At 41.6% G+C, this 57,190-nt stretch carries 59 protein-coding genes, 1 tRNA gene, 1 other RNA gene and 1 pseudogene (2 of these 62 running past the window's edge); 53 read left to right on the top strand and 9 right to left on the bottom strand.

The window, feature by feature from the left end; genetic code table 11:
- Positions 1-267, top strand: partial view of an HAD-IA family hydrolase gene (locus tag O3640_RS02420; RefSeq protein WP_125396779.1) — the 3' portion only. Its footprint begins 348 nt before the window's first position; 267 of the gene's 615 nt are visible here — the last part of the coding sequence; its start codon lies beyond the left edge, outside the window; the stop codon is at positions 265-267.
- Positions 268-314: 47 nt separating this feature from the next.
- Here the strand turns inward: O3640_RS02420 and O3640_RS02415 are convergent, their stop codons facing one another.
- Positions 315-791 (bottom strand): YcxB family protein, encoded by a 477-nt coding sequence (locus O3640_RS02415; protein ID WP_125396780.1) that lies wholly within the window; start codon positions 789-791, stop codon positions 315-317.
- Between the two features lie 110 nt (positions 792-901).
- Here O3640_RS02415 and polA point away from each other — a divergent pair, with 110 nt between their 5' ends.
- The 6 genes from polA to O3640_RS02385 all read left to right on the top strand — a co-directional run bounded on the left by polA (position 902) and on the right by O3640_RS02385 (position 7,551).
- Positions 902-3,544, top strand: coding sequence for a DNA polymerase I (gene polA, locus O3640_RS02410; protein WP_195321758.1), 2,643 nt, complete (start codon positions 902-904; stop codon positions 3,542-3,544).
- A 164-nt stretch (positions 3,545-3,708) separates the two neighbouring features.
- Positions 3,709-4,146 carry a CoA-binding protein gene (locus tag O3640_RS02405; protein ID WP_125396782.1) on the top strand — a complete coding sequence of 146 codons (438 nt, stop codon included), beginning with the start codon at positions 3,709-3,711 and terminating at the stop codon, positions 4,144-4,146.
- Between the two features lies 1 nt (position 4,147).
- Positions 4,148-4,645 (top strand): kinase, encoded by a 498-nt coding sequence (locus O3640_RS02400; protein WP_061583164.1) that lies wholly within the window; start codon positions 4,148-4,150, stop codon positions 4,643-4,645.
- 162 nt (positions 4,646-4,807) lie between these two features.
- Positions 4,808-5,416, top strand: coding sequence for a DUF6287 domain-containing protein (locus tag O3640_RS02395; RefSeq protein ID WP_061599862.1), 609 nt, complete (start codon positions 4,808-4,810; stop codon positions 5,414-5,416).
- Positions 5,417-5,663: 247 nt separating this feature from the next.
- The gene (locus tag O3640_RS02390; RefSeq protein ID WP_125396783.1) at positions 5,664-5,927 is read left to right on the top strand and encodes a hypothetical protein; all 264 of its coding nucleotides are present in this window, start codon (positions 5,664-5,666) and stop codon (positions 5,925-5,927) included.
- 157 nt (positions 5,928-6,084) lie between these two features.
- Entirely contained in the window at positions 6,085-7,551 is a 1,467-nt protein-coding gene (locus tag O3640_RS02385; protein ID WP_125396784.1) for an alpha-L-fucosidase, read from the top strand.
- An 87-nt stretch (positions 7,552-7,638) separates the two neighbouring features.
- On the opposite strand, the gene O3640_RS02380 is transcribed toward O3640_RS02385, so the two are convergent.
- Positions 7,639-8,481 (bottom strand): DUF975 family protein, encoded by an 843-nt coding sequence (locus tag O3640_RS02380; RefSeq protein ID WP_125396785.1) that lies wholly within the window; start codon positions 8,479-8,481, stop codon positions 7,639-7,641.
- A gap of 139 nt (positions 8,482-8,620) precedes the next feature.
- Between O3640_RS02380 and tgt the strand changes: the two genes are divergently transcribed.
- The 19 genes and pseudogenes from tgt to abpB all read left to right on the top strand — a co-directional run bounded on the left by tgt (position 8,621) and on the right by abpB (position 27,373).
- Positions 8,621-9,763, top strand: coding sequence for a tRNA guanosine(34) transglycosylase Tgt (gene tgt / locus O3640_RS02375; RefSeq protein ID WP_045505222.1), 1,143 nt, complete (start codon positions 8,621-8,623; stop codon positions 9,761-9,763).
- A 156-nt stretch (positions 9,764-9,919) separates the two neighbouring features.
- Positions 9,920-10,387: a tRNA adenosine(34) deaminase TadA gene (gene tadA, locus O3640_RS02370; RefSeq protein WP_048775963.1), complete on the top strand. Its 468-nt coding sequence runs from the start codon at positions 9,920-9,922 to the stop codon at positions 10,385-10,387.
- Between the two features lie 12 nt (positions 10,388-10,399).
- Positions 10,400-10,497: signal recognition particle sRNA small type (gene ffs / locus O3640_RS02365), an RNA gene on the top strand.
- 485 nt (positions 10,498-10,982) lie between these two features.
- Positions 10,983-12,332, top strand: a complete 1,350-nt coding sequence (locus O3640_RS02360) for a glucose-6-phosphate isomerase (RefSeq protein ID WP_008808173.1) — start codon at positions 10,983-10,985, stop codon at positions 12,330-12,332.
- Positions 12,333-12,518: 186 nt separating this feature from the next.
- The gene (locus O3640_RS02355; protein WP_001000837.1) at positions 12,519-13,319 is read left to right on the top strand and encodes an SDR family oxidoreductase; all 801 of its coding nucleotides are present in this window, start codon (positions 12,519-12,521) and stop codon (positions 13,317-13,319) included.
- Between the two features lie 62 nt (positions 13,320-13,381).
- Positions 13,382-15,208, top strand: a complete 1,827-nt coding sequence (locus O3640_RS02350) for a PRD domain-containing protein (RefSeq protein WP_080713450.1) — start codon at positions 13,382-13,384, stop codon at positions 15,206-15,208.
- Positions 15,208-15,705 carry a transcriptional regulator GutM gene (locus O3640_RS02345; protein WP_001086645.1) on the top strand — a complete coding sequence of 166 codons (498 nt, stop codon included), beginning with the start codon at positions 15,208-15,210 and terminating at the stop codon, positions 15,703-15,705. The genes O3640_RS02350 and O3640_RS02345 overlap by 1 nt, the downstream gene beginning before the upstream one ends.
- Positions 15,702-16,247: a PTS glucitol/sorbitol transporter subunit IIC gene (locus O3640_RS02340; protein WP_001015684.1), complete on the top strand. Its 546-nt coding sequence runs from the start codon at positions 15,702-15,704 to the stop codon at positions 16,245-16,247. The genes O3640_RS02345 and O3640_RS02340 overlap by 4 nt, the downstream gene beginning before the upstream one ends.
- Positions 16,248-16,260: 13 nt before the next feature.
- Positions 16,261-17,241: a PTS glucitol/sorbitol transporter subunit IIB gene (locus O3640_RS02335; RefSeq protein WP_020992831.1), complete on the top strand. Its 981-nt coding sequence runs from the start codon at positions 16,261-16,263 to the stop codon at positions 17,239-17,241.
- Positions 17,242-17,339: 98 nt separating this feature from the next.
- Positions 17,340-17,711, top strand: a complete 372-nt coding sequence (locus O3640_RS02330; protein WP_008808177.1) for a PTS glucitol/sorbitol transporter subunit IIA — start codon at positions 17,340-17,342, stop codon at positions 17,709-17,711.
- A gap of 439 nt (positions 17,712-18,150) precedes the next feature.
- Positions 18,151-18,627 (top strand): annotated as a pseudogene (pgi, locus tag O3640_RS02325) (glucose-6-phosphate isomerase); the annotation flags it as partial.
- 182 nt (positions 18,628-18,809) lie between these two features.
- The gene (locus O3640_RS02320; protein WP_045772988.1) at positions 18,810-19,718 is read left to right on the top strand and encodes a hypothetical protein; all 909 of its coding nucleotides are present in this window, start codon (positions 18,810-18,812) and stop codon (positions 19,716-19,718) included.
- A gap of 21 nt (positions 19,719-19,739) precedes the next feature.
- Positions 19,740-20,546 (top strand): hypothetical protein, encoded by an 807-nt coding sequence (locus O3640_RS02315; protein WP_045772678.1) that lies wholly within the window; start codon positions 19,740-19,742, stop codon positions 20,544-20,546.
- Positions 20,547-20,896: 350 nt separating this feature from the next.
- Entirely contained in the window at positions 20,897-21,847 is a 951-nt protein-coding gene (locus tag O3640_RS02310; RefSeq protein WP_125392575.1) for a hypothetical protein, read from the top strand.
- A 111-nt stretch (positions 21,848-21,958) separates the two neighbouring features.
- On the top strand, positions 21,959-22,657 hold the full coding sequence (gene dapD, locus O3640_RS02305; RefSeq protein ID WP_045772680.1) for a 2,3,4,5-tetrahydropyridine-2,6-dicarboxylate N-acetyltransferase: 699 nt from the start codon (positions 21,959-21,961) through the stop codon (positions 22,655-22,657).
- Positions 22,658-22,745: 88 nt separating this feature from the next.
- Positions 22,746-23,879, top strand: a complete 1,134-nt coding sequence (locus O3640_RS02300) for an N-acetyldiaminopimelate deacetylase (RefSeq protein WP_195321527.1) — start codon at positions 22,746-22,748, stop codon at positions 23,877-23,879.
- 19 nt (positions 23,880-23,898) lie between these two features.
- On the top strand, positions 23,899-24,438 hold the full coding sequence (locus tag O3640_RS02295; RefSeq protein WP_048775952.1) for a 5-formyltetrahydrofolate cyclo-ligase: 540 nt from the start codon (positions 23,899-23,901) through the stop codon (positions 24,436-24,438).
- Positions 24,419-25,102, top strand: coding sequence for a rhomboid family intramembrane serine protease (locus O3640_RS02290; RefSeq protein WP_125396788.1), 684 nt, complete (start codon positions 24,419-24,421; stop codon positions 25,100-25,102). The genes O3640_RS02295 and O3640_RS02290 overlap by 20 nt, the downstream gene beginning before the upstream one ends.
- A gap of 312 nt (positions 25,103-25,414) precedes the next feature.
- The gene (gene abpB, locus O3640_RS02285) at positions 25,415-27,373 is read left to right on the top strand and encodes a C69 family dipeptidase AbpB (RefSeq protein WP_053794245.1); all 1,959 of its coding nucleotides are present in this window, start codon (positions 25,415-25,417) and stop codon (positions 27,371-27,373) included.
- A 114-nt stretch (positions 27,374-27,487) separates the two neighbouring features.
- On the opposite strand, the gene galU is transcribed toward abpB, so the two are convergent.
- Both galU and O3640_RS02275 read right to left on the bottom strand, forming a co-directional pair.
- Positions 27,488-28,396: a UTP--glucose-1-phosphate uridylyltransferase GalU gene (gene galU / locus O3640_RS02280; protein WP_053794244.1), complete on the bottom strand. Its 909-nt coding sequence runs from the start codon at positions 28,394-28,396 to the stop codon at positions 27,488-27,490.
- Positions 28,397-28,425: 29 nt separating this feature from the next.
- The gene (locus O3640_RS02275; RefSeq protein ID WP_045505249.1) at positions 28,426-29,442 is read right to left on the bottom strand and encodes an NAD(P)H-dependent glycerol-3-phosphate dehydrogenase; all 1,017 of its coding nucleotides are present in this window, start codon (positions 29,440-29,442) and stop codon (positions 28,426-28,428) included.
- 195 nt (positions 29,443-29,637) lie between these two features.
- Between O3640_RS02275 and O3640_RS02270 the strand changes: the two genes are divergently transcribed.
- From O3640_RS02270 to rpmH, 19 genes are all read left to right on the top strand, one after another.
- Positions 29,638-31,344, top strand: a complete 1,707-nt coding sequence (locus tag O3640_RS02270; protein ID WP_046164876.1) for an ABC transporter ATP-binding protein — start codon at positions 29,638-29,640, stop codon at positions 31,342-31,344.
- Between the two features lies 1 nt (position 31,345).
- Positions 31,346-33,115 carry an ABC transporter ATP-binding protein gene (locus O3640_RS02265; RefSeq protein WP_045772687.1) on the top strand — a complete coding sequence of 590 codons (1,770 nt, stop codon included), beginning with the start codon at positions 31,346-31,348 and terminating at the stop codon, positions 33,113-33,115.
- 178 nt (positions 33,116-33,293) lie between these two features.
- Entirely contained in the window at positions 33,294-33,983 is a 690-nt protein-coding gene (locus tag O3640_RS02260; RefSeq protein WP_008808191.1) for a gamma-glutamyl-gamma-aminobutyrate hydrolase family protein, read from the top strand.
- Positions 33,984-34,246: 263 nt separating this feature from the next.
- Positions 34,247-34,696: an 8-oxo-dGTP diphosphatase gene (locus O3640_RS02255; protein ID WP_008808192.1), complete on the top strand. Its 450-nt coding sequence runs from the start codon at positions 34,247-34,249 to the stop codon at positions 34,694-34,696.
- A gap of 84 nt (positions 34,697-34,780) precedes the next feature.
- The gene (locus O3640_RS02250; RefSeq protein ID WP_008808193.1) at positions 34,781-35,224 is read left to right on the top strand and encodes a dUTP diphosphatase; all 444 of its coding nucleotides are present in this window, start codon (positions 34,781-34,783) and stop codon (positions 35,222-35,224) included.
- Between the two features lie 9 nt (positions 35,225-35,233).
- Positions 35,234-35,692, top strand: coding sequence for an isochorismatase family protein (locus O3640_RS02245; protein WP_045772688.1), 459 nt, complete (start codon positions 35,234-35,236; stop codon positions 35,690-35,692).
- A gap of 18 nt (positions 35,693-35,710) precedes the next feature.
- Positions 35,711-36,226 carry a histidine phosphatase family protein gene (locus O3640_RS02240; RefSeq protein ID WP_045772689.1) on the top strand — a complete coding sequence of 172 codons (516 nt, stop codon included), beginning with the start codon at positions 35,711-35,713 and terminating at the stop codon, positions 36,224-36,226.
- A 12-nt stretch (positions 36,227-36,238) separates the two neighbouring features.
- Complete coding sequence (radA, locus tag O3640_RS02235) at positions 36,239-37,600, top strand: DNA repair protein RadA (RefSeq protein ID WP_371586656.1); 1,362 nt, start codon at positions 36,239-36,241, stop codon at positions 37,598-37,600.
- A 112-nt stretch (positions 37,601-37,712) separates the two neighbouring features.
- On the top strand, positions 37,713-38,423 hold the full coding sequence (locus O3640_RS02230) for a TIGR00266 family protein (protein WP_008808197.1): 711 nt from the start codon (positions 37,713-37,715) through the stop codon (positions 38,421-38,423).
- A gap of 136 nt (positions 38,424-38,559) precedes the next feature.
- On the top strand, positions 38,560-39,054 hold the full coding sequence (locus O3640_RS02225; protein ID WP_008808198.1) for a carbonic anhydrase: 495 nt from the start codon (positions 38,560-38,562) through the stop codon (positions 39,052-39,054).
- Between the two features lie 149 nt (positions 39,055-39,203).
- A complete protein-coding gene (gltX, locus tag O3640_RS02220) occupies positions 39,204-40,661 on the top strand; it encodes a glutamate--tRNA ligase (RefSeq protein ID WP_008808199.1) in 1,458 nt (485 codons plus the stop codon).
- A 175-nt stretch (positions 40,662-40,836) separates the two neighbouring features.
- The gene (locus O3640_RS02215) at positions 40,837-42,036 is read left to right on the top strand and encodes an argininosuccinate synthase (RefSeq protein ID WP_008808200.1); all 1,200 of its coding nucleotides are present in this window, start codon (positions 40,837-40,839) and stop codon (positions 42,034-42,036) included.
- Positions 42,037-42,050: 14 nt separating this feature from the next.
- Complete coding sequence (gene argH / locus O3640_RS02210; protein WP_045772690.1) at positions 42,051-43,436, top strand: argininosuccinate lyase; 1,386 nt, start codon at positions 42,051-42,053, stop codon at positions 43,434-43,436.
- A 147-nt stretch (positions 43,437-43,583) separates the two neighbouring features.
- Positions 43,584-43,943 carry a ribonuclease P protein component gene (gene rnpA, locus O3640_RS02205; protein ID WP_008808202.1) on the top strand — a complete coding sequence of 120 codons (360 nt, stop codon included), beginning with the start codon at positions 43,584-43,586 and terminating at the stop codon, positions 43,941-43,943.
- Positions 43,927-44,742, top strand: coding sequence for a YidC/Oxa1 family membrane protein insertase (locus O3640_RS02200; protein ID WP_008808203.1), 816 nt, complete (start codon positions 43,927-43,929; stop codon positions 44,740-44,742). Before rnpA ends, O3640_RS02200 begins: the two co-directional genes overlap by 17 nt.
- A gap of 15 nt (positions 44,743-44,757) precedes the next feature.
- Positions 44,758-45,720, top strand: coding sequence for an RNA-binding cell elongation regulator Jag/EloR (gene jag, locus O3640_RS02195; protein ID WP_045772691.1), 963 nt, complete (start codon positions 44,758-44,760; stop codon positions 45,718-45,720).
- Positions 45,721-45,845: 125 nt separating this feature from the next.
- Positions 45,846-46,844: a DUF6287 domain-containing protein gene (locus tag O3640_RS02190; protein ID WP_045772692.1), complete on the top strand. Its 999-nt coding sequence runs from the start codon at positions 45,846-45,848 to the stop codon at positions 46,842-46,844.
- A gap of 14 nt (positions 46,845-46,858) precedes the next feature.
- Positions 46,859-47,491 carry a hypothetical protein gene (locus O3640_RS02185; protein WP_045772693.1) on the top strand — a complete coding sequence of 211 codons (633 nt, stop codon included), beginning with the start codon at positions 46,859-46,861 and terminating at the stop codon, positions 47,489-47,491.
- A gap of 139 nt (positions 47,492-47,630) precedes the next feature.
- Positions 47,631-47,765: a 50S ribosomal protein L34 gene (gene rpmH, locus O3640_RS02180; RefSeq protein WP_000831902.1), complete on the top strand. Its 135-nt coding sequence runs from the start codon at positions 47,631-47,633 to the stop codon at positions 47,763-47,765.
- A 140-nt stretch (positions 47,766-47,905) separates the two neighbouring features.
- Here the strand turns inward: rpmH and O3640_RS02175 are convergent, their stop codons facing one another.
- Genes O3640_RS02175 through O3640_RS02165 form a run of 3 tightly spaced genes read right to left on the bottom strand, consistent with a single transcriptional unit; the run spans position 47,906 to position 50,029 of the window.
- Complete coding sequence (locus O3640_RS02175; protein ID WP_045772694.1) at positions 47,906-49,324, bottom strand: DUF4153 domain-containing protein; 1,419 nt, start codon at positions 49,322-49,324, stop codon at positions 47,906-47,908.
- Between the two features lies 1 nt (position 49,325).
- Positions 49,326-49,544 carry a helix-turn-helix transcriptional regulator gene (locus tag O3640_RS02170; protein ID WP_045634443.1) on the bottom strand — a complete coding sequence of 73 codons (219 nt, stop codon included), beginning with the start codon at positions 49,542-49,544 and terminating at the stop codon, positions 49,326-49,328.
- Positions 49,545-49,552: 8 nt separating this feature from the next.
- A complete protein-coding gene (locus O3640_RS02165; protein ID WP_008808209.1) occupies positions 49,553-50,029 on the bottom strand; it encodes a DUF2975 domain-containing protein in 477 nt (158 codons plus the stop codon).
- 250 nt (positions 50,030-50,279) lie between these two features.
- Here O3640_RS02165 and O3640_RS02160 point away from each other — a divergent pair, with 250 nt between their 5' ends.
- Genes O3640_RS02160 through O3640_RS02130 form a run of 7 tightly spaced genes read left to right on the top strand, consistent with a single transcriptional unit; the run spans position 50,280 to position 55,609 of the window.
- Positions 50,280-51,050, top strand: coding sequence for a TatD family hydrolase (locus tag O3640_RS02160; RefSeq protein ID WP_096754857.1), 771 nt, complete (start codon positions 50,280-50,282; stop codon positions 51,048-51,050).
- Positions 51,043-51,612 (top strand): ribonuclease M5, encoded by a 570-nt coding sequence (gene rnmV / locus O3640_RS02155; RefSeq protein WP_368736223.1) that lies wholly within the window; start codon positions 51,043-51,045, stop codon positions 51,610-51,612. Before O3640_RS02160 ends, rnmV begins: the two co-directional genes overlap by 8 nt.
- Before the next feature lie 11 nt (positions 51,613-51,623).
- Positions 51,624-52,478 carry an SDR family NAD(P)-dependent oxidoreductase gene (locus tag O3640_RS02150; protein ID WP_061599816.1) on the top strand — a complete coding sequence of 285 codons (855 nt, stop codon included), beginning with the start codon at positions 51,624-51,626 and terminating at the stop codon, positions 52,476-52,478.
- 36 nt (positions 52,479-52,514) lie between these two features.
- A complete protein-coding gene (locus O3640_RS02145; RefSeq protein WP_371586564.1) occupies positions 52,515-53,930 on the top strand; it encodes an SseB family protein in 1,416 nt (471 codons plus the stop codon).
- A gap of 11 nt (positions 53,931-53,941) precedes the next feature.
- Complete coding sequence (locus O3640_RS02140) at positions 53,942-54,277, top strand: hypothetical protein (RefSeq protein WP_371586563.1); 336 nt, start codon at positions 53,942-53,944, stop codon at positions 54,275-54,277.
- Positions 54,274-55,146 (top strand): 16S rRNA (adenine(1518)-N(6)/adenine(1519)-N(6))-dimethyltransferase RsmA, encoded by an 873-nt coding sequence (gene rsmA, locus O3640_RS02135; RefSeq protein WP_371586561.1) that lies wholly within the window; start codon positions 54,274-54,276, stop codon positions 55,144-55,146. Before O3640_RS02140 ends, rsmA begins: the two co-directional genes overlap by 4 nt.
- A gap of 55 nt (positions 55,147-55,201) precedes the next feature.
- Complete coding sequence (locus tag O3640_RS02130) at positions 55,202-55,609, top strand: hypothetical protein (RefSeq protein WP_371586560.1); 408 nt, start codon at positions 55,202-55,204, stop codon at positions 55,607-55,609.
- Positions 55,610-55,624: 15 nt separating this feature from the next.
- Here the strand turns inward: O3640_RS02130 and O3640_RS02125 are convergent.
- Positions 55,625-55,707, bottom strand: a tRNA-Leu gene (locus tag O3640_RS02125).
- A gap of 176 nt (positions 55,708-55,883) precedes the next feature.
- Entirely contained in the window at positions 55,884-56,801 is a 918-nt protein-coding gene (locus tag O3640_RS02120; protein ID WP_045772702.1) for a CPBP family intramembrane glutamic endopeptidase, read from the bottom strand.
- A 345-nt stretch (positions 56,802-57,146) separates the two neighbouring features.
- Here O3640_RS02120 and rsgA point away from each other — a divergent pair, with 345 nt between their 5' ends.
- Positions 57,147-57,190, top strand: partial view of a ribosome small subunit-dependent GTPase A gene (gene rsgA, locus O3640_RS02115; RefSeq protein WP_227955204.1) — the 5' portion only. It continues 835 nt past the right edge of the window; 44 of the gene's 879 nt are visible here — the first part of the coding sequence; its start codon is at positions 57,147-57,149; its stop codon lies off the right edge, out of view.

Raw genomic sequence — 57,190 nt, 5'->3', positions numbered from 1 at the left:
CAAGACTTGGGTATTCATGACTATTTTACAGAAATCATCACAGCAGCCAACGGCTTTGAGCGCAAGCCCCACCCAGAAGGTGTCGACTATCTGCTTGAGAAATATGGCCTGAATAAACAGGAAACCTACTATATCGGCGACCGGACGCTGGATGTGGATGTCGCCGTTAACAGTGGCATCCAGTGCATTAACTTCTGTGACTACCGACCAGAAATCAATCAGAAAATCGAGAAGTTGGTGGATATCAAGCAATTATTTACAAAATAAAAAGCAGACCAGAACTGATCTACTGTCAGTCTAGCCTGCTTTTTCTTTTACATATGCTCAATGTGAAGTTCCAGCAAGAACTCAAGAGCCTCGGGAGTGCAGTTCTTTTTTTCAATAGGGAAGCCAGTATTCTCACCAATCAAGATATAAAAATCTTGCTTTGTCATAATGACTTTGACAATATCATCATAGGTATAGCGAAATTCTCCACGTATATTTCTTGCGATAAAAGCCTCTCTGTCAAATATCAGAGTGACTTCCATGTTCTGAAATAAAGGATTTTTTTGATAAGCTTTCTTAATCTGATAATTCATGCCAAAATAGTACATAGAGGCGAAAATAGGAGGAGCCAATATGATAGAAATTATCTTTTTCTCTAACGGACTGAACATTACGTAGGTGAACAGTCCGATTATCAGTATGATTATGTATAATACAAATCCTTTTCGTCGCACGAGAATAGCCCAAGAAAATCTTTTATAAACTTCTTCAGTCATCAGAGTTGTAATACGGATTGGAAACATCTTTTACCTCCAGTTTTTATTATTATAACACAGAGGAGTAGTTAAAATCACTTTCTATTTTCCACGCCGACTTTTCTGTCTTTGTCCGCCTTTCGTGTTATAATAAACCTATGGAAAATAAGAATAAATTATTATTAATCGACGGTTCGTCCGTTGCTTTTCGCGCTTTTTTTGCGCTTTATAATCAAATCGACCGTTTCAAGAGTCCATCGGGCCTGCATACCAATGCCATTTATGGCTTCCACCTCATGCTCAATCATCTCTTGGAGCGCGTGCAGCCGACTCATGTTCTAGTAGCTTTTGATGCTGGTAAGACGACCTTCCGGACCGAGATGTATGCTGACTATAAGGCTGGTCGGGCCAAGACACCGGATGAATTTCGTGAGCAGCTACCTTTTATCCGTGAAATGCTGAAGCACCTAGGCATTCACTTCTATGACTTGGCTCAATATGAGGCAGATGACATCATCGGAACATTGGACAAGATGGCTGAAAAAACAGCTGTGCCTTACGATGTGACCATTGTCAGCGGCGATAAAGACTTGATTCAGCTGACGGATGATAATACAGTGGTGGAGATTTCCAAGAAAGGTGTGGCCGAGTTTGAGGAATTTACCCCAGCCTATCTCATGGAAAAAATGGGCATCACGCCAGAGCAGTTCATCGACCTTAAGGCGCTGATGGGCGATCAGTCGGATAATATCCCCGGTGTGACTAAGATCGGTGAGAAGACTGGTCTCAAACTTCTCTTGGAGTATGGTTCTTTGGAAAATCTCTATGAAAACATTGACCAGCTCAAGGCTTCTAAGATGAAGGAAAATCTGATCAATGACAAGGACAAGGCCTTCTTGTCTAAAACCCTCGCCACCATCAATACTCAGGCTCCGATTGAAATCGGGCTAGATGATTTGGTTTATAAGGGTCCGCAGGTAGAGGCTCTGAGCAAGTTCTACGACGAGATGGGCTTCAAGCAGCTCAAAGCTCAGCTAGGGACTACTCAGGAGCCAGTAGAAGTCAAACCAATTGAATTTACCAAAGTGACTGAGGTGACAGCAGATATGTTGGCACCGGAGCAATTTTTCTATTTTGAAATCTTGGGTGACAACTACCACAAGGAAGAGATTGTCGGTCTTGCCTGGGGCGATAGCCGTCAGATTTATGTCGGCTCCAGCGATTTACTGCAACAACCTCTCTTTCAGGAGTTTTTGACAAAAACAGCTCTAAAAACCTACGACCTCAAGCGGACCAAGGTACTGCTCAGTCATTACGGCATTGAACTACCAGCAGCCTCCTTTGATGCGCGCCTAGCCAAGTATTTGCTTTCGACGGTCGAGGATAATGAGATGGCGACTATTGCTCGCCTTTACGGCCAAACAATTCTGCCGACAGATGACGAGGTGTATGGCAAGGGAGCCAAGCGCGCTTTGCCGGAGCAAGAGCAGCTCTTTGAGCATCTAGCTCGTAAGATCCAGGTGCTGCTGGAAACAGAAGAGCCGATGCAAGAACAGCTTCGTTCCCACGATCAGCTGGATTTGTTGCTTGAAATGGAGCAGCCGTTGGCTTTTGTCTTAGCTAAGATGGAGATTGCGGGGATCAAGGTTGAGCGGGAAACCCTGCAGGGCATGCAGGCAGAAAATGAAAAGACGCTGGAAAGCCTGACGCAGGAGATTTATGATCTGGCTGGTCAGGAGTTTAATATTAACTCGCCGAAACAGCTGGGAACCATTCTCTTTGAGGATATGGGGTTGCCGCTGGAGTACACCAAAAAGACCAAGACGGGCTACTCGACAGCGGTGGATGTGCTGGAGCGTTTAGCACCGATTGCACCGATTGTATCTAAGATTCTGGAATACCGTCAAATCAGCAAGCTCCAGTCCACTTATATCATCGGACTGCAGGAGGCGATTGCGGCTGACGGCAAGATTCACACTCGCTATGTTCAGGATTTGACCCAGACGGGTCGCCTGTCCTCGGTTGACCCGAACCTGCAGAATATCCCCGTTCGTTTGGAGCAGGGGCGCCTCATTCGCAAGGCCTTTGTACCGGAGTGGGCAGACAGTGTGCTTCTCAGCTCGGATTATTCCCAGATTGAGCTGAGGGTGCTGGCTCACATTTCGCAGGACGAGCATTTGATTGCTGCCTTTCAGCATGGAGAAGATATTCATACGGCTACCGCCATGCGGGTCTTTGGTATTGAAAAGGCAGAGGATGTGACACCTAATGACCGTCGTAATGCCAAGGCTGTCAACTTCGGAGTGGTCTATGGCATTTCCGACTTCGGTCTGGCCAATAATCTGGGCATTTCTCGCAAGGCTGCCAAAGATTATATTCAGACTTATTTTGAGCGTTTCCCAGGAATCAAAAATTATATGGAAACCATCGTCCGTGAAGCGCGTGATAAGGGCTATGTAGAGACCATTTACCATCGCCGCCGCTCCTTGCCGGACATCAATTCCCGCAACTTTAACATCCGAAATTTTGCGGAGCGCACAGCCATTAACAGCCCGATCCAAGGATCGGCCGCAGACATTCTCAAAGTCGCTATGATTAATCTGGATCGAGCTCTGACAGAGAAAAATTTCAAGTCTCGCATGCTCTTGCAGGTGCACGATGAAATCGTGCTGGAAGTGCCAAATGACGAGCTAACAGCCGTTTGCCAGCTAGTCAAAGAAACTATGGAAGCTGCGATTGAGCTAGCCGTTCCACTGGTAGCTGATGAAAATGCCGGCCAGACTTGGTACGAGGCGAAGTAAGACAAGATACAAAGAGAGTCAAAACCGACTGAAAATTAGCAATTCGGACGGAGAAGCGATGCTCCTAGAACGGATTATCTATTTTCCGAGGTTTTAGCTCAGACTCAGTTAAGACGCAAACACTGCAAAATTATCCAGCTTTATTATGAATGAGGAGGAAATCTATGACTTATCATTTTCAAAATCCCAGCGATGCAATCGTCAAGCATTATTTGAAAAACAGCAAAGTGATTGCTGTTGTCGGACTGTCTGACCGCGAAGAAACAACCAGCAACCGTGTGTCCAAAGAGATGCAAGAACGGGGCTATCGCATTATCCCTGTCAATCCGCGGGTAGCGGGCCGTCAGATTTTTGGTGAGACTGTTTATGCCAGTCTCAAAGACATTCCATTCCCAGTGGATATTGTCGATGTATACCGCCGCAGTGAATTTTTGCCGGATGTGGCGCATGATTTTCTGCAGGCTGATGCCAAGGTTTTCTGGGCTCAGTTGGGCTTGGAGAGTGAGGAAGCCGAGCAGATTTTGCGGGCAGCTGGTCGAGACGATATTGTCATGGACCGCTGTATTAAACGCGAGCATACCCGCTTGATTCTGGGCGAATAAGATGGCCAAGTTAGTTATCATTCGTGGCAATTCGGGCTCTGGCAAGTCTAGCCTGGCCAGAAAACTGCATGCTCACTACGGTCGAGGAACTCTCTTAATATCGCAGGATACGGTTAGACGGGACATGCTCAAGGAAAAGGTTGAGCCGGGAAATTTGTCTATTGACCTGACGGAAACGCTGGCTCGCTTCGGTTATGAACATGATCTGCTGGTTCTGGTAGAAGGGTTTTATGAGACAGACATATACGGACAGATGCTAGAGCTACTGCGGAATTTATTTGGTTCTCAGACTCTAGCGTATTACTATGATTTGACTTTTGAAGAAACGGTCCGCCGTCATCAGACCAGAGCGAAACAAGAAGAATTTACCCCAGCCGACATGAAGCGCTGGTGGAAAGAACGGGATTTCTTAGGCTGGGAAGAGGAAGTCTTTTTCACAGATGAGGATTCGCTTGAGACAGCTTTTCAGCGAATTTGTCAAGATTTAGACGGATTTTAATCTTTACCCAATTTTAAAAGTGACATTTCAGTTTAAGTGTCACTTTTTTTGTAGCCTCCTATTAAATTTAAAATATAATCAAAAAACTATTGACATATATGTTACAAAAGATTACAATTAAATTACAAAATATTTCTTTTGTTACAAAAAGGAGAATTAGCGATGAAGACTATAAAATTTACTCTTTTAGTTATTATGTCTTTAACGACTTGCTTCATTCTCAATGCTTGTGGGAATAAGCAAGAAAGTACTGCTAGAAGCTCAAGCAAGGTTACTCAGACTACCAAATCCAGCGAAAAATCAGCAACATCATCCACAAAGGAAAAGGCTACGGCCAACTCAAGTAGCCAGGATTCCAAAGCTAGTCAAAAAGAAGATACTCCCCCTTCCTCTGAGGCAGACCAGAGCAAAGACAGCACTAATCAACAGTCCAATTTCAACTTTGATGAATTGGCACAGGGAAACTTCGCTAGTCTTGCGGGAACTTGGCAAAATGACCAAGGAGACAAGCTGGTTATTTACAATAATGGGACAACGAACAAAGATGGGGCTATACTTTTAAAAGAAATACGTGATGGGCTATATATTGGAGAGTTCCGAGCCAAAAATTTGAGTGGGGCTCTATGTCTACTAGTGCCAGGTGGTATTCGTCTGCCAGATGCCTATAGTCAAGATGAGGCTGTACATCAAGTAGACGAAAATCAGGATCGTTTAATTATTGGTCAAAGTTCTGACGTAGCACTTCATCCATACTACCGAGTGGCAAATTAGTAAATGATGTGTATCTGTGAAAACAACTAATTGCCTGCAAAATGATCCTATTCACAGATTCAAAGACAAAGAAGGTTGAACATTGCTTTAGCCTTCTTTTTTCTAGTTCAGGTTTTAAAGTCCTCTTGTAAATGAGTCTTTTAGAAAAAGAGTTTTTTGCTAAAAGCATCAAATATCATAGTGACATCCATGTCCTGTTTTGAGCAAGGGGAAATCGGTATAATCTCAGTAGAAGGAGGAAAAAACAATGCTTCCAAAAAGATTAGAAGAAACACCGCTAGGTCTTACAACGATCGCTTTATATGATCATCATGGTAAGCTATTAGCCCGTTTCCAACGTTTGATCTCAGAGGGGCAGGATGGTATTTTTATTGAAAATATGATAGACAGTGCGATTTTTTATCGTATTTGCAAAAATGGAAAACCGATTATGATCCCACTTTTTTATGCAGGAGAAAAAAGATTCTCTATTTTCAAGATTACCATCATGTCAAGCAAGAGGATGAGATAACCCTACTACCTCATACGGAAGAATATATTTTTGATGGGAGTGAATATGATGGATAAGCAAATCTAGAATCATTTTTTGCTAAAATAATCTGTTTAATTTCCAAAAAACTGGTAGAATAAAAGAAAGCGTTTTAAAATAAACTAATGAGGCAGTAGCGATGAAAATTAGCTTAGAAGAAATCAAAAAAGTTGCCAATCAAGGGCCTTTCTATCCAGACTGGGATTCTCTTGCGACCTATCAGGTGCCCAACTGGTTCAAAGGAGCCAAGTTTGGGATTTTTGTCCATTGGGGGCTTTATAGTATCCCGGCTTTTGGGAGTGAGTGGTATTCTCGAAATATGTACATCCAAGGTACAGCCGAGTTTGAACATCACGTCAAAACCTATGGGTCCCACAAGGATTTTGGTTATAAGGATTTCATCCCTCTATTTACTGCTGAAAAATTTCAGGCGGAGGAGTGGGTACAGGTATTTAAAGAGGCTGGGGCGCGCTACATCTTTCCAGTAGCTGAGCATCATGATGGTTTCCAGCTTTATGAAAGTCAGCTCTCACCTTTTAATAGTGTGGAAATGGGGCCAAAGCGGGATATCTTACAGGAGTTAAAGCAGGCAACAGATCAAGCCCATCTTCATTTCTGTACTTCTTCCCATCGGGCTGAGCATCATTTTTTCTTCTCACATGGGAAAGAATTCGATAGTGACATTGCTAAAGAAGTCAGCCGAGATGAACTTTATTGGCCAGCTATGCCAGAGCCAGATCACCATGATTTATTTGGTCAGCCCTATCCTGATCAAGAATTTTTAGATGATTGGCTTTTGCGGACCTGTGAGCTTGTCCGAGATTATCAGCCAGAGATTTTGTACTTTGATTGGTGGATTCAACATATAGCCTTTAAAGAACATTTGAAACTTTTTGCGGCCTATTATTATAATTTGGGAGTTGCGACCGGTAAGCCGGCTAGTATTTGCTACAAGCACGATGCTCTGGCTTTTGGGTCTGGGATTGTTGAGATGGAACGCGGTGGCTTTGCGGAGATACAGCCTTTCACTTGGCAGACAGATACAGCTATCGCACGCAATTCTTGGGGCTACACAGAGCAACTGGATTATAAATCAGCTAAAGAAATCATCCAAACTTTGATCGATGTAGTTTCTAAAAATGGGAATCTCCTGCTCAATATCGGACCTAAAGGAGACGGTTCGATTCCTGAGAGAGATCAGGCTATCTTAAAGGAAATAGGAGCTTGGCTGGAGGTGAATGGCCCAGCGATATATGACTCCTATGCTTGGAGACAATTTGGAGAAGGGCCGACGCAGCCGGCTAGTGGACCATTTTCAGATGATGATACTGTAACCTATACTCATCAAGATTTCCGTTTTACAGCCAAGGGAGGTTCTGTTTATGTATTTGCAATGGAGCCAGTTATGGATCAATGGCTGACAGTAGAAGCCTTGGCGGATGAAAGGGAAAATCCCTCCTCTCGTTTTCACGGTATTATAAAAAGTGTCTCCTTGCTAGACTATGAAAAAGCACTGAAATGGGAGCAAACTTCTCAAGGTTTACGGATATTCTTGTCTGAAGTTGAGACTAATCTGCCATTGGTCTTTAAAGTCGAGCTGGCTTAAAATAGCGTACAAACAAAAAGCACTTCTGCCTTATGAACTACCCCCAATCGGTTAGATTTACTGTCTAACTTTTTGGGGTCAGTACACTCAAGCAGAGTTGCTTTTATTTTTTAGGGCTTTTAATTGCTCATAAAAGAGGACGGAGCTAGTATGGATATAGGGGATAACATAGATTCCAGCAAGACCAAGGGTCAGAAACATTAAAACCTGCCAGCCGATAAAGCTCACATCTAGTATAAAGCGTTTGTCTTTATATCCCTTCATCATAAGCCGGCTTTGACGAAGGACTTGAAGCGGACCTTGGTAAGTTCCTTCTTTAAGTTGATCGTAAAGAAGGAACTCAGCTTGCGAATAAGCATAACACTGAGGAAGGGAGATAATCAAGCCTAGAGTAACGAGAAGCAAGCCCAGAAACAGAGAAGGCGAGTAGTTGCTAATCTGCTGAATGGCTTGATCAGACAGTTGATTATTAGGAGCTTGATTGTAGATATAGAGGATGCGGTAGCTCGTAAATATAGAAATGACAGAGCCAACCCAAAGTAAAATACTCCAACAAAATAAAATCAGACGCTTGCAAAACAAAGTAAGTACAAGGGGAGTAAAGATTTGATTGGAAAAAGCACGCAGAGAGTCCGAAAACTTCAACTGTTCAGTTTGCCTGCGCAACAAATCAATTAAAGCATAGGACGCTGAAATGATAAAAAGAGAGATGACGAAATTGATAACTTGAGAGAAAAGACCGCGACTAACTTCAAGATAGAAAGCCTGTTTTAGATCAACTGACGCGAAATACTCCATCAAATCCTCTTGCGAATCACCCAAAAAATTGCTAAGCAACAAGATCATAATCGGGATGAAAAAGAGAAGTAGGAGTCCTGGTATTTTCCTTTGTAGGAGACGGGCTTCAGCCCTTAGTTGACGTAAATTCATAAAAACCTCCAGTAATGCTATCTATTATATCATACCCCGTGACAGACGGGGCTTTTTTTGATAAAATCATACAGTATCTTGTGGAATCTTCCACAAAAAATAAGATCTGGGACTGTCTTTCCCAGCGTCGGAGGTAAAAATGTCAGATTCACCGATTCAATATCGATTGATCAAAAAAGAAAAACACACAGGTGCCCGTCTGGGAGAGATTATCACACCTCACGGGACCTTCCCAACGCCTATGTTTATGCCGGTCGGCACTCAGGCGACAGTCAAGACCCAGTCACCAGAGGAACTCAAGCAAATGGGGTCGGGTATTATCTTGGCCAATACTTATCATCTCTGGCTACGTCCAGGCGATGAGCTAATTGCCCGTGCAGGTGGTCTGCACAAGTTCATGAACTGGGACCAACCTATTCTGACCGATAGTGGTGGTTTCCAGGTCTATTCTTTAGCTGATAGTCGAAACATCACAGAAGAAGGGGTAACCTTCAAGAACCACCTCAACGGTTCCAAGATGTTCCTATCGCCAGAAAAGGCTATCTCTATCCAGAACAATCTGGGCAGTGACATTATGATGTCCTTTGATGAATGCCCGCAGTTCTACCAGCCTTATGACTATGTCAAAAAGTCCATTGAGCGGACCAGCCGTTGGGCAGAGCGTGGACTCAAGGCCCACAGCCGTCCGCACGACCAAGGTCTCTTTGGTATTGTTCAGGGGGCTGGCTTTGAAGATTTGCGTCGCCAGTCTGCTCAAGACTTGGTCAGCATGGATTTCCCAGGCTACTCTATCGGAGGACTGGCTGTTGGTGAGTCTCACGAAGAGATGAATGCGGTGCTGGACTTCACAACACCTATGTTGCCTGAAAATAAGCCTCGTTATCTCATGGGAGTGGGAGCGCCAGATAGCTTGATTGATGGTGTTATCCGTGGTGTGGATATGTTTGACTGTGTTTTGCCGACTCGCATTGCCCGAAATGGTACCTGTATGACTAGCGAAGGACGATTAGTCGTCAAAAATGCCCAGTTTGAAGAAGATTTCACGCCATTGGATCATAACTGTGATTGCTACACTTGTACCAATTACACGCGGGCTTATATCCGCCATCTGCTCAAGGCTGACGAAACATTTGGTCTTCGCTTGACCAGTTACCACAATCTTTACTTCTTAGTAAACCTTATGAAGAAAGTTCGCCAAGCTATTATGGATGATAACTTGTTAGAATTCCGTGAAGATTTTATGGAGCGCTACGGCTATAATCGATCCAATCGGAATTTCTAAAAAACTTTAAGTTTTCTTTAAGTAAGGGAGTTTATGATATACCTATCCTAAAATTTTTCATAATCTCCTAAAAAGTCGCCAAGATTCTTGGTGGCTTTTTTTGGCTCTAAACATTATAATAGAGCAGAAGAGAATTTGAAAGATAACAGAAAATCTATGAACTATAGTCAAGAAGAAAAAGAATATTTTATGCAGGAGGCTTTGAAAGAGGCCAAAATTGCTTTAGAAAATGACGAGATTCCTATCGGTTGTGTCGTCGTAAAAGACGGTCAGATTATTGGTCGTGGGCATAATGCACGTGAGGAGTTGCAGCGGGCGGTTATGCATGCGGAAATTATGGCAATAGAAGAGGCGAATCAGCATGAGAATAGCTGGCGCTTGCTGGATACAACGCTTTTTGTGACCATTGAACCCTGTGTCATGTGTAGCGGAGCAATCGGCCTAGCACGTATACCTCATGTTGTCTACGGAGCACCAAATCAAAAGTTTGGTGCGGCTGGTAGCCTGTATGATATTTTAACAGATGAACGACTAAACCACCGAGTGGAGGTGGAGGCAGGTGTTCTCCAAGAAGAGTGCGCTCAAATCATGCAAGATTTTTTCAGAAATCGTCGCCAAAAGTAAAAAAATATGATATACTATTCATGGAGCAACAGTTTTGCGTGAAGCGGGTCAGGGGAGGAATCCAGCAGCCCTAAGCGAAGTGAACTGTGTGCTCTTTTCTATTGCTCTTGATGCGTCAAGTCCAAGGGACGCAGACGAATCCTAGAGCAATGGATGCAGTTTTTCCCGTTAGGGAAAAAGCTGTAAACCTATGATAGCCCTTAGTGAATCAAGTCCAACGGACGCGGATGAACTTAGGTGCATTGACGCAGTTCGAACAAAGTGAGAACTAGGTTCCGAAGTATAATGAATCAAGCCTAAAAGGTGCAGATGAATATTGGAGCAGCGAATCTAGTTTGAACGGACCTGAAATGAATTCAGCTGACATCCAATCTTAAGAAGCGTATTTGTTTTCTTGTCAATCAAAATTGTTCTTCTCAATAGGCCTAAAATTTGTTGACTTACGCAAACGAGTGCTCTCGGTTATGTCCTAAGGTTAGCTTATTTAGAAAAATAGTATAGAATATAAAATGTAAACGTTTTAAAATAGTGAAAGCACTTGCTTATTTTTTCTTAAAGCGTTATCATAAAAGAAAAGAACAATTGGAGGATAAACATGTCACATATTAAATTTGACTACTCAAAGGTGTTAGATAAATTTGTAGCACCACATGAACTAGATTATATGCAGCCTCAAGTGACTGCTGCAGATTCTGCTCTGCGAAATGGTACAGGTCCTGGGGCAGAAATGACTGGTTGGTTGAACTTGCCTGAAGAATATGACAAAGATGAATTTGCTCGTATTCAAAAGGCTGCTGCTAAAATCCAATCTGATAGTGAGGTATTGATCGTAATCGGTATTGGTGGTTCCTATTTAGGAGCTCGTGCAGCTATTGATTTCTTGAATAATTCTTTTGTAAATCTACAAAGCAAGGAAGAACGCAAGGCACCTCAAATCCTCTATGCTGGAAATTCTATTTCTTCAAGCTATTTGGCTGATTTGGTAGACTATGTATCAGACAAAGATTTCTCTGTCAACGTTATTTCTAAGTCAGGAACGACTACAGAGCCTGCTATTGCTTTCCGTGTCTTCAAAGAACTCTTGGTTAAGAAGTATGGTCAGGAAGAAGCAAATAAACGGATTTATGCAACTACAGACCGCGCTAAAGGTGCAGTTAAGGTTGAAGCAGATGCTAATGGCTGGGATACTTTTGTAGTGCCTGATAGTGTAGGTGGTCGTTTTACAGTATTGACAGCAGTGGGACTCTTGCCAATCGCAGCTGCAGGGGCTGATATCAGCAAGTTAATGGAAGGAGCAAATGCTGCTCGCAAGGCTTATGCTTCTGATAAGTTGGCTGAAAATGAAGCATATCAATATGCAGTTGTACGCAATATCTTGTACCGTAAAGGTTATCTGACAGAAGTTCTAGCTAACTATGAACCATCTCTGCAATACTTCTCTGAGTGGTGGAAGCAACTGGCTGGTGAGTCAGAAGGGAAAGACCAAAAAGGGATTTACCCAACTTCAGCCAACTTCTCAACAGACTTGCACTCTCTGGGACAATTTATCCAGGAAGGTACCCGTATCCTCTTTGAAACAGTTGTACGTGTAGATAAACCTCGCAAAAATGTGCTGATTCCTGAATTGGCAGAAGACTTGGACGGTCTTGGCTACTTGCAAGGAAAAGATGTTGACTTTGTCAATAAAAAAGCTACAGATGGAGTGCTGTTAGCACACACTGATGGTGGAGTTCCAAATATGTTTGTGACACTGCCTGAGCAAGATGAGTTCACTTTGGGCTACACTATTTACTTCTTTGAGTTGGCTATTGCTCTTTCTGGCTACCTGAATGGTATCAATCCATTTGACCAGCCTGGAGTTGAGGCTTATAAGAAAAACATGTTTGCCCTTCTTGGAAAACCAGGCTTTGAAGAGCTGGGTGCTGAGTTGAATGCACGCCTTTGATTCTTATATGCCTTGAGTTCATTTAGAGTATAAAAAGAGATCCACAAGTTCATTTCTTGTGGATTTTTTACTACAAGCCTCATAATTAGTTTATTATTTTTTTGAACAGTATAAAAAAGAGTGTCTTAATTCTTTTATGAAAGCGCTGTATAATTGCCTTGTAAATAAAATTTGAGAGGTATCAAAATGAATGATTGGTTAAACATAAAAGGCAAAACAGTTCTTGTGACTGGCGCGTCATCTGGGATCGGTAAGGCAATCGTTGAAGAATTGCTGGAATTAGGTGTCAATGTAGCGAATTTCGATCTTAGCGACAACGATTTGCGTCATCCAAATCTATTATTTGTGAAAGTTGATGTAACTTCTCGCTCTGAAGTAGAAGAGGGTGTTGCCAAAATAGTTGAAAGATTTGGCAATATTGATGCAGTGGTCAATAATGCAGGGATTAATATCCCTAGATTATTAATCGATGCAGAAAATCCTAAAGGTCCTTACGAATTGGACGATGAGACGTTCGAAAAAGTAACGATGATTAATCAAAAAGGTTTGTATCTGGTTAGTCAGGCAGTGGGACGTATTTTAGTGAAAAATGGAAAAGGTGTAATTGTGAACATGGCTTCAGAAGCAGGCTTGGAAGGTTCTGAAGGACAAAGTGCCTATGCTGCCACAAAAGCAGCAGTCTATAGTTACACTCGTTCATGGGCAAAAGAGCTGGGTAAGCATGGTGTACGTGTGGTTGGAATTGCTCCAGGAATTATGGAAGCTACGGGACTTCGAACTCTTTCTTATGAGGAAGCTCTTGCTTATACCCGTGGAAAGACGGTAGAAGATATTCGAGCTGGTTATGCTTCAACTTCAACAACTCCTTTGGGACGAAGTGGTAAACTACGGGAAGTAGCTGACCTTGTAGCATTCTATATTTCAGACCGTTCTAGCTATATAACTGGAGTCACTACAAATATTGCCGGAGGGAAAACTCGCGGTTAAAAAAATGAAGGTGAGGAAGAGAGTTGACCATAGTAAATCGATGGTATAACATTTTAGAAAAAATGGTCTCACAGCCAACTTATTCCTTAGTAGATATGCGCTCAGAGCTGGATATTAGTATGCAAACCTTGCAAAAGAGTATCCAACAATTAAATGATGTTTTGGCTCCGAGTATCCAGATTATCTCACAAGATGATAAGTTAATGTTAGAGGTGTATGACTATACTGAGTTGGAAGGGATTTTATCTGGTAGTTTAAAACGGGAGAGTGACTTCAATTCTTCCAGTAAAAGAATTGCCTATTTACTAAAACGTTTAATTAAGTCAACCTCCCCTCTTCTTATTGACGACTTGGCTGAGGAAGCAGGTGTTAGTAGAAGTACCCTTAATAAGGATTTAAAACAAGTAAAATCTTTGGCAGAGAGTTACTCTATCACTATTTCAGGAAAGCCCAACCGTGGGCTGGAGGTCTTGGGGTCCGAGCTGAATTTGCGCTTGCTCTATATTCACCAAGTGGCCCCTTACTTTGAAGGAAAGACACTCACCGAGGCAACATCTTCTTTTCTGGAGACGCTACTCCAGGAGTATAAAATCCCGAAAGAAACAAAGGAACTCCTTCGAAAGACAATTTCAATTATGGTGGAGCGTATTCATGCATCTAGGGTGTTGAGTTGCCCTATTCCTTACTATAGGAATGATTTAACAGAGACACCTTTGGTTGAAAAATTAATCTATCATATTGAGATGACTTATAAGATTTCCCTCAGTCAGTTTGAAATAGACTTTTTGTGTTTTCCGTTTAATATCCGTTTTATTGACACTTTAAGCAAGCCGTCTTATCAATCTGAACAGCTTGCAAACATTTTTCAAGGGATTGTCAAGAAAGTCAAAGAAACAATGTTGGTTAACTTTGATGATGAAGAATTATTTGAAGAAATCAAGTCTCATCTAGGCCCCTTAATCAATCGACTGATTTTCCATGTGCAAGCTAATGATATATTCCATGGCGAGGTTCAAACTCAATATCCTTTTGCTTTTGAAATGGCGAAAATTGCTGGAGAAGAACTATCTGCAATTTTTGGTTCTGAATTGGAATTATCTGAAATCGGATATCTGGCTTTGTATTTTGAAATGATTTTAAGAAAGCAAAACTCTGTTGTAAATGGTTCTCGCAAGCAGATAGCTGTAGTTTGCACAACAGGAAGAGGAACTGCTGCGATGATTATTCAGCAACTCAGACGAATCCTTGGAAATGATGTAGACATTACTCAGTATTCTGAAGAAGATTTTAATCTGGATTTGAATCAGGACTATTTCGCGATTTTTACGACAGTTCCTCTAAAATATAAAGATTCTAAATCTCCAGTCATTCAAGTTAATCATCTTTTTGATGATCAATGGCTGCAGGAAGAATGGCAGAGGGTCAATGCTTTTCATCAAAAAAATCTAGAAACAGTCAGCTTACGTTTTCTTCGGTTGAGTCCCCAAAAAACCTATCAGCAATACTTGCTAAATATGGTTGCAGAGTTAGAGAAACTTCAGATGATTGATGAAGGTTTTAGAAATCGGATAATTGATAGGGAGAAAAAACAATCAACCATTTTTGGTGGAGGAATTGCCTTCCCCCATACAATTAACCAGGGTTATGCAAAGACTATTTTAATGTTTGGAAAGCTAGAAGAGCCTTATCAAAAAGGAGATGATTGGATTGAATTTATCTTTCTAGTCGCCATTCCCTCAGAAATTGAAAGCAAAATGGAGAGTGAATTGCTGGAATTGTATGACGACATTTTTCGAATTGCAGGAGAGCCTTCTCTAAAAGAAGCATTGAGGGCTGTAGAAACAGAGACAGAGTTTCTATCATTTTCTAAGAGCAAAGGAGTATTTTAATGAATTCGCTAATAATTTTCGCTGTATTTGTCATGGCAGCTTATATATTTCAAATGTTCCTCGGCTGGCAGCAACTCAAAGACTTCAATAAGACCTATACGATGCTCCGAAGACTGGGGCGCGTAGCGATTGGCAGGAAGTCCGGAAGAATCAAATCCGGTACGATTGTCATGTTCGCGGTTGATGAAAACGGTCGGGTTCTTAAAGCTAGCAAAATGCAAGGAGTCACAATCTTAGCACGTTTTCAAAATATGGACGATTATGTTGGAGAAGACATCCATTATTTTGACAAGTATAATCCTCTTGTGAGAAAAGAAAATAAGTTGATGCAATCAGCCATAGAAGATGCTAGAAAAGTCTATCTTTGGCATGAGGCAGGTATTGAGAAAGAGACAAGTTCATCTGATTCTTTTCTGGGATTCGGCTTTTATGCGAATTACTTACAATTATCTATTAAACAGTTATTTAAAAAAAATAAGAAAGGGAGTTCCTTATGAATCACATTACAAATTTTGCAGAGAGTTTTATGAAACTCTTCCAATTAGGTGGAGAAACCTTTATTAGCTGGATGACAAATATTGTACCACTTGTCTTAATGCTATTGATTGCAATGAATACCCTTATCGCTTTCTTGGGAGAAGAGAAGGTCAATTCCCTGGCTAAGATTTCTGCTAAAAATCCTGTTAGCCGGTATATGATTTTACCTTTCATTTCAGCCTTTATGCTGGGGAATCCGATGGCAATCAGTATGGGACGTTTCTTACCAGAATATTATAAACCTAGTTTTGTAGCAGCTCAGATGCAGTTCTGCCATACTTCAAATGGTGTATTTCCGCATATCAATCCTGGGGAATTGTTTGTATGGATGGGAATTGCAACAGGAATTCAAACTTTAGGTTTAAGTCAAATGGACTTAGCCATTCGTTACATGCTTGTTGGGCTTGTCATGAACTTTGTAGGCGGTTGGGTGACCGATTTTACAACTGCTTATGTAGCAAAACAGCAAGGTGTTACCTTGAGTAAAACATTTGATTTATAGAAAGAGTGAAATTATGTCATATAAGAGTATAAAAGTTGTTAAAGGAAATGGCGGTTTCGGAGGACCTTTGGTCATTACACCTAGTGAAGCTAAGCATAAATTCATCTATATCACTGGCGGAGGAGAAAAGCCAGATATTGTGGATAAAATTGCTGATTTGACCGGTATGGAAGCTGTTAATGGGTTTAAAACTTCTATCCCAGATGAGGAAATTGCTTTAGCAATCGTGGATTGTGGCGGTACTCTTCGCTGTGGTATTTATCCTAAAAAGGGGATCCCTACAATAAATATTGTCGCTACAGGGAAAAGTGGGCCTCTAGCTCAATATATAACCGAGGAAATCTATGTGTCAGCAGTTGGCCTTAATCAAATTTCTGCTGCTAATGAAGACGAAAAAGCGACAACTGTGGTAACAGAAAAGCCAACTTACGATACTAGTAAAAAAATTACAGAGCAAAAAGCTGAAACAAGTATTGTAGCAAGAATTGGGATGGGCGCTGGGAAGGTCGTTGCGACTTTCAACCAGGCTGCTCGTGAAGCCATCCAAACAATGCTCAACACGATCATTCCTTTCATGGCCTTTGTTTCCTTGCTGATTGGGGTTATTCAAGGTTCAGGTGTTGGAAATTGGCTGGCAAAATTAATGGTTCCCCTAGCTGGGAACATCTGGGGACTCATTTTGATTGGCTTTATCTGTTCCTTGCCATTCCTATCTCCTTTGTTAGGCCCCGGAGCTGTTATCAGTCAGATTATTGGAACCTTAATTGGAGTTGAAATCGGCAAAGGGAATATTCCGCCCCAAATGGCTCTGCCAGCTATATTTGCTATCAACACTCAAAACGGTTGTGATTTCATTCCTGTAGCACTCGGTCTATCTGAAGCCAAGGCTGAAACAGTTGAGGTTGGTGTCCCTTCTGTGCTTTATTCACGCTTTCTCAATGGTGTTCCGCGGGTGCTAGTAGCTTGGATAGCTAGTATTGGCCTTTATCAGTAAACCTTTGATAGATGCACGTAAACATAGCAACTATTATGTTAAACTTATCTATAAGCATAAGTTTATGACAGATTTGAGAAAGGATGAATAGGAATTAGATGAAGAAAATTTTTGAAGCTAAAGTAATTCAAGTGGGGCCTGAAGCTCAGAATATGATTCAAGATGCCAATATGCTCATTTTGTTTGGAGAAGAAGCTCCGGAAGACTTAGCAGAGTATTGTTTTAAAATCGATAACAAAAATCTTCTAGGTGCAATACTAGAAGGTGGAAAGCTGGTGGTAGATAGTCAGGAATATTCGATTACTGCCGTAGGAAATGTAGTAGAAAAAAATTTAACTGGACTGGGCCATATCACGATTTCTTTTGATGGTTCAAAAGAGGGCAGCCTGCCGGGCACTCTCCATGTTGCAGCAGACCAAGCAGTAGTAATTGAAAAGGACTCTACCATTCAGATTTTCGAAACTGCTTGACCATAACAAAATTTAAAATCAAGCAATTTAGAAAAATAAAAGTCTAAAAAATTGATTCAGAGCTTGGACAAAAAGTCCAGGCTTCTGGGTCTAAATTAGAAAAAATAGATGACGCGGTGGTTGATTGGCATCTTCCTTCGCTTTTTAAGCCCCAAAGATTGCCTGATCAACTGTGGGGGGTGGGAAGATGAACTTTTTAACTTGTTTGAAGTTCTTTCCCACTCCCTTTTTGATAGGGAAAATAATTTATGTTTTAATATTGTAAAATTTGTCATTGTTTTTCAATGTTTTCGCAATATGACAAATCAACAAAATTTATAAGGATAAAAGCATGCCAGAAAAAGACGGTCAAGGTCAAGCGCAAAGAGCTTGAAGTCAATCAAACTAGCCAGCCAGTGCAAGGGAATTTCCAGCAGATGCATCCATAAGGTGTGCCTGAACAGAAGGAAAAGACCAAAAAGGTATTTACCCAACTTCAGCTAACTTCTCAACTGACTTGCACTCATTGGGTCAATTTATCCAAGAAGGAACTCGTATCATGTTTGAAACAGTTGTCCGTGTTGACAAACCACGTAAGAACGTGATCATACCTACTTTGGAAGAAGACCTTGACGGACTTGGTTACCTTCAAGGTAAAGACGTTGACTTTGTAAACAAAAAAGCGACTGACGGTGTTCTTCTTGCCCACACTGACGGTGATGTACCAAACATGTACGTGACTCTTCCAGAGCAAGATGCCTTCACTCTTGGCTACACTATCTACTTCTTCGAATTGGCCATCGCCCTTTCAGGTTACTTGAATGCCATCAACCCATTTGACCAACCAGGTGTTGAAGCCTACAAACGCAACATGTTTGCCCTTCTTGGAAAACCGGGATTTGAAGAATTGAGCAAAGAATTGAACGCTCGCCTTTAATAGACAAATGAAAGGACCTCGAAAGAGGTCTTTTTTGTATAGTCCACTTTATCTATTGGGGCGTTGGCCAATCTTGTGATTTTATGATATATTAGAACTATTACATTTAAATTTTGCACGTCAGACTTTATTCACGAAAGTGAGGAGAGTGGTGGGTGAAAATGGCTAGTAAAGGAGATGTTATGACAACAGAGGACAAAAAGCCTTTTAAATCGCAAGAAGGACAAACTGATCAACAACCTGATCAGAAAGAAAACAATTTAGTTTCTCAAGAGGAAAATCATCAAGAACGTCAATCGGAAGCTAAACGCGGTTGGATTAAGTTGATCACTTTCTCAGTCCTTGCTGCTTTTATTGCTGGACTGATTGGTGGAGGTGTTGGCTATCTTTGGGGACAATCATTCAAGTCCGAAGCTGATACTAGGCGATATAAACGTATAGAACGAGCCAAGGCTGAAGCTAAAGATACAGAAACTGGCTTTATCACAGAGAAAGACAGGGTTGTCTTTACTTTTTCTCTTAAAGATCTTGGCTTGTTGAAGTATAACAATAAGGATGGTCATGGATTAACTGCAGATCAAATTGTTAATACCTATGGATTAGCTTCTGGTGTGGATTATGAAAAGAAGGGGATTAAACTTTCTTGGGATAGATCGAAGTCTTCAAAAAGTCAAAGCGTCACTATGTATTTTGAAAAATCAGGTGACAATTATTATTTAAAGCATGTACAAGCTTATGCGCTAGGCGAATTCCATGATAAGCAGAAACTAGAAGATGAAGACGAAGATGAAGATGAAAAGGATACTGACAATTCAAAAGATTATAAATTGACAAATGAAGAGTTTAAAAGTCTGAAAAAAGGAGATTCAAAAACAGGCAAGGGAGGGACTCCTTTATCAGAATTATTGAAAAAACATGGACAATCTATCCAAATTGAAACGGAAAACGATATTACTGCTAATGGAGAAAAGTATATCTCTAATCGAGTGATTGCAAAGGTATTCTATGAAGTTGATGATGACTATAAGACATTACGATTCCTAGCACAACCGAATGGGGAATTCTTATACATTGGCACAGAACGAGATTAAGATAGAGGAGATAGATGAAAGATGAATATAAATCAATCACAGATACCATTTGACGTACCTGAAAATCGTGATCAAGAGAAAGCAGGAAAAAGGCGAATGCTTATTTGTATCACAGGTTTTGCTGTTTTGGGGCTGATAGTTGGTCTAATTTTTGGTTATTCTACAGGGGATATGAATCTGACCAAACGCCTCTATCCAATCATCAATTTAAAAGCTGATACGGGTAAATCAAAAAGAGATGTGGCAGCTGAATACATCAACCCCAAAGAGTCAGACTTTAGTTGGGATATCAATAATCTCACTACTCTTAAGTTTGGTTATTACGATAAGCCAGATTTAGGAACTCCCATAGAAGATATTCTTGATGAGTATGGTAAGGCTATAAAAGGTTCGTTTCGAGGAGATAGAATTGATTTAGAGTGGGGCGAGTTAGATGATTATGACCAGGATGAAGATAGTTTCTACTATCGCTCAATTCGTGAAATGGAGCTTGCCTTTAAGAAGGAAGGCGATCGCTACTACTTACAAAATATTTCTTATTCAGGTGATTACAGAAAGGCTAAAGCCGCTTATATGCCCTCTGATTATTATGATAAGCTGAAAGTGGGAGATCCAAAAACAGGTAAAGGCGGGGTTTCTTATAAGGAAGTCATCGGGGATAATGCAGTCTTATATCTGACGATGTCTGCAGGGGAAGATATTGAAACAGATGAAGTAATTACCAAAATGAGGATTCAATTCAACTCATCGGGTTCGGATGAGTACAAGTTGACCTTTGTTAAACAGGCGGATGGAGATTTCCTTTTAGCTAAAAAGGGAGCCGATTGAGAAGCGACTTAGTCTCGTTTACTTTGGAGGTTCCTGATAAGTATGAAGAGCGAGTAGCTTAAAGTTTGAATAAAATTTTTTGAAAGATCTGGAATGGAAATTCCAGGTCTTTATATGTTTAGTTGAAATTGATTCACTAATCTGCTCAGTAAATCTAAGAAGTGGAAGTTTTCCTTTCCTTGATTATATGTTACAATCAGGGGAGATGTAGCACTATTGGGATAGATTTTATATATTGATAACGAAGCGGGAGTTTACTTGAAGCATCTGAAAAGGCCTAGAATGTATATGAGATAGGTAAATGGATAGCAGGACATTGATTTGTCTTAGGGAGAAAAAAAGGTAAGAGAATGGAAAAAAGAGACTTAGAGAAATTACGAAGAGAACATAAGGATCGATTTGGCAAGGCGAAAGAATCTTCAAGAAGAAATTCTAATGAAGTGTCTAGTCCTGCGCCTCTAGCAAAGCGTAATGAGGAAGCCAAACCAACAAATGAAGCCATTTCGGAGAAGCCAGCTACACCAATATCGGAATTGAATACCAAGGACGTACAAAAACCGAAACTGAAACAAAATTTAGGTTCTAGGAATTTAGATCATCAATCAAAGGCTAAAGAAGCAAGAATACAAAGGATTAAACCGACTTCTCGTTTCTCTTCAAAGTTAATTGCTGTAGCAGTATTAACGCTTGTTATAGGACTCTTTATCTTAATTGGGAAGGGACTCAATTCTCATAAAGATGATCAGGCAATGGGAGCAGAGTCAAAGTATAGTTCTCCAAATGCTAAGGCTTTGGATTGGGAGAGGATTGACTTTGTAAAGTATAAGATTGAAAATGATGGGACTAGAAACCTTCACGTCTCTGATTTTGTTCGTCAATATGGTTTAGCCCAAACTAGCAACGAAATGAAAGTGGGCAAAAAGGACAAATTGCTATCACTGACTTATAATTTAAAAGGCGGAGGCGTGGCTGTTATTCAATTCTGGAACAGAGGTTCTGGTCCACATCTTGTCAGTGTTTCTTATGATACTACTCAAAAAGAATATCTGACGGATGAGAGGCTTGCCTTTCTTAGAGGGATTAGCCCAGATGAAGAAAAAGGCATCACGGATATAGAGATAGTTGATCAAGTGGGAGTTCCCAAAAGGTATTATAAATCGAACATTGAAGGCTACTCTATTTTGAATATGGCCTACCAAACAAAGGATAAAACCTTCGTCCTTTTGGAATTTGCAAGGGACAAGGATGGAAAGTTTCATTTAAAAAAGGTCCAAGAATCCAAAAACGATTTCGATGTCTAGTAAAGTTCAAACTGACTGACCGAATTATGTTATAATAGAAAACATTAGATAGCTAGGAGAGACTTGCCTCTTTCCTAGTTCAAAAAATAGAAAGAACAAAGAGGTGCTATTATGTCTGCTACTAAAATGAATGCTCAAGAAATCATCAAATTTATCGCTGACGCCAAGAAAAAGACTCCCGTCAAGGTAACCTTTAACGGAGAATTGCACGGTACCATTCCTTGGTCTGTTGTGAAATTAGGCAATGTTCTTTTTGGAGACTGGGAAGAAATCAAGCCCCTCCTAGTGAACTTAGAGGAAAATAAGACCTATGTCGTTGAGCAAGATGCTCGTAACTCGGCTGTGCCACTTTTGGACAAGCGCGACATCAATGCCCGTATCGAGCCGGGTGCTATTATCCGAGATCAAGTTGAGATTGGTGACAATGCTGTTATCATGATGGGAGCAGTCATCAATATTGGTGCAGAGATTGGCGCTGGAACTATGATTGATATGGGTGCCATATTAGGTGGTCGAGCTATTGTCGGAAAAAATAGCCACGTCGGTGCAGGTGCAGTTCTAGCGGGAGTCATTGAGCCAGCTAGCGCAGATCCAGTTCGGGTCGGAGATAATGTGCTGATTGGTGCTAATGCGGTTGTAATCGAAGGTGTACAAATTGGCAGTGGCTCCGTTGTTGCGGCTGGTGCGATTGTGACTCAGGATGTTCCTGAAAATGTAGTGGTTGCTGGTGTTCCAGCTCGAATTATCAAGACCATTGATGAGAAGACCCAGCAGAAGACAGCTCTAGAAGACGCTCTTCGCACACTTTAATATTGCATAAATAACAGTGCCGCGCCCGAAGTTGATTGGGTGCGGTCAGATTTTATCTGGTTTGACAAGACAATAAAGGAAAGAAACAATGCTTGATTATCTAAAAATTCGCCGAGATTTACACCAAATACCAGAGATCGGTCTGGAAGAATACAAGACTCATGCTTACCTCATGCAGGTCATTGATGGACTGACAGCAGGTCTAGACTTTGTGGAAATCCGAACTTGGCGAACTGGTATTTTGGTCTTTATCAAGGGCAGTTCACCGGATAAGACGATTGGCTGGCGGACAGATATTGATGGTCTTCCGATTGTCGAGGAGACAGGTCTGGACTTTGCTAGTACCCATGAAGGCCGAATGCATGCCTGCGGACACGATATGCACATGACGGTCGCTCTAGGTCTGCTGGAGCAAGCTTTGAGCGCTCAGCCTACCCACAATCTGCTTTTTCTCTTTCAGCCTGCTGAGGAAAATGAAGCTGGCGGAATGCTCATGTATGAAGACGATGCTTTTGGCGATTGGCTGCCAGATGAGTTTTATGGCCTCCATGTGCGACCGGATCTCAAAGTTGGTGATATTGCCACTAACAGAGGAACCCTCTTTGCTGGTACCTGTGAAGTCAAGCTGACCTTTAGAGGGAAGGGCGGTCATGCTGCTTTTCCTCATGAAGCCAATGATGCTTTGGTGGCGGCTAGCTACTTCATCACCCAAGTGCAGACCATCGTCAGCCGCAATGTCGATCCTATCGAGGGAGCGGTTGTAACCTTTGGTTCGCTCCATGCTGGCACAACCAACAATGTCATCGCAGAAACGGCCTTTTTGCATGGTACCATTCGGACTCTGACTCAGGAGATGAACCTCTTGACCCAGAAACGCTTACGAGAAATAGCAGAGGGCATAGCCCAAGGTTTCGGTCTGGAATTGGACTTGGAGCTCAAGCAAGGTGGTTATCTGCCTGTAGAAAATCATCCTGATCTGGCAGGTGAACTGATGGACTTTTTCCAGAAGGAAGACGGAGTGGAGCTGATTGATATTGCTCCGGCGATGACAGGTGAGGACTTCGGCTATCTACTCAGCAAGGTCAAGGGCGTCATGTTCTGGCTAGGAGTGGACAGTCCCTATGCCCTTCATCATCCAAAGATGACACCGGATGAGGCGGCACTGCCCTTTGCTATTGAAAAGATTGGGAAATTCCTAGATTATAAAGTCAATGACAGATAAGAAAAGAGGAACGCGTTGCATGAAAAAAGAGCTGAGACAAACTGTACTGAACCAGATGAAGAGTCTTTCAGAAAAAGAAAAAGAGCAGGCAGATGGCTGGCTGACCCAGCACATGCTCCAGTCAAGAGCTTATCAAGAAGCTAAAGTCATCGCAACTTATCTTTCTATGCCACATGAAGTCTCTACCGCAGACTTTATCAAGCAGGCTCAGTTGGACGGCAAGCGGGTTTTAGTACCCAAAACCTATGGCCAGGGGCGGATGATATTTGTTGATTATGATGAAAGTCGCCTACAAAAAAGCTCCTTTGGTCTTATGGAGCCGATAAGTGAAGAGGCTGTGGATAAGACAGAAATTGATCTGATTCATGTGCCAGGTGTGGTCTTCAATTCTCAAGGATTTCGGATCGGTTACGGCGGTGGCTACTATGACCGTTATCTGGCTGATTTTTCTGGTGCTAGTGTCAGTACGCTTTATCAAATTCAGCTAGCGAATTTTAAACCGGATCTGCATGATGTCTCGGTAAAGGAGTTAATCATATATGAAACAAATCTACGATAGAAACTACCCAGTGACAAGTATTTTATTGATCATAACGAGCCTTGTCTTTGCTTTAATGTTTCTTTTCTACGGTTTCCAATATAGTAGTACGGAAGCCTTGTATCGCTTTGGGGCAGTACATGGCTATACAATCCAAGAGATACCTATAGAGTTTTGGCGAGTTTTTGCTGCTATTTTTGTCCATATTGGTTTAGAGCATTTTGTGGTCAATATGCTCACTCTGTATTTCCTTGGCCGTCAGATAGAAGATATTTTCGGACCATGGAAATTCTTATTGCTCTATCTCATGTCTGGGGTGATGGGGAATCTATTCGTCGTATATTTTTCACCAAACAGTCTGGCTGCAGGAGCCTCTACATCGCTTTTTGGTCTCTTTGCGTCAGTCGTCGTTCTGCGCTATGCCACACGAAACTACTATCTTCAGCAGTTGGGGCAATCCTATATGAGCCTACTGGCTGTCAATCTAATCATGAGTTTCTTACCAGGAATCAGTCTTTCTGGTCACTTAGGTGGTCTTGTTGGTGGAGCTTTAGGTGCGGTGATTCTACCAGTTTCAGGCGAACGCAATGCATTTAGTAAGCCACAAAGATTTTTAGCCCTAATAGTCTATCTGGGATTAGCAGCCATTTTGATTTTTATGACTTTTCAAAGACCAATTTTTTAAGAAAATCAAGCTAAGTACCGCTTTAAATAGCGGTGTTTTTTTATAATTATAACTTTTGATAAAATGTGAAATTCTAATCATTTGATGTATCAATATTTTATAAAATGGACTCTTATTCAGTTCTAGCAAAAATAAATTAGTAAATTTCTAAAATGTCTAAATTTATAGGTGTATGTTTTCCCTGTTTTACATCTGTAAAACGTATAAATAAACAATTTTGAAAGCGCTTGCAAATACGAAGTTAAAGGAGTATACTATGGTTGTAAATATAGGGAGTCTAGGACTTTCAAAAAAAATAAAAAGGAGTTAGCGATGAAGAAGTTAACATTCAAAGTTGTCATTGCTGTGATGGCAATCCTCATGTTGCCTATCCAAGCGGTTCAAGCTTGTTGTGGTTTTATTTTTGGTCGCCAGTTGACAGCTGACGGTTCAACCATGTTTGGCCGTACGGAAGACTATCCTTACTATCCCAATGGTGGGAAACACAATAAGAACTATGTTGTTGTGGAAGGAAAGAATTATAAGGAAGGTGACCAGATCGTAGATGAATCTAATGGTTTCACTTATCCACATGCTGCCAACGAAATGAAATATACTGCAACTTATGATTCTGCTCGTGGCGATGGTAGTAACGGTGCTTTCGGGGAACATGGCTTTAATGAAGCAGGTGTTTCAATGACATCTACAGTTACAGCAATTCCAAATAAAAAAGTACTTGCAAAAGACCCTCTTAAAGCAGATGGTCTTCCAGAAGCTGCTATGCTGGATGTTATTTTGCCTCGTGCAAAATCAGCTCGTGAAGCAATTGAGCTACTTGCAAAAGTCATCGAAGAAAAGGGATCCGCTGAAGGAAATACTGTTGTTGTTGCAGACCAAAAAGAAACTTGGTACATGGAAATCTTATCTGGTCACCAATATGTAGCAGTGAAGGTGCCAGAAGATAAATACGCTGTTTTTGCTAACACCTATTACCTTGGCCATGTCGATTTGAATGACAAAGAAAATGTTATTGCTTCTAAAGATGTAGAAAAAGTAGCCCAAGAAGCAGGAAACTACAAGACAGATAAAGATGGTAATTTCCACATTGCTAAATCATATGGACCTGAAAAATACGCAGAAGGGGATCGTTCTCGTACATATGCAGGAATTACACTTCTTGATCCTAAATCTAAAATTACTTATGAAGATGATGAGTATGAACTCTTCCGCTCTCCAACTGATCCAAACAAGAAATTTACTCTTGAAGATGCCTTTGCTTTGCAACGGAACCGCTTTGAACACTTGAATGGTCGTTTTATACCTGATGATCAAATTGGGGTCAAGAAGCAAGGCGACAATGGTGCAAATGATGCTGTTCGGAAAGATCAATACAAATATGCTCTTGGTAATGAAAATGTTATCGATGCCCATGTTTATCAAATTGATCCGAAGTTGCCAAAATCTTTTGGTGGTAAAGTATGGCTCGGTTTAGGACCATCACGTAACACACCATATGTACCTTTCTATGGTAACGTTCAAGATACTTATCAAGCCTTTAAACCTCAAACTGCTACTTATGATCCAAACTCATGGTACTGGACAGTATGGCATATTGACCAAATGGCTATTAAGAACCAAGATATTTTCGGTAAGACTGTTCAAGATCATTGGAAGATGCTTGAAAAACAATTTATCATTGATCAAGAGAAGAAGGATATTGAGTATTATTCACTGAAAGACCAACCAGAAGCTGCTAAAGCTGCTGAACACAAAGTGACAAAAGATGCACTTGATTTATCAGATCGTCTTTTCCAACACTTCAAGGACTATGAAAAGTTGATGGAAAAACAATTAGAAGCTGCTGGACGTAAGTCTGATCCTTATCGCGCTTCACAACCAGATGATAAACAAGACCCATCAACACCTGAAAAACCAGATACTCCAAAAACTCCAGAAAAACCAAAAGCAACTGAAGAAGTAAATAAAAATGTACTTCCTGCTGAATACTATGTTGCAGCACCTCCAACTCATGACATTCCTGCTAATGCAGAAGGGAATCCAAACAATCGTTTTGGCTATGCAGCTACAGCAAATGTGCAAGTATTCGGACAAACATCTACTCGCGCTGAAGCTCCTCAGGTACAAAGCCAAGCTTCTCAAGAGCCAAGTCAAGCTCCACAAACAACAGTTGCCAATGCAGAAGGCAATCCAAACAACCGCTTTGGTTTTGCAGGAAATTATGAAGGCGGAAAAGATTTCAAGAATATTGGGACATTCTCTAACGGAAACTAATTTTTCTGTTGAGAAAGCCAGTCATTGGATATAAGAAAACACCTAGTTAAATCTAGGGGTTTTTGTATTTTTGGTAATAGAAAAGGCATGAGACCAATCGGTCTTAATTCATTCTTAGTTTTGCTTTTTAGTTTTCTCTTCTAGCTTTTTACCAAGTTCAATAATATATTGTTCCAAATCATCTTTGACCTGCGGATGTTTGAGAGCGTAATCGATAGATGTTTTCATGAAGCCAAACTTGTCACCAACATCGTAGCGATCCCCCTTAAATTCACGGGCAAATACGCGCTGGGTCTTGTTAAGAGTATCAATGGCATCTGTCAGTTGGATTTCATTTCCAGCACCAGGAGCTTGATTTTCCAAGATTTTAAAAATTTCTGGAGTCAGCAGATAGCGACCAATGATTGCCAAATCACTTGGAGCTTCCTCCGGACTTGGTTTTTCAACAAATTTTTCGACACTATAAAGTCCATTAAGACCTTCGCCTTGCGGAGCGATGACACCATATGAAGAAACTTCTTCATGAGGGACCTGCATAACAGCAATTGTAGAAGCATGAGTTGCTTCATAGTCGTTCATCAGCTGTTTGGTAAGTGGCATAGCTTTATCATTAGTGATATCCATAAGGTCATCTCCTAACATGACAACAAAAGGTTCGTTGCCGACAAAAGCCTTAGCTTGAAGCACAGCATCTCCCAGCCCACGCGGATGACTTTGTCGAATGAAGTGCAGGCCAATACCGGTTGTTTCATCAACTAATTTCAAAAGGTCATCTTTGCCTTTTTCTTTGAGGTTGTATTCAAGCTCAAAGTTGGAGTCGAAGTGGTCTTCAATCGAACGTTTTGACTTACCAGTTACGACTAAAATATCTTCAATTCCAGACTTGAGAGCTTCTTCGACAATAAATTGAATGGTAGGCTTGTCCACGATAGGTAACATTTCTTTAGCAAGCGCCTTAGTAGCAGGTAGGAAACGAGTTCCAAGGCCAGCTGCTGGAATGACAGCTTTCTTAACTTTTGACATTAGTAAATCCCTTCTAAATGCAGATTTGGTTATGACCATTCGTTCTCGGCCTTGAATTCATTGTTCATGATTTCGAAGATAGCCTCTTTTATGTCATGGTCTTGATAAATGACTTTATAAATGGCTTGGGTAATAGGCATATAGACATCCAATTCCTGAGCCAATTCATAAGCAGCCTTGGTGGTGGAAATTCCTTCAATCACCATGCCCATGTTAGCTTCAATATCCGCTAATTTTTCTCCACGTCCAAGAGCATCCCCAGCTCGCCAGTTGCGAGAGTGGATAGAAGTTCCGGTAACAATAAGGTCACCAACTCCAGATAAACCGCTATAGGTCAAAGGACTAGCGCCAAGTTTCACTCCTAAGCGAGTGATTTCAGCCAGTCCACGCGTGATAATGGCAGCCTTGGCATTGTCGCCATAGCCTAGGCCGTGTAGAGCCCCAGCTCCGACGGCGATAATATTTTTAAGGGCACCTGCCGTCTCGACTCCAACCACATCTGTATTGGTATAGAGGCGGAAATAGTGGTTGCTGAAAAGTTTCTGTACATATTTGGCAGCTTCTAGGTCCTTAGAAGCTGCTGTAATGAGAGTGATATCGCGAACAATGGTTTCCTCAGCATGGCTAGGACCTGAAACAACGACAATTTCACTACGCAATTCACTCGGGATTTCCTCTTCTAAGATTGTAGAAATACGTTCATGGCTGTCGGGTTCCAAACCTTTGGAAGCATGCATAACCTTAACCTTGTGGTCTAGGATTTGAGCGACTTGTTTTGCTACCAGTCTTGTGACCTTGGTTGGCACCACAAATAGAACCGCATCAGCACCATCTAAGGCTTCTGCTAGACTGTGGTAGGCTTTGATTTTTTCATCGAGGACAGTATCTTTAAAATAACGTGTGTTTGTATGCGCTTGGTTGATTTCATCAATCTGTTCAGCAATGTTACCCCAAATACGTACTTCGTGACCATTATCATTTAGCACTTGTGACAAAGCTGTACCCCAAGAGCCAGGGCCAATCACAGCAACTCGTTGTTTATCCATCTTTCTTATTTCCATTTCTAACTAGAGTATTCTACTCTATTCTATCATATTAAAAGAAAAAAATCGTTTTCAAGCTTAAATGTTCTCATTTTCTTATAGTCATTTTAAAGCTAAGTTAAATAAGCTTGACATTGATTTTTTCTGTGATATAGTAAGAAAACGAAGGAAAAAGAGAAAACTAGTAGAGGGAAGATGATGTTTGTAAAAACCTTATTAAAGTACAAGTGGTTTGTTGTGTGTTCGATTGTAATGACTGGCTTGATGATTGCTAGTTCGCTGTTGCAACCTTGGCTCCTTAAGCAGGTCCTGGATGCTTTGCAGATGAGTGATAGTAAAGCTATTTATCAAGCCGGGGCTTGGCTGATTGGTATGGGGATTGTTGGCTTGCTTGCTGGTGGTATTAATGTAACGACAGCAGCTTATATCGCCCAAGCGGTGTCATCTGATTTGCGGGAGAAGACTTTTCGAAAGATCCAGACTTTCTCTTATGCCAATATTGAGCAGTTCAATGCCGGAAATCTGGTTGTTCGGATGACCAATGATATTAATCAAATTCAAAATCTGGTTATGATGATGTTTCAAATCTTGCTTCGCCTGCCAATCCTATTCATTGGTTCGGTTGTCTTGGCCATCGTGACTGTTCCAGAACTCTGGTGGATTATTGCCCTTCTAATTTTACTTGTAGCTGGACTGACAGCTATGATGATGGGGCTTATGGGGCCGCGCTTTCAAAAATTTCAAATCTTATTAGAGCGCATGAACGCCATTGCCAAAGAAAATCTTCGAGGAGTTCGGGTGGTGAAGTCCTTTGTGCAAGAAAGGGCACAATTTGATAAGTTCAGTCAGGTTTCTGATGAGCTCTTGGATCAAAATCTATTTATCGGTTACGCTTTTTCAATTGTTGAACCAATGATGATGTTTGTCGGTTACGGGGCTATTTATCTGGCAATTTGGACCTTATCAGGCATGGTTGCTACAGACGCGGGAGTGGTCAGTTCGATTGCTTCTTTCATTGGCTACTTGAATCAAATTATCTTTACCATTATCATGGTTGGCTTTTTAGGAAATGGTGTGACGCGGGCTATTATATCAATGAGACGTCTCAATGAGGTTTTAGATACAGAGCCTGCAATGACCTTCCCAGATATAGCAGATGAAGACTTAGAAGGCAGTATTCGTTTTGATCATGTGACCTTTACCTATCCAACAGATGAAAGCCCAATTCTAAAAGATATTAGTTTTGAAGTTGCTCCGGGGCAGATGGTTGGCGTTGTCGGTGCAACGGGTGCTGGTAAGTCTACCTTGGCTCAGTTGATTCCCCGTCTTTTTGACCCTCAGGAAGGTTCTATTTCAATTGGCGGTAAGGATCTACGAGAAGTCAGTCAGGGAAGTCTTCGTAAAAATGTTTCCATTGTCTTGCAACGGGCTATTCTTTTTAGCGGGACCATTGCGGACAATCTTCGCCAAGGCAAACTCGATGCTTCCCTACCCGAGATGGAATGGGCAGCAGGAATTGCCCAAGCCAGTGAGTTTATCGGCCGTATGGCGGATAGCTTTGATAGTCAGGTAGAAGAACGTGGGAATAACTTCTCAGGTGGCCAGAAGCAAAGGATGTCCATTGCGCGTGGAGTCGTCAACCATCCCAAGATCCTAATTTTAGATGATTCGACCTCAGCTTTAGATGCCAAATCAGAAAAATTGGTTCAAGAAGCCTTAAACAAAGATTTGAAGGGCACAACCACCATTGTCATTGCCCAAAAGATTAGCTCGGTTGTCCATGCAGATAAGATTTTGGTCTTAGACCAAGGCCGTTTAATCGGACAAGGAACGCATAAAGAGCTAGTCGCAACAAATGAAGTTTACCGTGAGATCTACGAGACACAGAAAGGAAAGGAGGATTAAGATGCGGACTGTAAAATTTTTCTGGCAATATTTTAAAGACTATACATTATCTTTTATCATTGTGATCGTGATGATGATAGCTTCCACTATTTTACAAGTGCTCTTTCCGATTTATGTTGGTCAGGCTGTTCAACATCTAGTTGAATTAGGCAATGCCTTGGCTAATGGCGGAGAAAAAAATCAGCTTTTAGCTGCTTTTGCATCCCTTATGACCAAGCTGTTTCTAACCTTTCTCTGTCTGTCAATTTCTAGCTTGATTTATATGGTTTTGATGAGCCGAGTGATTTCGCATTCGACCAATGAGATGCGCAAGGGTCTCTTTGGAAAACTAGCTAAATTAACCGTATCCTTTTTTGATCGTCATCAGGACGGGGATATCTTGTCACGCTTTACCAGTGACTTGGACAATATTCTTCAGGCCTTGAACGAAAGTATGATTCAAGTTTTAAGCAATATTCTTCTCTACCTTGTCCTTGTGATCATCATGTTCCGGCAGAATGCTCGCTTGGCTTGGATTACTGTTGCCAGCACTCCCCTAGCTATTGTGGTTTTAGTCGTGATTGTTAAACTAGCTAGAAAGTACACCAATCTCCAGCAAAAAGAAGTTGGTCAACTTAATGCCTATATGGATGAAACCATTTCCGGTCAGAAGGCTGTTATTGTTCAGGGCATGCAAGAAGAAGTCATCAAAGGCTTCCTTGAGCAAAATGATCGAGTCCGTTCAGCTACTTTTAAGGGCAGAGCTTTCTCAGGACTTCTCTTCCCCATCATGAATGGAATGAGTCTGATTAATACAGCCATAGTCATTTTTGTTGGTTCAGCTGTCTTACTGAGCGACCCTAATGTCGAAACGGCTGTTGCAGTTGGTTTGATTACGACTTATGCCCAGTTTTCTCAGCAATATTATCAGCCTATCATCCAGATTGCAGCCAGCTGGGGCAGTTTGCAGTTGGCCTTTACAGGGGCTGACCGGATTCAGGAGATGTTTGATGCGCCCGAGGAAGTCCGACCAGAGAATGCGCCTGCTTTCACAGAGCTCACAGACTCAGTAGAGATCAAGCATGTGGACTTCTCATATGTAGAAGGCAAGCCCATCCTCAAAGACGTGTCTATCTTTGCTCCTAAGGGTAAGATGACGGCTGTTGTTGGCCCGACTGGATCAGGTAAGACGACCATTATGAACCTGCTCAATCGCTTTTACGATGTGGATAGTGGCAGTATTGAGTTTGACGGTCGCGACATTCGAGATTATGAGTTGGACAGTCTGCGGAGCCATGTGGGGATTGTTCTGCAGGATTCGGTGCTCTTTAGTGGCACGATTCGGGACAATATCCGCTTCGGTGTGCCGGATGCTAGTCAGGAAATGGTCGAAACGGCTGCGCGTGCGACACATATTCATGACTATATCGAAAGTCTGCCAGACAAATATGATACCTTGGTGGATGATGACCAGAATATTTTCTCAACTGGGCAGAAACAGTTGATTTCCATTGCTAGAACTTTGCTGACGGACCCGCAAGTCTTGATTTTGGACGAGGCGACGTCTAATGTCGATACGGTAACAGAGAGCAAGATTCAGCAGGCTATGGAAGCCATTGTAGCTGGTCGAACTAGCTTTGTCATTGCCCATCGCCTCAAGACAATCCTCAATGCTGACCAGATTATCGTCCTTAAAGATGGAGAGGTGATTGAGCAAGGGGACCACCATCAACTTCTTCAGCTCGGAGGATTCTATTCAGAACTCTATCATAATCAATTTGTCTTTGAGTAAAGAATTGATTCATATTTTACAACTCTCGTTTGAATTTTAAATTCATTCGGGAGTTTTTCCTTAAAACTTTCTAGCAAGTACTTGATAAAAAATTTTTATAAGTTGCTTTAAAAAAATTTATTGGACGAGAAGTGCTAGTCGTGGTAAGATAAAGTATATCTTGAGAAAGGAGTCTCCTATGTGCAGAACAATTGTTGGAATTTCGGCCAATCTTTGCCCAGTTGATGAAGACGGAAAAAATATTCACACCTCTGTTTCACGAAAGTTTGTGGACGGCGTACGAATGGCTGGTGGTCTGCCAATGGTGATTCCTCTTGGCGATAGAAGCCTGGTCGAGGATTATGTAGAAACCATAGACAAGCTGATTTTATCAGGTGGGCAGAATGTCCATCCAAAATTCTATGGGGAAGAAAAAACTATTGATAGTGACGATTATAATATCGCCCGTGATGAATTTGAATTAGCACTTTTAAAAGAAGCCTTACGCCAGAACAAACCTGTTATGGCAATTTGTCGTGGTCTGCAACTGGTAAATGTTGCTTTTGGTGGTACTTTAAACCAGCAGATTGATAATCATTGGCAGGGTCAGCCTTTTGGGACTTCGCATTCGATTCGTACGGAAAAAGGAAGTGTTGTAGAGCGTTTATTTGGTCAAGCTAGTCGGATTAACTCAGTCCACCGTCAAAGTATCAAGGACTTGGCTCCTAATTTTCGCGCGACGGCTTTTGACCCAAGAGACAATACTATCGAAGCTATCGAGTCCATCGATAACCATCGGATCATTGGGCTTCAATGGCATCCGGAGTTTTTGATTGGGGAAGAAAAGGGGAATTTAGAGTTATTTCACTATCTTTTGCAGGAATTATAAAAATTTTTAAACCTTTCAGTTTGCTTTTAGGAAAGTTTAAGGTAAGAGATTTATACTAAGACCATAAACAAAGACCTCCTAACTTTGTTTAGAAATCCTAAAACTTTTCTTTTTCATAATAATCTCCCTATAAGAACCGCCCAATTGGCGGTTTTTTTGCTGGAAAGGCTGAGAAATCTGGATTTTCAGTAATTTAATGTCTTTTATGTTATAATGAGTCACAAGTAGGCCAAGCGAATCGGTCAGTAGATGGAGGAAGAGAGATGTCAAGAGCGGAGCGAGTTATTTTAACAAATATGTGTATGGTTTACGATGGAGACCGCATTTTAGTGCAAAATAAAGTAAATGATGATTGGACCGGCCTTTGCTTTCCAGGTGGCCATGTTGAAAATCGTGAATCCTTTGTCAAATCAGTGATACGGGAAATCAAGGAAGAAACGGGTTTGACTATCTATGAGCCTCGCTTGTGTGGTGTCAAGCAGTTTTATACTGAAAAAGATGAGCGCTACATCGTTTTTCTTTACAAGACCAATCGTTTTGAAGGAGAGCTAGTGTCATCCGACGAAGGCGAAGTGTTCTGGGTTAACCGTGAAGATTTTGACAGCTACTCGCTGGCTGTGAGCTTTAAGGAAATGTATCAAGTTTTCACATCAGATTTGACAGAGCAGTTTACCTATCTGGATAATGGAGAGGTTATCAGAGATCTATACTAGAGAGAATCGCCAATCGGCGGTTTTTTTGCTTGTTTTTACCGAATTTAGTATAATAGGGGCAGTAAAAATAGAAAAGAGAAATGCATGAAAATTCGCGGATTTGAGCTGGTTTCCAGCTTTACAAATGATGATTTGCTACCCAAGAGAGAGACGGCTCACGCAGCTGGCTACGACTTGAAAGTGGCAGAGCGTACCGTCATAGCACCAGGAGATATTAAGCTAGTTCCGACCGGTGTCAAGGCCTATATGCAAGCCGGAGAGGTACTTTATCTTTACGACCGCTCGTCCAATCCTCGCAAAAAAGGCTTGGTCTTGATTAACTCCGTGGGGGTCATTGATGGCGACTACTATGGCAACCCTGGAAACGAAGGTCATATCTTTGCTCAGATGAAAAACATCACAGATCAGGAAGTCGTCCTTGAAGTTGGAGACCGTATCGTGCAGGCTGTCTTTGCACCCTTTTTAATTGCGGATGGAGATGAAGCAGATGGCGTGCGGACTGGCGGGTTTGGATCGACAGGGAAATAGAGTGAAAAAATGGAAGACTATTTATTAGTTGTAGATATGCAGTCAGATTATGTTGCTGCAGGAAAAGCATATGATAATGAAGCACTGACTGCGGCTGTCAATGACAAAATAGCTAGTTATCCCAGCAATCGGGTTATCTATATTCTCAACCGTTTTTTCTGGGAGAGAAAAGATAGGAAGAAGAAATTTGCGACCGGCTTGAAGGTTATATCTTCTCGCATCTTTGAGAAGCGTCGGGCTTCTTGCTTTACGAATCCGGATTTAAAAGAGTTTTTAGAGGGAACTGGTGCTAAAAGCTTAGAGTTTATAGGGGTAGATGGCAATGGCTGTGTCAAGGCTTCCGTTTTGGCAGCTGTCAAGGAGAATTATCAGGTTTCTGTCGATTTGTCCGTTGTCGGAGTTGCCCACCAGAAGAAATTTTCTAAAACACTGAAGCAATGGCAAGATTGCGGAATCAAGATTAGATAGCTTTATGAGGATATTAGCATGAAAATCATTTTTATCCGCCACGGAGAGCCAGATTATTCACTTTTGGAAGAGGCTGGTTATACTGGCTTTGGACTAGATTTGGCTCCCTTGTCGGCTGCTGGTCGTCGGATGGCGACAGAGGCCACTGCTAATCCTTTGCTGGAACAAGCGGAAATTATGATCTCCTCTTCTTTGACGCGGGCTTTGGAGACGGCTTCCTATCTGATTCGAAACCGCCAACTATCGCTTTTTGTGGAGCCTTTGCTGCATGAATGGCAGGTATATGAGAGTGGGACAGAAAAGTTTGAGCAGGCTCGGAAGTTATTTTTTGAAAATAATGGTTCTCTTCCTGCAGGAAGTCCTGTCCGGTATGAAACGGCTGAGCAGATGAAAGCCCGCTTTTTTCGTGCCTTAAGCAAATACAGAGACTACGAGACGATAGCTCTTGTAGCTCATCGCATGCTCATCCGCCAGTTTGTAGCTGATCAGCAGATTGATTTTTGCCAGTTTATTGAATGTGAATTAGAAATATAAAGGAGATATCTCATCGCTAAGAAAAAAACGACCTTTGTGTGTCAAAATTGTGAATACCATTCGCCCAAGTATCTAGGCCGCTGTCCTAATTGTGGAGCGTGGTCTTCTTTTGTTGAGGAAGTAGAGGCTACAGAAGTCAAGCATGCTCGTGTTTCCTTGACAGGTGAAAAGACTCGGCCCATGAAGCTGGCTGAGATTACTTCGATTGATGTCAATCGGACCAAGACAGAAATGGACGAGTTCAACCGTGTGCTGGGTGGTGGCGTAGTACCTGGCAGTCTTGTTCTGATTGGTGGAGATCCTGGTATCGGGAAATCCACCCTGCTTTTGCAGGTGTCCACTCAGCTTTCTCATCAGGGCACCGTTCTCTATGTCAGCGGGGAGGAATCTGCTGAGCAGATTAAGCTGCGGGCGGAACGCCTCGGTGATATTGACAGTGAATTTTACCTCTACGCTGAGACCAATATGCAAAATATCCGCACAGAGATTGAAAAGAATAAGCCAGATTTTCTGATTATTGACTCCATTCAGACAGTTATGTCGCCGGAAATTTCCAGTGTTCAAGGCTCTGTCTCTCAGGTTCGCGAGGTGACGGCTGAGCTCATGCAGCTGGCCAAGACCAATAATATCGCGACCTTTATCGTTGGCCACATGACCAAGGAAGGAACCTTAGCTGGTCCTCGGACGCTAGAGCATATGGTGGATACTGTGCTTTATTTTGAGGGTGAACGCCAGCACACTTTTCGTATCTTGAGAGCCGTCAAGAACCGCTTTGGTTCGACCAATGAGATTGGCATTTTTGAAATGCAGTCTGGCGGGCTAGTTGAGGTTGTCAATCCCAGTGAAGTCTTTTTAGAAGAGCGCCTGGATGGTGCGACAGGCTCTTCTATTGTCGTGACCATGGAAGGAACGCGGCCGATTTTGGCAGAGGTGCAGGCTTTGGTGACACCGACCATGTTTGGCAATGCCAAGCGAACCACGACTGGTCTGGACTTTAACAGAGCCAGCCTTATCATGGCGGTTCTAGAAAAACGGGCGGGGCTCCTCCTGCAAAATCAAGACGCCTATCTCAAATCAGCTGGTGGAGTTAAGCTAGATGAGCCAGCCATTGATTTGGCGGTAGCGGTAGCCATTGCTTCCAGCTACAAGGATTTGCCTACCAATCCTCAAGAGTGCTTTATTGGTGAAATTGGCCTGACTGGCGAAATCCGACGGGTCAACCGTATCGAGCAGCGTATCAACGAAGCAGCAAAGCTGGGTTTCACCAAGGTCTATGCTCCTAAAAACTCTCTGAACGGCCTCAAAGTTCCAGACAATATCCAAGTCATCGGTGTGACGACGATTGGGGAAGTCTTAAAGAAAGTGTTTGCTTAGAACCTTGCTTTATAGGTAAATAAAACTGTCAATGTAACGACTTTGGTAGATAAATAAAACAGGTGCAAGGATTAGTTCTCTTTGCTCAAAACAAGATAAAAGGAGAAATCTGATGTCAGATAATCGCATGAATTTTACTATTGAAAACAATAGCCAATTTCCTTTTGTAGAAATTGTATTAGATAAAGGCGAAAAAGCCTATATTCAGCGCGGAAGCATGGTTTATCATTCTTCTAGTGTTAAATTAAGAACCAAACTGAATGCAAAAGGATCTGGTCTTGGTAAATTAGTTAAAGCAGTTGGACGTTCGATGGTGTCTGGTGAAAGCACCTTTATTACGGAAGCTTTATCTGATGCAGATGGTGGCCTCTTAGCTCTAGCTCCTAATGTTCCGGGTCAGGTAATGCCCTTGTATTTAGGGGAACATCAATATCGATTGAACGATGGAGCTTTCCTTGCTTTGGATGGTTCAGCATTTTATACGATGGAACGCCAGTCTATTGGCCGTGCCTTGTTTGGCGGTCAAGGAGGTTTCTTTGTCATGACCACTCAAGGAGAAGGAACACTCTTAGTCAATGCCTTTGGAGCTATCAAGAAAATTGAACTGAAAGACCAAGAAATGACGATTGATAATGCCCATGTTGTTGCCTGGAGCAAAGACTTGCATTATGACATTCACTTGGAAAATGGTTTTTTACAATCTGTCGGTACAGGAGAAGGTGTTGTTAATACTTTCCGAGGTACAGGAGAAATCTATGTTCAAAGTCTAAATGTTGAAACTTTCGCTAAAATTTTGGGTGGATATATTCCTACAAAAGAGTAGGCTTGACTATTCCTGGGCATATAAATTTTTCATGAGTAAGAAGCTTTATCTCTGACAAATCTTAAAAAAGCTGGTAAGATAAGATTAATTTATTTGACAATCAAATAAATTTTCCAGAGATGAAGCAGAGGTGAATATGTCTTACTTTAAAAATTTTATGAAGGCCAACAGAGCGTATGTCGACTTGCATGGAACAGCTCATTTACCAATAAAACCAAAAACAAAGGTTGCTATTGTAACCTGCATGGATTCCCGACTTCATGTGGCTCCGGCCTTAGGTTTGGCCCTTGGAGATGCCCATATTTTGCGGAACGCTGGTGGGCGTGTAACGGAGGATATGATTCGATCCTTAGTGATTTCTCAGCAACAGATGGGGACCAGAGAAGTAGTGGTTTTGCACCATACCGACTGTGGAGCTCAGACCTTTACCAATCCAGAATTTGCCTGTCACCTTGAAAATGTGCTAGGTGTGGATGTTAAGGGGCAAGATTTTCTGCCCTTCACAGATGTGGAAGAAAGTGTACGGGAGGACATGGAATTACTTCGAAAGTCTCCCTTGATTCCTGATGATGTAGAAATTTCCGGTGGCGTCTATGATGTGGATACCGGGCGAATCCATGAAGTTCTATAAATAAATGTTCTAGTTTCCAATTAGTTTGGGAATGAAAAAAAGATTGCTTGCGGGTAATCTTTTTTTCTTACTTGTGCTATAATAGAAACGATTGAAAAGAGGCCCTTTGGTCCTCGATGATAAAAAGAATGATATAAAGGAGATCTGCTTTGGCAAAAGCTATTCGGGTGCGTTATGCACCAAGTCCGACTGGACTTTTACACATCGGAAATGCGCGGACTGCGCTCTTTAATTACCTCTATGCTCGTCATCATGGCGGGACCTTCATTATCCGTATCGAGGATACTGACCGCAAGCGCCATGTAGAAGATGGGGAACGTTCACAGCTTGAAAATTTGCGTTGGCTAGGCATGGATTGGGATGAAAGCCCAGAAACACATGAAAACTACCGTCAGTCTGAGCGTTTGGAACTCTACCAAAAATACATTGACCAATTGCTAGCTGAAGGAAAGGCCTACAAATCTTATGTCACAGAAGAAGAATTGGCAGCCGAGCGCGAACGACAGGAAGCAGCAGGAGAAACACCTCGCTACATCAACGAATATCTTGGTATGAGTGAAGAAGAAAAAGCGGCTTATATTGCTGAACGTGAAGCAGCAGGTATTGTACCAACTGTCCGTCTGGCGGTTAATGAGTCAGGTATCTACAAATGGCACGACATAGTCAAAGGCGACATTGAGTTCGAAGGCGGCAATATCGGTGGTGACTGGGTTATTCAAAAGAAAGACGGATACCCAACTTACAACTTTGCTGTTGTTATTGATGACCACGATATGCAAATCTCTCACGTTATCCGTGGAGACGACCACATTGCTAACACTCCAAAACAGCTCATGGTTTATGAAGCGCTTGGTTGGGAAGCCCCAGAGTTCGGCCATATGACCTTGATTATCAATAGCGAAACGGGTAAAAAGCTATCTAAACGTGATACCAACACTCTTCAATTTATCGAGGATTATCGTAAGAAGGGGTATCTGCCAGAAGCAGTCTTTAACTTTATTGCACTGCTAGGTTGGAATCCTGGTGGTGAAGATGAGATTTTCTCTCGCGAAGAGCTCATTAAACTCTTCGATGAGAACCGCCTCAGCAAGTCTCCAGCAGCCTTCGACCAGAAGAAACTAGACTGGATGAGCAATGAATACATCAAAAATGCAGATTTCGAAAGAATCTTTGCTCTGGCGAAACCATACTTGGAAGCAGCAGGGCGTTTGACAGATAAGGCTGAAAAATTAGTAGAGCTTTACAAACCACAGATGAAGTCAGTTGATGAAATTGTACCTCTGACAGATCTTTTCTTCTCAGATTTCCCAGAGTTGACAGAGGCTGAGCGCGAAGTTATGGCAGGAGAAACAGTTCCAGTAGTTTTAGAAGCCTTCAAAGCGAAGCTAGAAGCTATGACAGATGAAGAATTTGTGACAGAAAACATCTTCCCTCAAATCAAAGCAGTCCAAAAAGAAACAGGTATCAAAGGGAAAAACCTCTTCATGCCGATTCGTATTGCCGTTTCAGGTGAAATGCATGGACCAGAACTTCCAGATACGATTTACCTATTAGGTCGTGAGAAATCTATCCAGCATATCGAGAACATGCTAAATCAAATTCAATAAGATGAACCAGCTTTCGGGCTGGTTTTTATTTTAATCCAGTATATAATATATTGTATTTGAATAAAAATTGATAAAACATTTTTATTTTAATAAATATCGACTTTCTCTTGACATTTGCATTTTCATACCGTAGAATGTTTAAAAATACAAAATATAGAAGGGTAGGAGTAATCGCATGGTTAAAGAGAAAGTTATTTTGGCCTATTCAGGAGGTTTGGACACATCGGTGGCTATTACTTGGCTGAACAAGGATTATGATGTGATCGCAGTCTGCATGGACGTGGGTGAGGGAAATGATTTGGATTTCATTCATGATAAGGCGCTGAAAGTTGGCGCTATTGAATCTCACGTCATTGATGTTAAAGATGAGTTCGCGGAAGACTACGTCCTGGTTGCTCTGCAAGGACACACCTTCTATGAACAAAAATATCCTCTGGTGTCCGCTCTGAGCCGACCTCTGATTTCCAAGAAATTAGTTGAAATTGCCCACAAGACAGGGGCGACGACTATTGCCCATGGCTGTACTGGAAAAGGAAATGATCAGGTCCGTTTTGAAGTGTCCATCGCCTCCTTGGATCCCAAGCTCAAGGTGATTGCTCCGGTTCGTGAGTGGAAATGGTCTCGGGAAGAAGAAATCAATTATGCTAAAGCTAATGGTGTGCCAATTCCTGCAGATTTGGACAGTCCTTACTCAGTCGACCAAAACCTTTGGGGACGGGCCAATGAGTGTGGTGTCTTGGAAAACCCATGGAATGAAGCACCGGAAGACGCCTATGATTTGACGGTTGCGCCAGAGGCAGCGCCAGACAGCCCAGCCTATGTAAATATTGACTTTGAAGCGGGTGTGCCGGTTGCATTAGATGGCAAAAAGATAAAGCTTGCGGATTTGATCCTTGAGCTGAATGACTTGGCAGGACAACACGGTGTCGGACGGATTGACCATGTGGAAAATCGTCTGGTGGGGATTAAGTCTCGGGAAATCTATGAATGCCCTGGTGCAGTGACTCTCTTGGCTGCTCACAAGGAAATCGAGGATCTGACTCTAGTTAGAGAACTGGCGCATTTCAAACCGATTATCGAAAATGAGCTGTCCAATCTCATCTACAATGGTCTCTGGTTTAATCCGGCGACAGAAGCTTTGATTGCCTACCTTAAGTCCACTCAGCAAGTGGTCAATGGAACAGCTAAAGTGAAGCTTTATAAGGGATCTGTGACAGTTGTAGCTCGTAAGTCTGACAATTCTCTCTACGACGAAAATCTGGCTACCTATACCAGTGCAGATACCTTTGACCAGGATGCCGCGATTGGCTTTATCAAGCTATGGGGTCTTCCGTCTAAGGTTCACGCAGAGGTTCAGGCTCACAAAGATAAATAGAAAGGGGCTTTCCTATGGCGAATCATAAACTGTGGGGCGGACGTTTTGAAGCCTCTCTGGAAGGCTGGGTAGAAGAATTTGGTGCCAGCATTGGATTTGACTATCGTCTGGCTCCTTATGATCTAGAGGGCAGCCTAGCCCATGTCAAAATGCTGGGGCAGACAGGAATCGTTGCTTCAGAGGAAGCAGCTGCTATTCAGGCAGGCCTAGAAAAGCTGTTGGCACGTTATGAGGCTGGAGAGCTTGAGTTTGATGTGCGTAATGAAGATATTCATATGAATATGGAGGCTCTTCTGACCGAGGAGATTGGGCCAGTAGCTGGTAAGCTTCATACGGCTCGCTCTCGTAATGATCAGGTGGCGACAGATATGCACCTTTATCTCAAGGATCAGCTCGGTCAGATTGCGGATAAACTCTTAAATCTGCGTCAGGTTCTATTGGACTTGGCTGAGGAGCATGTAGAGACCATCATGCCAGGCTATACCCATCTGCAGCATGCTCAGCCGATTAGCTTTGCTCATCATCTGCTGGCCTATTATCAGATGTTCAGCCGGGATAGTCAGCGCTTTGCCTTTAATCTGGAGCATACGGATTTGTCTCCTTTAGGAGCAGCGGCTCTGGCGGGGACAACGTTTCCGATTGACCGGGAGTTGACAGCTGAATTGTTGGGCTTCAAAGGCATTTACCACAATTCCTTGGATGCGGTCAGTGATCGAGACTTTATCTTGGAATTTTTATCTAACAGCAGCATTCTCATTATGCATCTGTCTCGTCTCTGCGAGGAGCTGATTAACTGGTGTAGCTATGAATACGGCTTTGTCAGTCTATCAGACACCTTTAGTACGGGATCTTCCATTATGCCGCAAAAGAAAAATCCGGACATGGCGGAGCTGATTCGAGGCAAGAGCGGACGGGTTTATGGTCATCTCTTCAGCCTTCTGACGGTTATGAAATCCCTGCCCTTGGCCTATAATAAGGACCTGCAGGAAGACAAGGAAGGCATGTTCGATACAGTGGATACCATCCAAAAATCGCTGGATATTATGGCGGGTATGCTGTCTAGTATGACAGTAAACAAAGAAAAAATGCTGGTTTCAACTCAGCGGGATTTCTCCAATGCGACAGAATTGGCTGACTATCTGGCTAAAAAAGGATTGCCTTTCCGAGAAGCCCATGAGATTGTCGGGAAGTTGGTGCTGGAATGCAGCAAGGCAGGCTATTATCTACAGGATATTCCGCTGAGTCGCTATCAGGAAGTGTCGTCACTGATTGAAGAAGACATTTATCAAGCGCTTGAGTCGCAGACGGCTGTGCAAAAGCGAAATTCACTCGGCGGAACTGGATTCGAACAGATCCGTCAGGAGTTGGAAAGAGCTAAAAAAGATTTGAACAACAAATAACATTTAGAAAACATCGTGAAAAAGAGCGATGTTTTTGCTTTATAAAAAGCTATAAATGAAGGTAGAAATAGCGCTAAAGGTTGCTGGCATTGGCTTTTTGGAAAAATATGGTATAATAGATATAATTTTGGTAGATGGAGTTAAATTTTGAAAAAAAGCTATCGCGTCAAGAGTGAAAAAGATTTCAATGCGATTTTTAATGATAAACAAAGTGTGGCTAATAAACGATTTGTCATCTATAAATTGGATAAAGATCAAAAACACTTTCGAGTGGGGCTTTCTGTCAGTAAAAAACTTGGGAATGCAGTTGTCAGAAATGGGATTAAGAGGAAGATTCGCCATGTCTTGATAGAGCATAGACAAGAGCTGCAACCGGTTGACTTTGTCATCATTGCTCGTAAGGGAGTGGAAGAGTTGAATTACAAAGAAATTGAGCGGAATTTGCTACATGTGCTGAAACTAGCTAAAATCTATCAGGAAGGGATTCTCAGTGAAAAAGAAGAGTAAGTTAGCAGGTCTCCTGCTTTTGTCCTCGCTTGTATTGACCGCTTGCGGAACGAGCGAAGTAACATCACAATCAACTGATTTATGGGAGAAATTTGTTTTTTTCTTTGCGGAAACGATTCGTTTCTTATCCTTTAATAGTAGTTTGGGAATTGGAATAATCCTCTTTACCATTGTTATTCGAACAGTTCTTTTGCCAGTCTTCCAAATCCAGATGAATTCATCGCGCAAGATGCAGGAAGCTCAGCCACATATCAAAGCCTTGCAGGCAAAATATCCAGGCAAAGATATGGAGAGCAGAAATTTATTAGCGACAGAGACACAGAAACTCTACAAGGAATTAGGTGTCAATCCGCTTGCATCTTTCATACCGCTCTTTATTCAAATGCCTGTACTTTTGGCCCTTTTCCAAGCTCTTACCCGAGTTGAATTTATGAAAACAGGTCATTTCCTCTGGCTTAATTTGGCAGAGAAAGATCCCTACTTTATTCTCCCAGTACTTGCAGCTCTCTTTACTTTCTTGAGTAGTTGGCTCAATAACAAGGGCTTGGCAGAGAAAAATGGAGCGATGACAGTTATGACCTATCTCATGCCACTCTTGATTTTCTGGTTTGCCCTGAGTTTTTCCAGTGGGGTAGCCCTCTACTGGACAGTGTCAAATGCCTACCAAGTGGGACAAACTTTAGTTTTGAGCAATCCGTTCAAAATGATCGCGGAGCGCGAAGCTAAGCTTAATGCTGCGCGTGAACAAGAAGAAAAGAAAAAACGTGCCTTCCGAAAAGCACAGAAAAAGAAAAAATAAGGAGGTCTCTTGCAAATGGTTGTATTTACAGGAGCAAGTGTAGAAGAAGCAATTCAAGAAGGATTGCGTGAGTTAGATATTCCTCGTATGAAAGCACATATTACTGTTATTTCACGTGAGAAAAAAGGTTTTCTAGGTTTATTTGGTAAAAAGCCTGCCCAAGTTGATGTGGAGCCAATCAGCGAAACAACAATGGTCAAGGCCAACCAAAAAGCAGTAAAAGGTGTGCCAGAAGAAATCAATGCTAAAAATGAACCGGTCAAAAGTGTTAGTGAAGAAACGGTTGACTTGGGTCGAGTTGTCGCTGCCATCAAGAAGGTTGAAGGCGAAGGCGAAAAGGTTTCAGACGAAGTTAAGGCGGAAATCCTCAAGCATGACAAACAAGCCAATACTATTTTAGAGGAAACTGGAACAATTGACCTTATTAAAAACCAAGTAAGACAAGGTGAATCAGAAGAAAAGAGCCAACCAGCTAATCAAGAGTTTTCAGATTTAGGTATCGAAGTTGAAGAAAACTACGACATTGAAGAAGTTGTCTCAGATGTGACAGCCTATGTCCAAGAAATCATCAATGAAATGGACGTTGAAGCAAGTTTATCATCTAGTTACAACCGTCGTACGGTCAATATGCAGATTGACACCAATGAACCTGGCCGTGTGATTGGATACCACGGAAAGGTTCTCAAAGCTCTGCAACTATTGGCTCAGAACTATCTCTACATTCGTTATGAAAAGAGCTTTTATATCTCTATCAATGTCAATGACTATGTGGAACATCGGGCTGAAGTCTTGCAAAGCTACGCTCAAAAATTGGCTAACAAAGCCTTGGAAGAGCGTCGTAGCCAGCCGACAGATCCAATGTCTAATAACGAACGCAAAATTATCCACCGAATCATTTCTAAAATGGATGGCGTTACTAGCTATTCAGAAGGCGACGAGCCAAACCGTTACGTCGTAGTTGATATTGATAGTGAGTAAAAGCTTCAATTATTGACCATATCAGAATTTTTTATACAACAAAGTGAGACTGAGACGCCATTGTCTCCGTCTCCTTTCTTTTATAGATAATAGTTTGAATGTAGAAAATCAAAGAGGGAAAGAATATGAAAAAAATACTTGTTTTATTACTTTCAGGCGCAATTTTTTTATGTGCATGTAGTCCGAAGGGAGATCATTCATCTCCTTCAAGTACTCCAAAGCCATCAAAGCAATCGCAAGCTTCTTCGGATTCTATTGAGCAAGATGAAAAAGCTTATGCAAGTACTTTGGATAGTCTAAAAAAAGATACATCAGAGGGGCGAGCAAATTTATACGCATTTTATGATATTGATGGAAACGGCACTAAAGAATTGCTAACTGGGCACAATTTCAAAGGTCAATATTATTTGGCTGCAATCTATTACTTGAAGCAGGGTGTTTCTACTTATTTATCACAATCTAGAGTTGCTTCGGCAGGCGGAAGCAGAGAGGCCACAACTATTTATACTGATGGAACAGTCTTTTATGCTCAATGGCATTCTCTAAGCCCTGATGCTAAGGGTTATCTTTATCAACTGAGATCTGATAATAGTGGTGTAGATGTGCTAAAAGAAGCAGATTTTCAAATAGCAGGTGTGGATCCAAATTCTGAAAGCGGGCAACATACAGTATTTGGGACAGGATCTAAAAAAGAACTTGATCTATCTTCGTTAAAGTGGAAAGACATAGAAAACTATCAAGCAACGACAAGTGTTGGAAATCAGAAAAAACAAAGTGGTTCGTCTCAATTGGATTTGGAAGCCATCCAAAAAGGAGATTATTCTAGTATTGAAGGCAGATGGAGAAATGGGAAGGGGAGTGAATTAGTATTTGATAAAAATGGCTTGGTTAATAACGACCTAAAATTGGGAAATAATTTTAGAATGATTGATTCTTATTTACAAGGTGGAGTATCCTCTGGAGGTCCGGGTGCAGCCATCTTGTTCATTCCAGCAGGTGTTGATATGTCTGTGACTGCGGACGATCAAACGATAGCAGATGCTTCTGATAAAAAACAAGATCGAATTCTTATAACTCAGAGTGTTGTTGTTAATAACCCTGAGGTTTTCTATTATAGAGAGTAAAGAAAGGAAATTTTATGTCACTTTTCCCAGCTATAAAAGCTTACCTTCCTTATCAAGGTACCAAGTATATTGCTCCAGAAAAAGCAGGAGACCTTTGTGAGGTCATGTTGGATCTGAGAGCTAAGGGCCAAGCGGCTCGTAAAGAATTCATAGATCTAGTCAAAGATTTTCAGCCTCTTTATCCGAATTTAAGCTTGAAGCGAGCCAGCCAGTGGATGAACCAAGCCCAAATCCTGCGACCCCATTTTTGGAATTATCTTAAAGGCTATGGGGAAATCACAGAACCTATGTTCGCCCTGCGTTTGTATGGAAATGCAGATGATTTTGGGGTATCGCTCGAAGTTAGCTTTATGGAGCGAAAGAAAGACGAAGATAGTCTCTCAAAGCAAAATCGAATCTTGCAAGTTCCTATTGATAACCCCGTTTATTATTTTGCTCAGATAGATGGTGTGAGTCAGCGCTTTGAAGGCACAGAAGATAATCGCAGGTTACTTATGAAACAGGTCCAAGAAGGTCAGGTTCGTAAGGTTTTAGTCAAATACGATGTTAATCTATCTGGGGCTAATTCTAGAGAAGAAGTCTTGTCTAATTTACAAGAAGCAATGACTGCCCTGATTCCATTTTATGAAGCAACAAGGCCTCTATGATTACGTTCTCAAAAGGAAACTTATTTTCTGGAACTATTGACAAAAGGCTTAGAATCATATAGAATAGTAAAGTATGTTTAGTAACTGATCACAACTAGCCGGCTAAACGAATACAAGAATCTAAGAGGAGGTATTCATCGTGAAACGTACTTATCAACCAAGTAAAATCCGTCGCGCGCGTAAACACGGTTTCCGTAATCGTATGTCTACTAAAAACGGTCGTCGCGTACTGGCAGCTCGTCGTCGTAAAGGACGCAAAGTTTTGGCTGCTTAATCAAAACGATTATAACAAGAAAAATCAGTGGAAACTCGAGACCACTGGTTTTTTCTATTGTGCTGATAAAGAGTTTATAAATAAAATAAGACCAGATCGAAGATGAAATCGTTCTGGTCTTTGATATATAAACTAGCTTATCACTTCAGTAAAAAAGGATATAGATAGCAAAGTATGGTGAAACTAATCATAGCATAAAGGATACCGATGCGAATGGCTTGGATAGGTTTATACAGTCGAATCAAGATGAGCAAGCACCACACCAATAAGACAAGGACAAACCAGCCAGAAAGCAATCGTAGAGGGGTTGGTCCATAAAGGTAAATATAGACACCAAATAATTTCCATCCTGCAAGTAAGGTCAGCAAGGTGGCAAATATAAAGAGCAGAGTGGTTGCTAACCGTGTACCTATCTGATCCCAGAGCGGTTTTTTAGAGATGAGATAAAAAGCTCCTAAAACAGCAAAATTAAGAAGAGAAACTCTAACTAGTTGCCAGAATCCAGTGACCGCAATGGAAGACGCACTTTGGGGAGAAATGGCTTCTGTAACAGTTCCAGCGCTTAGAAGATTTCCTAGCTCGCTTAGACCGGTTGTGAAAAAAAGGATATAGGTTACAAGTAAGCTTCCAATGACAATATATGCTGCAAAGTTAGGAATAGCCCTTAGTGGCTGAACTTTTTCTTGGAATACTTGGTAATTAAAAGTAGACGTTCTTTCGCTGAGCAAGCTACCCACAATGAGTCCATATAAGTAGAGACTGACTGGAATAGCAAGAAATAGCTGTGCTAGTATAGTAGCTATATCAATTTTGGAAAAAAGTGAGTCAAAGAAGGCCTGACTAAAATCGGACAATTGTATGAAGAGATTTGCAAAATTACCTGAGACCTGACTTAGCTGAGTCCAAACAAAGTAAACCAGAACTCCTGAAGCCAAAAGACTACCTATTAGGATGACAAAATGTTGGAAGTTCTTTGGATAGCTGTCATTTGTCTTTTCAGAGCTTTCCTCCTCATGGAGAAAGACGATGCAAGAAGCCATGAAATTTTTAAAGGGCAGAGTGTAGAAAGCTTGAACCATATCAAACCAAACCATAATCCCTAAGCGCCCCTGACTTAGCCAACCTGTACGGGACAGGACGTAGAAGGCAAAAGAGAGGTGTATAGCTAAAAATTGGAAAAAATCTAGTTGCTGATGTGCCCCCCAAATACTTAAAGCCATGGCTTGAGCAATGGTCAGAGTGAAAAAAACTCTCGTCTCTAATTTTTTGGCGCCTTCTTTTAATGGGATAGACGTTGTATGTAATTTCTTGATTAAAAACTCAGTCGAAAGTAAAAGACCGATTGTGACTGGGAGAGAGTAAATTGTTTTAAGCTGTACCAGGATAGCAGTGTAAAAATAAGCTACCAGGTAGAAAACAATAGTCCCAATTTTAAAGATTTTTATTTGAGCGTCATCTAAAGGGCTGAAGATCGTCTGTTCTTCTAGATCTTCTAGATCATCTAGATCGTCTAGCTGATAGTCTTGCTCTTCTATCTGTTCTTGTAAAATTCTTTCCATTTTATGCCTCCTCTTTTTCATCTGGAATATATTCTAATATATCGCCGGGTTGGCATTCCAATTCTCGGCAAAGTGCATTGAGAGTTGAAAAGCGAACTGCTTTGGCTCGATTATTTTTCAAAATGGATAGATTGGCTGGTGTTAAATCAATCAGCTCAGCCAAGCGACCGGCACTGATACGTTTTTGTGCCATGACAAGGTCTAAATTTATCTGAATCATATGCCCTCCTAAATTGTGTAGTCTACTTGATCTTGCAGTTCAATAGCTTTGCCAAAAGCATTGCGAATGACACGGATAATTAAAGTTAAAATACTGCAAGAAACGGTCACTAAGAGCATAGGTAGATAGACTGTCAGTCCCATGAACAGTGAAATAAGAGCAACAATTCCAACCTCCCAGCCCAAATATCGGAGATATTGAACATTTTGTTGAATAAAAACTTGGTCCTGTCCGATATAATGAAGGAGTCGATAAAGATGAACAATACAGGTCAAAGCCAGTCCTCCTAAGGCATAACCTAGCAAGAGCAAAATCCAGAATCGGGCCTCGCCTTGAACGAGAGGGGAAGGAAATACGATAATAAGATTTACAATCCAAGGACCTAGGAAGATTAAGATAGTAGAAGCAATAAATAAAAGGCTAATACTGATTTTTGTGAGATTGATGCTCCAATCTTCAGCAGTCTTTTTTGTTTTGGTAGTCATAATATCCTCCGACAAATATTTTAGTTCTTAGTAACTATAACACAAAAATTATCGATAATCAATAAGATTCTATCGAAAAATAACAAAAAGTTATCGATTAAAGATCAGAAACTGCAAGTTTAAAAGTTTTAAAGACAGATTCGGATGGCTGTTGAATGGCAGCTATCTTATTTTTCTGCTTTGAAGAGACTTCTGATTTTTTAGGTCATTTTTGGTATAATAAAGGACAGGAAATACAAGGAAGTAAACCATGAAGATTTTTGACACACACACGCATTTAAATGTGGAAGAATTTGCTGGTCGAGAGGCAGAGGAGCTTCAATTAGCCAAAGAAATGAGTGTTGTTGCACACAATATTGTCGGTTTTGACCGACCGACCATTGAGCGCGCTTTGGAGTTGGCGGACAGCTATGATCAGCTTTATGCTACGATTGGCTGGCATCCGACTGAGGCGGGGACTTATGATGAGGCGGTAGAAGCCTATCTGCTGGATAAGCTTCGTCACCCCAAGGTTGTAGCTCTGGGCGAGATTGGTCTGGACTATCACTGGATGACTGCGCCTAAGGATGTTCAGGAGCGGGTTTTTCGACGCCAAATCCAGCTCTCCCAAGAGCTGAACCTGCCCTTTGTCGTTCACACACGTGACGCATTGGATGACACCTATGAGATTATCAAGAGTGAAGGTGTCGGACCTAGAGGTGGTATCATGCACTCTTATTCAGGTTCTTTGGAAATGGCAGAGCGCTTTATCGAGCTAGGAATGATGATTTCCTTTTCTGGAGTCGTCACCTTTAAAAAAGCGACAGATATTCAGGAGGCTGCTCAGCACCTGCCTTTGGACAAAATCCTCGTTGAGACGGATGCACCTTATCTGGCGCCGGTTCCCAAACGTGGTCGAGAAAACAAAACAGCCTATACCCGCTATGTGGTAGAGAAAATTGCTGAACTTCGTGGGCTGACTGTCGAAGAAGTAGCGCAGGCGACCTATGATAATGCAAAGAAGGTGTTTGGGCTTGACTGAGAAGATAAAAATCCCTCAGGTGATTGTCGTTGAGGGCAAGGATGACACAGCCAATCTGCAACGATTTTACCAAGTTGACACTTACGAGACGAGAGGTTCCGCTATCAATGAAGAAGACCTGGAACGGATTGAGAAACTGCACCAGCTGCGAGGTGTGATTGTCTTTACCGATCCAGACTACAATGGTGAGCGCATTCGTCGAATAATTATGGAGGCTGTGCCAACTGCTCAGCATGCCTTTCTCCGTCGAGATGAGGCGACTCCTAAGTCTAAGAACAAAGGTCGGTCGCTCGGAGTCGAGCACGCTTCATTTGAGGACTTACAACAGGCATTGGCTGGTCTAGTCGGATATTTCGATGATGAGGATAGTTTTGACATCACCAAAAGTGACCTCGTACGACTAGGGCTGCTTATGGGAAGTGACAGCCGTCAGCGTCGAGAGTATCTGGGTGAGCGACTCCGTATCGGCTACTCTAATGGTAAGCAACTGCTTAAACGCTTGGAGTTGTTTGGGGTGACCTTGGCGGAAGTGGAAGAAACCATGCGTAAGTATTCAAACTAACGGAGTCAGAAATGAAAAAAGTAATTATTACAGGTGGCAATAGTGGTATTGGCTATCAGGCTGCTAAACAGTTGGCTGAAAAGGGCTGGTCAGTGACTCTATTTTGCCGGCGAAAAGAAGCGGCTGAGCAAGCCTGTGAAAAAATCCGCCAACAAACAGGAAATCCGCATGTAGATTATATCTTGGCTGATTTATCTGATTTGGAGAGTATCAGGAAAGCAGTAGAACAGTATATCCAAAAGGAAGACGCTCTAGACGTCCTGATTAACAATGCAGCTGACTTTGATTTGTCAGTCAAAAAGCCAATCCTGACTAGGGAGGGATTGGAAAAGCAATTTGCGACCAATGTGGTTGCTCCCTTTTTACTTTCTGTCTTGTTGAGAGGCTTGTTAGAAAAGTCTGAGAGTGGTCGGATTATTAATATTTCTTCCCAAGGGCTGATGCTTTATCCTTTCATGAAGCTTGATTTTGAAAATTTATCTGGTCAAAAACATTACAGCCCTGCTAAGACTTATTATCAAAATAAACTGGCCTTGTTGATGCTGTCGCTTTATATGCGGAAACATTGGAAAGACATCAAGGTGCAGGCAATCCGTGTGACCAATGTCAAAGTAGATATGAACCGCTATGATCACCTCAGCGCTTTTATGAAAAATCTGTATAAAATTAAGTCAAAATTTTCGATTAGTCCTGAAGAAATGGCGAAAGTCTATACAGCCTTATCTACAGAAGATGGTTATGAGGGCTTTTTGTATGACGAGAAATGCAGAGAAGTAAAGGCTAACGCATTTGCTTACAAGGAAGAAGAGCAGAAAAAATTTTGCACTTTGCTTGAGCAAATGACCTGCGTAAAGGATAACGTATAAAGAATTAAAAAATAAAGTCCATAAGGAGAAATAGCATTGGCTTGGTTTAATTTTGGGAAGAAAAAAGAAAAAATAGAATCTGCAACAGAAGTTGTAAAAGAGAAAATTGAGACAAGTGCTTGCTTGGGAGTGTTTGACTTCTTTACGCTTGGGAAATCTGATCAGGTACTGATCTTGGGCCGATTGAAAGGAAACTTAAAGTTAGGCGACCGTCTGCAAGTATGCAATCCTGGCGAAAGCTTTGAGTCTTTTGGCGAGCTGACGGTTGAAAAATTAAGCACTGGAAAAGAAGATTCTAACTTCTTGACAGACGAGCCCCTTGCCCATATTGTTGTAGCTGCATCTGAGGTCGCAGGTCGACTTAAAAAGGGGAGTGTTCTCTACACGTCCAATATAGATGAGCGCCAGCTTTTATCTAGTTATACAGATGCCCTTTATACATCTTTTGTGGAAATGCAGAATGGAGATATGAGCAATGAAGACTATCTGCGAGCTAGTTTGGAAGATAGTGTTGAAATTTTGCGTTTGTTCTTATGGGATTGTAGAGAAAATCGACAAAATGGGAGTGAAGAAGAATATCAAAAAAATCTGGCTAAAATTGCCCATCTTGAGGAAGTTGTCAGAGATAAGTTGCTTGAAGCAGATGAGGTCTATGTGATTTATTCGCAATTAACAGGAGAGCCCTATATGTTTTCAAAGACATATGACAGAGGGGATGATGGCTACCTGTGTACAGATCCTTTGATTCACCTCTCAACTTCTCGTTGGTACCATCATTACAAAGAAACATTTGACAGTCAGCCAAATACCCAAGTGAGACGGATTGAAAATACAGAGGACAAGGAAGCTATTAAAAACTTCTTGGGTTCCGCTTTTTACCTTAATGGTGCGCTAGGAATTATCATGAATTCAGATGATGTGTGCATCAAGGCTCAAAACTTGGTAGAAAAACCTGATTTTTCAAATCTACCTGAGATCCAGGTGCCTGTCATGAATCCTGATGTAGTGAGATGGTTACTTTTACTTGGACAGCTAGGCAAGCCTGACACTGAAGACAAACAGCTGGTAGACAGGCTTTATTATGGCTTCCTATCAAAGGCAGTGCCTAAGGCTAAATTCCTCATTCCGGTGCGAAGAGGTGAGAATTTCCCTGAAGCGAGCGATGAAGCAAAGGAAGTAATGTTAGAAAGAGGGGCTAGTCTAGACTTACCAGTTCGAGAAGGAAAAGACGGCCGACAAGCTATCTCTCTCTTTACAGACTGGAAACGTCTGAGGATGGTTTTTGATGAAGAATGGAATGGTATGATTGAGCCGGCAGGAAATATGATTGCTATGTTTGACTATATTGTCAATGGAACAGAGTATCTCAAAGCAGGCTGTTACATCAGTCAAGATTCTTTCAAAGAGATGGAAAAAATAAGTGCTGAGTTAAATGATGCTCCAAAGCAGTAGAAGAGGTAAATATGAAGATTATAGTTGATAGAGTCTCGGTTAGTGCAGGAGATGATACTGTTCCGCATAAGACAGAATATGAAGTTCCTGAAGAAATGACGGTAGGAGCTTTCTTTGCTTTTCTTGAAGAAGATAGATATCTCCCTCTTGTTCAAGGAAATGATGTTGCATGGGAACTTCGCAATATCAATGGGGAGCAGGGAGCCTACTTTACAAAAACAAAAGAGACGCTTCAAGCAGATGCCTTGTTAAAAACAATGATTGAAGAGGCAAATGGTGATAGCCGATTTGAGCTAATTTACCATTCTACACCTGAAAATTATTTAAAAAGAAAAGAGAATAGATGAGAATTGCAGATTATAGTGTTACCCGTGCCATTCTGGAGCGTCACGGTTTCACCTTTAAAAAATCCTTCGGTCAGAATTTCCTGACTGACACCAACATCCTCCAGAAGATTGTGGATACGGCTGAGATTGACAAAAAGGTCAATGTCATTGAAATTGGTCCTGGTATTGGGGCTTTGACGGAGTTTTTGGCAGAAAATGCTGCGGAAGTCATGGCCTTTGAGATTGATGATCGTCTAGTGCCCATTTTAGCGGATACTTTGCGCGATTTTGACAATGTGACAGTGGTCAATCAGGATATTCTTAAGGTTGATTTGGCCCAGTACATAGCTGAGTTTAAGAATCCAGACCTACCCATCAAGGTGGTGGCGAATCTTCCCTACTACATCACGACGCCGATTCTTATGCACTTGATTGAGAGCGGAATTCCTTTTAGTGAGTTTGTTGTTATGATGCAAAAAGAAGTAGCAGATCGGATTTCGGCTCAGCCGAATACCAAGGCCTACGGTAGTTTGTCGATTGCGGTCCAGTATTACATGACGGCCAAGGTAGCCTTTATTGTGCCACGGACAGTCTTTGTGCCTGCTCCAAATGTGGATTCGGCAATTCTCAAGATGGTGCGCAGAGAGCAACCGGCAGTTGAGGTTCAGGACGAGAAATTCTTTTTCAAGGTCACCAAGGCTAGCTTTGTTCATCGCAGGAAAACTCTCTGGAATAATCTGACCAGTTATTTCGGTAAGTTTGAAGAAGTCAAGACCAAGCTTGAAAGAGCTTTAGAAAAAGCCGATCTTGCGGCCAATGTTCGAGGAGAAGCGCTAGACTTGGCAGCTTTTGCCCGCTTGAGTGACGCTTTAAAGTCTGAGGGACTATAAAAAAAGAAGACTTGCTCTCTGGTAGCTGGTCTTCTATTTTATTAATGAGGTATACATGAAAGTGAAATATCTATCTTTGTTTTCTGGACTACTCTGGATGTCGCAGTCTTTGCTCCATTTTTTGCTGATGCTAGGCCTGCCTCTGGGACGTTTGGTCTTTGGTGGTGCTTTTGTAGTGTTTCCTTTATGGTTGCGGCCGGTTAACTTCCTGCTGTTCTCATTGTGGGCTTTCTTTAGTTTTAGTTATCTAGCTTTTGGTGGCTGGTTGAAAAGTGGCTTGAGGTCTTCATTTTTTAGGAAAGTCATTTTAGTTGGAACTATTTTTCTATTTTTGGCTACGGTTTTCAATTTCTTTATCAGTGCGAGTCCATTAGAGAAATATTTAACTGGAGGCCTGACCTTTCTAGCTTTTCTATGCAGTAGCCTTCTTCTCCATAATAAGAAAAAATCCTATCATGATTGATAGGATTGCTTTTGATGCGGAGGAAGGGATTTGAACCCTCACACCCGTACGGGCACATGCGCCTGAAGCATGCGTGTCTGCCGTTCCACCACCTCCGCTTGTTCTCTATTATAACATATTTTTTTAAAAATCCAAGAAAAAATGGCCAGATTAGACAGTGCCATCCATAGAAGCAAATGAGGCTGGAAATTCTTATTCCAGCCTCTAGGTATGATGAGTCACAAATAAAAGTTGAAGAATCTTTCTCTACCCTCGCTTGCTATTTTTTTATTATTTATTCTACAATTTGCGGATAGAGGGTTTCTTGTTCTTTGGATGTATCTTTCAAGATGAAGATAGCCCATAAGAGAGCTAAAATGAAGACAACCAAGCCAGGAACTCCTCCCTCAGGTCCGAATTGTCCACCTGTGATAAGTGTACGATTGGAAGTTGTAAAGTACATCAAGGAAGACTCGCTGTCAAATCCACTGACATGGAAACCATAAACGTTACCCATGATGAAGTTCCAAGCGAAGTGGAAGCCACAAGGTCCCCAGATATTTCCGCGCTTCAGAGCGTAAACGGCTGTGAAAAGGCCAAAAACGAATAGGTGGACAGTTGAGAGCCAAGAAGCACCATTGTTATCCAAATGGAAATAAGAGAACATGGTAGAAGCAATCAAAATGGCTAAGTAGGTGTTTTTATGATAGGAAATAATGGGAATCAACCATCCGCGAATGTAAATCTCTTCTGCAGCTGTTTGGAATATATAGCCGATGAGAACTAAAATCCAAGAAACGAGAAAAGGCAGACTAAATTGGATCCGGTCAAACTTAGCATCTCCTGTAATGAAGAAGACGATTAAGACGGTCGTAATCATGATGGCACCCACCAACACACCTTTAGCGAATTCGGGAAGGCCATTTCCTCTAGAGAATCCCATGGTTCGTATTGGTCGTTTTTCAATGAATTTGACCCAAAGGAAGAAGGCGATAATGGTGTAGAGGAAGGACCAAAGGTCCAAAATATTCCACCAGTCAGGAATCCAACTTTGCTTGTCTAAGAAAAAGTTAGTTGAAGCCCTACTGATCGGAGACATATATTGGGTAATATAGTAAAGGATGAATGGAGCTAAAAACCAAGGAGTCAAAAACTTCCCTTTTTTGACATTGGAAATGAGCGGGTTGCTCTTTGAGAGAAATGAAAGGCTCATAAATAACCTCCTTATAGCTAGCATGAACCATTAAAGAAGTCAGAGACTTGCTTCTTGATGAAGAAGCTTCTGCTTCACTGGAATTCCAGTAGTAACCAGATGGACAAGTGCCTTGTGATTGTCACCTTCCCTTCTAATTGTACTTGTCCCATTCCTCACACGAGGCATATAGATGTTTGTTATTTACCTCTTTATTATAAAACTTTCAGAAAACGTTTACAACATTCTGTCCTTGTTTATATAGAAAATCTTACAACTAAATAATTTGTGGCTTTCTTAGTAAACTTGTAAGCTAAATCAAACATTTTTTGTTATAATGGGTGTACTAACTTTTAAGGAGTAATCTTGCAAGGTAAAATCATTAAAGCCTTGGCTGGTTTCTATTATGT

This window comes from Streptococcus sp. 27098_8_75, assembly GCF_041432475.1.
Taxonomy (GTDB): Bacteria; Bacillota; Bacilli; order Lactobacillales; family Streptococcaceae; genus Streptococcus; species Streptococcus gordonii.
This window is presented reverse-complemented; position numbering and strand designations above follow the sequence as displayed.

What these genes read in the sequence shown, in the direction of transcription:
- O3640_RS02415 (WP_125396780.1), bottom strand. Translation starts at nt 791, where the DNA reads ATGTTTCCAATCCGTATTACAACTCTGATGACTGAAGAAGTTTATAAA.
- polA (WP_195321758.1), top strand. Translation starts at nt 902, where the DNA reads ATGGAAAATAAGAATAAATTATTATTAATCGACGGTTCGTCCGTTGCT.
- O3640_RS02405 (WP_125396782.1), top strand. Translation starts at nt 3,709, where the DNA reads ATGACTTATCATTTTCAAAATCCCAGCGATGCAATCGTCAAGCATTAT.
- O3640_RS02400 (WP_061583164.1), top strand. Translation starts at nt 4,148, where the DNA reads ATGGCCAAGTTAGTTATCATTCGTGGCAATTCGGGCTCTGGCAAGTCT.
- O3640_RS02395 (WP_061599862.1), top strand. Translation starts at nt 4,808, where the DNA reads ATGAAGACTATAAAATTTACTCTTTTAGTTATTATGTCTTTAACGACT.
- O3640_RS02390 (WP_125396783.1), top strand. Translation starts at nt 5,664, where the DNA reads ATGCTTCCAAAAAGATTAGAAGAAACACCGCTAGGTCTTACAACGATC.
- O3640_RS02385 (WP_125396784.1), top strand. Translation starts at nt 6,085, where the DNA reads ATGAAAATTAGCTTAGAAGAAATCAAAAAAGTTGCCAATCAAGGGCCT.
- O3640_RS02380 (WP_125396785.1), bottom strand. Translation starts at nt 8,481, where the DNA reads ATGAATTTACGTCAACTAAGGGCTGAAGCCCGTCTCCTACAAAGGAAA.
- tgt (WP_045505222.1), top strand. Translation starts at nt 8,621, where the DNA reads ATGTCAGATTCACCGATTCAATATCGATTGATCAAAAAAGAAAAACAC.
- tadA (WP_048775963.1), top strand. Translation starts at nt 9,920, where the DNA reads ATGAACTATAGTCAAGAAGAAAAAGAATATTTTATGCAGGAGGCTTTG.
- O3640_RS02360 (WP_008808173.1), top strand. Translation starts at nt 10,983, where the DNA reads ATGTCACATATTAAATTTGACTACTCAAAGGTGTTAGATAAATTTGTA.
- O3640_RS02355 (WP_001000837.1), top strand. Translation starts at nt 12,519, where the DNA reads ATGAATGATTGGTTAAACATAAAAGGCAAAACAGTTCTTGTGACTGGC.
- O3640_RS02350 (WP_080713450.1), top strand. Translation starts at nt 13,382, where the DNA reads ATGGTCTCACAGCCAACTTATTCCTTAGTAGATATGCGCTCAGAGCTG.
- O3640_RS02345 (WP_001086645.1), top strand. Translation starts at nt 15,208, where the DNA reads ATGAATTCGCTAATAATTTTCGCTGTATTTGTCATGGCAGCTTATATA.
- O3640_RS02340 (WP_001015684.1), top strand. Translation starts at nt 15,702, where the DNA reads ATGAATCACATTACAAATTTTGCAGAGAGTTTTATGAAACTCTTCCAA.
- O3640_RS02335 (WP_020992831.1), top strand. Translation starts at nt 16,261, where the DNA reads ATGTCATATAAGAGTATAAAAGTTGTTAAAGGAAATGGCGGTTTCGGA.
- O3640_RS02330 (WP_008808177.1), top strand. Translation starts at nt 17,340, where the DNA reads ATGAAGAAAATTTTTGAAGCTAAAGTAATTCAAGTGGGGCCTGAAGCT.
- O3640_RS02320 (WP_045772988.1), top strand. Translation starts at nt 18,810, where the DNA reads ATGACAACAGAGGACAAAAAGCCTTTTAAATCGCAAGAAGGACAAACT.
- O3640_RS02315 (WP_045772678.1), top strand. Translation starts at nt 19,740, where the DNA reads ATGAATATAAATCAATCACAGATACCATTTGACGTACCTGAAAATCGT.
- O3640_RS02310 (WP_125392575.1), top strand. Translation starts at nt 20,897, where the DNA reads ATGGAAAAAAGAGACTTAGAGAAATTACGAAGAGAACATAAGGATCGA.
- dapD (WP_045772680.1), top strand. Translation starts at nt 21,959, where the DNA reads ATGTCTGCTACTAAAATGAATGCTCAAGAAATCATCAAATTTATCGCT.
- O3640_RS02300 (WP_195321527.1), top strand. Translation starts at nt 22,746, where the DNA reads ATGCTTGATTATCTAAAAATTCGCCGAGATTTACACCAAATACCAGAG.
- O3640_RS02295 (WP_048775952.1), top strand. Translation starts at nt 23,899, where the DNA reads ATGAAAAAAGAGCTGAGACAAACTGTACTGAACCAGATGAAGAGTCTT.
- O3640_RS02290 (WP_125396788.1), top strand. Translation starts at nt 24,419, where the DNA reads ATGAAACAAATCTACGATAGAAACTACCCAGTGACAAGTATTTTATTG.
- abpB (WP_053794245.1), top strand. Translation starts at nt 25,415, where the DNA reads ATGAAGAAGTTAACATTCAAAGTTGTCATTGCTGTGATGGCAATCCTC.
- galU (WP_053794244.1), bottom strand. Translation starts at nt 28,396, where the DNA reads ATGTCAAAAGTTAAGAAAGCTGTCATTCCAGCAGCTGGCCTTGGAACT.
- O3640_RS02275 (WP_045505249.1), bottom strand. Translation starts at nt 29,442, where the DNA reads ATGGATAAACAACGAGTTGCTGTGATTGGCCCTGGCTCTTGGGGTACA.
- O3640_RS02270 (WP_046164876.1), top strand. Translation starts at nt 29,638, where the DNA reads ATGTTTGTAAAAACCTTATTAAAGTACAAGTGGTTTGTTGTGTGTTCG.
- O3640_RS02265 (WP_045772687.1), top strand. Translation starts at nt 31,346, where the DNA reads ATGCGGACTGTAAAATTTTTCTGGCAATATTTTAAAGACTATACATTA.
- O3640_RS02260 (WP_008808191.1), top strand. Translation starts at nt 33,294, where the DNA reads ATGTGCAGAACAATTGTTGGAATTTCGGCCAATCTTTGCCCAGTTGAT.
- O3640_RS02255 (WP_008808192.1), top strand. Translation starts at nt 34,247, where the DNA reads ATGTCAAGAGCGGAGCGAGTTATTTTAACAAATATGTGTATGGTTTAC.
- O3640_RS02250 (WP_008808193.1), top strand. Translation starts at nt 34,781, where the DNA reads ATGAAAATTCGCGGATTTGAGCTGGTTTCCAGCTTTACAAATGATGAT.
- O3640_RS02245 (WP_045772688.1), top strand. Translation starts at nt 35,234, where the DNA reads ATGGAAGACTATTTATTAGTTGTAGATATGCAGTCAGATTATGTTGCT.
- O3640_RS02240 (WP_045772689.1), top strand. Translation starts at nt 35,711, where the DNA reads ATGAAAATCATTTTTATCCGCCACGGAGAGCCAGATTATTCACTTTTG.
- O3640_RS02230 (WP_008808197.1), top strand. Translation starts at nt 37,713, where the DNA reads ATGTCAGATAATCGCATGAATTTTACTATTGAAAACAATAGCCAATTT.
- O3640_RS02225 (WP_008808198.1), top strand. Translation starts at nt 38,560, where the DNA reads ATGTCTTACTTTAAAAATTTTATGAAGGCCAACAGAGCGTATGTCGAC.
- O3640_RS02215 (WP_008808200.1), top strand. Translation starts at nt 40,837, where the DNA reads ATGGTTAAAGAGAAAGTTATTTTGGCCTATTCAGGAGGTTTGGACACA.
- argH (WP_045772690.1), top strand. Translation starts at nt 42,051, where the DNA reads ATGGCGAATCATAAACTGTGGGGCGGACGTTTTGAAGCCTCTCTGGAA.
- jag (WP_045772691.1), top strand. Translation starts at nt 44,758, where the DNA reads ATGGTTGTATTTACAGGAGCAAGTGTAGAAGAAGCAATTCAAGAAGGA.
- O3640_RS02190 (WP_045772692.1), top strand. Translation starts at nt 45,846, where the DNA reads ATGAAAAAAATACTTGTTTTATTACTTTCAGGCGCAATTTTTTTATGT.
- O3640_RS02185 (WP_045772693.1), top strand. Translation starts at nt 46,859, where the DNA reads ATGTCACTTTTCCCAGCTATAAAAGCTTACCTTCCTTATCAAGGTACC.
- O3640_RS02175 (WP_045772694.1), bottom strand. Translation starts at nt 49,324, where the DNA reads ATGGAAAGAATTTTACAAGAACAGATAGAAGAGCAAGACTATCAGCTA.
- O3640_RS02170 (WP_045634443.1), bottom strand. Translation starts at nt 49,544, where the DNA reads ATGATTCAGATAAATTTAGACCTTGTCATGGCACAAAAACGTATCAGT.
- O3640_RS02165 (WP_008808209.1), bottom strand. Translation starts at nt 50,029, where the DNA reads ATGACTACCAAAACAAAAAAGACTGCTGAAGATTGGAGCATCAATCTC.
- O3640_RS02160 (WP_096754857.1), top strand. Translation starts at nt 50,280, where the DNA reads ATGAAGATTTTTGACACACACACGCATTTAAATGTGGAAGAATTTGCT.
- O3640_RS02150 (WP_061599816.1), top strand. Translation starts at nt 51,624, where the DNA reads ATGAAAAAAGTAATTATTACAGGTGGCAATAGTGGTATTGGCTATCAG.
- O3640_RS02140 (WP_371586563.1), top strand. Translation starts at nt 53,942, where the DNA reads ATGAAGATTATAGTTGATAGAGTCTCGGTTAGTGCAGGAGATGATACT.
- rsmA (WP_371586561.1), top strand. Translation starts at nt 54,274, where the DNA reads ATGAGAATTGCAGATTATAGTGTTACCCGTGCCATTCTGGAGCGTCAC.
- O3640_RS02130 (WP_371586560.1), top strand. Translation starts at nt 55,202, where the DNA reads ATGAAAGTGAAATATCTATCTTTGTTTTCTGGACTACTCTGGATGTCG.
- O3640_RS02120 (WP_045772702.1), bottom strand. Translation starts at nt 56,801, where the DNA reads ATGAGCCTTTCATTTCTCTCAAAGAGCAACCCGCTCATTTCCAATGTC.